The organism is uncultured Streptococcus sp. (assembly GCF_963511325.1).
GTDB lineage: Bacteria > Bacillota > Bacilli > Lactobacillales > Streptococcaceae > Streptococcus.
The window spans coordinates 57,672-114,346 of the sequence record NZ_CAUPII010000002.1 but is presented as its reverse complement, the minus strand read 5'-3'; the positions used below and the strand labels follow the sequence as shown (position 1 = coordinate 114,346).

The following is a 56,675-nucleotide window of genomic DNA, read 5'->3' as shown; positions in this document are numbered from 1 at the left end:
TGCGTTCAAAGTCAAAAGGCAGTTCATCAATCTTTTGGAAGATTTTATCCAAATCTTGTAGAATAACGTGTTCTTTAGCTTCTTTTTCAGTTCTACTGATGATGGCACGGTCCATCAAGTTTTTCAAACCTGTTTGAAAATGTGAATTTAGATAAGCTCTTCTTAAGACCGCCATATCCAAATCACCATGAATATCCAAGGGATATTCTAAAACAATCTCATCTTGCGTTAGAGTTCCAGTTTTATCCGTACAAAGGATATCGATTGCTCCTAAGTCTTGGATAGCATTGAGTTTTTTGATGACTACCTTTTCCTTGGCCATAATAATGGAACCTTTTGCTAAGCTGGCTGTAATAATCATCGGAAGCATTTCTGGTGTCAGTCCGACACCCACGCTCAAGGCAAATACTCCAGCCTCTAGCCAGTCTCCATCGGTCAATCCATTTGCGAAAAATACGATTGGGACCATGACAAGCATCAAGCGGATCAAGAGCCAAGAAATGCTATTCATTTCACGTTCAAAAGAAGTTGGCTCATCATAGGTGTTGAGAGTTTGCTCGATGGCTCCCATCATGGTGTCATCCCCAACTGCTAGGACCATAGCTGTAGCACTTCCTGAGATAACGTTTGTCCCCATGAATGCCAAAGATTCTGCTTCTAAGAGGCTATCTACATTTTGACTAGTCGCTTTATTTAAAGCAAGCTTTTCGACTGCATCACTTTCTCCAGTCAAACCTGACTGTTGAACGAAAAAGTCACGGGATTCAAATAAGATGACATCTGCTGGAATCATATCTCCAGCGCTCAATTTCACGAGGTCTCCCACAACCAACTCATCGATGGGTAACTCTTGTTCAAGACCATCGCGAATAACGGTTGCAGTGTTGACAATCATTTTTGAAAGATTGGTTGTCGCCTTGTCACTCCGCAACTCTTGGACAAAACGAATACCTCCTGAAATCAAAACCAAGACAACGATAATGATAGAAGTCGTTGGATCCTCTTGACCAGGTTTGGCAAGCCAGACGTTTGTAACGAGAGAGATAAAGGCAATTACAAGCAAAATGATTGTGAAAGGATTGATAATGGACTCATAAATCTTTTTAAAGATAGAATCCTCTTGACCCTTGGTGATGGTGTTTTCACCATATAGATCGCGGTTTTCTTGAACTTGTTCTGAATCTAAACCTTTTAGACTTGTATGGTAAAAAGCTAGACTTTCTTTGAATGGAGTTTGAATAGCTGTTGCTAGTCTTTCTTTTGTAGTTTTCATTGATTTCTCCTATCTGTATGAATGGTAATTTCATACACAGGGACCAATCACTTTATAAGGACAGAACGACACAAATCAGCGATTGGCTGTGTATGTGCGGTTCTGGATGATCGTCAATTTGCATCGTTTGTCTCCCTTCTTTGTTCTAAAACAGCAGAAAGTCCTGCCATAAAATGGCAGGACTAAAAAACTTATGATCTGTTTTCGTTCAAGCTTTAACTCCATAGGGCGATGTAATGAGCTTAGTCTTGACCTTCGCGACCAGGACTGTTGACCAACGAGTAGTGTCTCCACTGCTTTGCGGTAGTCATCCGTATCCCTATGGTAGCCTCACCTACCGTCTTCGCCTTTCAGTATAAACCTTTAAAATATAAAAGTCAACGATTTATCTCATTTTTCTTAGATTACGATTAATTCTTTTGGAGCAAGGGTTAATAACTCACAACCGGTATCTGTAATGAGGATATCATCTTCGATACGAACCCCGTATTTACCTTCAATATAAATACCCGGTTCATCAGTCAAGACCATACCAGTTTTGATAACTTCTTTGGAAGTTTGGCTAAAGTAAGGTTCTTCGTGGATATCAAGTCCGATACCGTGCCCGATACCGTGTGTAAAGTATTGTCCATAGCCTGCCTCCACAATGATATCACGAGGAATTTTGTCAAAGTCACGGAAACCTAAGCCAGCCTTAGCTTGGTCAATCAATGCTTGGTTAGCCTTCAAAACAGTGTTGTAAATTTCTGCTTGTTCGTCGCTGACATGGCCTAGGTAGATAGTTCTTGTCATGTCACTCACATAATGCTCGTAAAGGCACCCAAAGTCCATAGTGATAGCTTCGCCTAGTTCTACTGGCTTATGCATAGGATGAGCGTGGGGTTTAGAAGAGTTGATGCCACTCGCTAAGATTGTGTCAAAAGACAAACCTGCCGCTCCTAATTCACGCATACGGAAATCAAGGAAGTTGGCAATTTCAATCTCTGTCTTACCAGGCTTGATAAATTCAAGCGCGTCGTGGAAAGCTTGGTCTGAGATTGAACAAGCCTTGCGAATAGTCGCAATCTCTGTCTCGTCCTTTATCATACGAAGCGCTTCAACAAACTGTGTCTGAGGAATTAATTCCAAACCTTCAAAAGCGGCTTGCATGCGGTGGTAATAAGAAACCGAGATTTCATCCTCAAACCCGATACGAGAAAGGCCCATTTCTTTTGCAATCTTTGCAATAACAGCCAACTCATCACGATCAGCAAAAATCTCAAAACCGGTAACTTCTTGCTTAGCAGCGATGATATAGCGGGCATCTGTCACCAATACCTGACGGTCACGACTGATAAAGACCGTTCCATTTGAACCCCAAAATCCTGTCAAATAGTAGACATTTTTAAGGTTGTTGATAATGATTCCATCTAATTCTTTTTCTTGCATTTTATCTAAAAATGCTTGTACACGTTTATTCATGATGTAACTTTCCTTTCAAATACTGTCCTGTGTAGCTGGCTTCATTGGCCGCTACTTCTTCTGGAGTTCCTGTTGCGATGATGGTTCCACCACCGACACCACCTTCAGGCCCCAAGTCAATAATATGGTCTGCTGTCTTGATAACGTCTAAATTGTGCTCAATGACGAGAACTGTATTGCCATCGTCTACAAAGCGAGCCAAGACTGTAAGCAAGCGAGCGATATCCTCTGTATGGAGTCCTGTCGTCGGCTCATCCAGAATGTAGAAAGATTTTCCTGTCGATCGTTTGTGAAGTTCACTAGCCAACTTCATACGCTGGGCTTCTCCCCCAGAAAGAGTGGTAGCAGGTTGCCCCAAGGTCACATAACCAAGTCCCACATCCTTGATAGTCTGAAGTTTGCGTTGAATTTTCGGAATATGTTGGAAGAACTCCACCGCATCATTAACAGTCATATCCAAGACTTGCGAAATATTCTTTTCCTTGTAATGAACTTCAAGCGTTTCACTGTTGTAGCGAGTTCCGTGGCAGACTTCACAAGCCACATAAACATCTGGCAAGAAGTGCATCTCAATCTTGATAATCCCGTCACCTGAGCAGGCCTCACAGCGACCACCCTTAACATTGAAACTGAAACGCCCTTTCTTATAACCACGAATCTTGGCCTCATTTGTCTGAGCAAAGAGGTCTCGAATGTCATCAAAGACACCTGTATAGGTTGCAGGATTGGACCTTGGTGTTCTTCCAATAGGACTCTGGTCAATATCAATCAGACGATCGATATGCTCAATCCCTGAGATAGTCTTAAACTTTCCAGGCTTGTCTGAATTGCGATTGAGTTTTTGAGCAATGGCTTTTTTGAGGATGCTGTTAATCAAGGTAGATTTCCCAGAACCTGACACACCCGTCACCGCAATGAATTTCCCGAGTGGGAAACGAGCGGTGATATTTTGCAAGTTATTCTCACGCGCCCCAGTCACCTCGATAAAGCGACCGTTTCCAACGCGGCGTTCTGACGGCACTGGAATGGCACGTTTTCCTGATAGATACTGTCCTGTAATTGACTTACTGTTGCGAGCCACCTGCTTAGGCGTTCCTGCTGCTACAATCTCTCCACCAAAGACCCCTGCACCAGGGCCGACATCTATCAAATAATCCGCCTCACGCATGGTATCTTCATCATGTTCTACTACGATCAAGGTGTTCCCCAAGTCACGCATCTTTTTCAGACTGGCAATCAGACGGTCATTGTCCCTCTGGTGAAGACCGATGGACGGCTCGTCTAGGATATAAAGCACTCCTGAGAGATTGGAACCAATCTGAGTCGCCAAGCGAATACGCTGGCTCTCCCCACCTGATAGGGTTCCTGCTGAACGAGAAAGGGTCAGATAGTTGAGACCCACATTATTGAGGAAGGTCAAGCGGTCTTTGATTTCCTTAAGAATTGGACGAGCAATAATGGCTTCATTTTTTGATAGAGCCAACCGATCAATAGCCTCCAAATGGTCTGCGATGGAGAGGTCTGAAATTTCTCCGATATGAGGTCCTTTCTCTCCTCCTACACGAACAGATAAGGCTTGGTCATTGAGACGATAACCATGACAAGTGCCACAAGTTAGCTCATTCATATAAAGACGCATTTGTGTACGGGTGTAGTCACTATTGGTTTCATGGTAACGTCGCTTAATATTCCCTATAACACCTTCAAAAGGAATGTCGATGTCGCGAACTCCGCCGAATTCATTTTCATAGTGGAAATGGAACTCTTTACCATCTGAACCATAGAAAATGAGATGTTTCTCCCCCTCAGACAAGTCCTCAAAAGGCGTATCCATGTCCACTCCAAAGGCTGTCATGGCTTGCTCCAGCATATTTGGATAATAGTTAGAAGAGATAGGATTCCAAGGTGCTAAAGCTCCCTCACGAAGGGTTTTACTAGCATCAGGCACTACTAAGTCCCTATCAACCTCTAGCTTGATCCCCAAACCATCACACTCACTACAAGAGCCAAAAGGTGCATTGAAGGAGAAGAGACGAGGTTCTAGCTCTGGAACCGTAAAGCCACAAACTGGACAGGCATAGTGTTCTGAAAAAAGCAACTCTGAATCATCCATAGTATCGATGACCACATAACCTTCTGCGATACGAAGGGCTGCTTCGATGGAATCAAAGAGACGACTACGGATACCATCCTTGATAATGATACGGTCTACCACCACGTCAATGTTGTGTTGTTTATTCTTTTCAAGTTCAGGAACTTCAGTCACGTCGTAGACAACTCCATCGACACGGACACGGACGTAACCATCCTTTTGAATTTTTTCAATCAACGTCTTGTGCTGCCCTTTTTTCTTACGAATAACAGGAGCCAAAATCTGCAGACGCTGGCGTTCTGGCAATTCCAAAACCTTATCCACAATCTGCTCTACAGACGAAGCCTTGATAGCTCCGTGCCCATTGATACAGTAGGGTGTTCCTACACGTGCATAGAGAAGACGTAGATAATCGTTGATTTCCGTCGTTGTTCCAACCGTCGAACGAGGATTTTTACTGGTCGTTTTCTGGTCAATGGAAATGGCAGGGCTGAGACCATCAATGGCATCTACATCAGGCTTTTCCATATTGCCCAAGAACTGACGAGCATAGGCTGACAGACTTTCAACGTAGCGACGTTGCCCTTCTGCATAAAGGGTATCAAAGGCTAAACTAGACTTTCCTGATCCAGATAGTCCCGTCACCACAACTAGCTTGTCACGCGGAATTTCCACATCTATATTTTTTAAATTATGGGCGCGTGCCCCATGGATGACAATCTTATCTTGCATATTACTTCTTTCTAGTTCATTGTTGCTTTCCATTATACCAAAAAAAGTGAAATTCTATTACCAAAAAAGCCGATTTTATAGTATAATAGTACGGTGTCAAAAATCACTGTAACACGGATTAGATTAGGAAAGGATAGGAGATATGAAGCAAGTCTTTCTCTCAACTACAACTGAATTTAAAGAGATTGATACGCTCCAGCCGGGCACTTGGATCAATCTCGTCAATCCTACTCAAAGCGAATCGATGGAAATCGCCTCGGCCTTTGATATTGATATCGCCGACCTCCGTGCACCGCTCGATGCGGAAGAGATGTCACGTATCACCATCGAAGATGAGTACACCTTGATTATCGTAGACGTCCCAATCACAGAGGAAAGAAATAATCAGACCTACTACGTGACTATTCCCTTGGGGATTATCATCACAGAAGAGGCTATCATCACTACCTGCTTGGAGCCTCTCCCACTTCTTGATGTCTTTATCAATCGTAGGCTTCGAAATTTCTATACTTTCATGCGTTCGCGCTTCATCTTCCAGATTCTCTACCGTAATGCTGAGATTTACCTAACTGCCCTCCGTTCGATTGAACGTAAGAGTGAGCAGATTGAGAGTCAACTTCACAAATCTACTCGAAACGAAGAATTGATTGAACTCATGGAGTTGGAAAAGACTATCGTCTACTTCAAAGCTTCACTTAAGACAAATGAGCGCGTGATTAAAAAATTGACCAGCGCAACTAGCAATATCAAGAAATATCTCGAAGACGAAGACTTACTGGAAGATACCTTGATTGAAACGCAACAGGCCATCGAGATGGCGGACATCTATGGAAACGTCCTTCACTCTATGACAGAGACCTTTGCTTCTATCATTTCAAATAACCAGAACAATATCATGAAAACCTTGGCACTTGTGACTATCGTTATGTCCATCCCGACCATGATTTTCTCAGCCTACGGAATGAACTTTAAGGATAATGAAATTCCTTTAAACGGAGAACCGCATGCTTTCTGGCTCATCGTCTTTATCGCCTTTGCTATGAGTGTTTCTCTCACTCTTTACCTCATCCATAAAAAATGGTTCTAAACAGGAGTTATTATGTCACAGATTGATTTAAAAGAATTAACCAAGAAAAACCAAGAATTTATCCACATTGCAACCCAGCAATTTCTCAAGGATGGAAAAACTGACGCCGAAATCAAGGCTATCCTTGAAGAAGTCATCCCTCACATCCTTGAAGAACAACCAAAAGGTGTGACTGCTCGCTCTATCTACGGAGCACCAACTCACTGGGCTCACAGCTTCAGCGAAAAAGAGCAATATGAAAAAGAACATCCAAAGGAAAACGACGATCCAAAATTGATGATGTTGGATTCAGCCCTTTTCATTACAGGACTGTTTGCAGTAGTTAGTGCCTTGATGAGCTTCTTCTCAAACCAACCCGTTGCCTACGGATTGGTGACACTTATCAGTGTAGGAGCCTTTGGTGGAGTTGCCTTCTACCTTCTCTATCACTTTATTTACCGTTACTACGGACCAGATACCGACCGCAGCCAACGCCCTCCATTCTGGAAATCACTTTTAGTTATGTTAGCGACTATGTTTGCTTGGGTCTTCATCCTCTTCTTGAGTAACTTCCTTCCACAAGCCATCAACATCAGCTTACCACCACTTGTTTTATTGGTGATTGGAGGAGCTCTCCTTGCCCTACGTTTCTACCTCAAAAAACGCTTCAACATCAAGAGCGCAAGTGCAGGACCAGCTAGATATTAAGATAAACAATAAAAGTAGTGTGTTTTGCAGACAGACTACTTTTATTATGGTTCCAAAGTATTTTTTGATTCTCCAAAGAAAAGTAGCTACATTTTCTAAAAACGTTCTAATGTAACGGCTCCCCTTAAAATCCCTATGTTTTATCCTTGAATTCAAGTTGTTTTTCTGTTATGATAATAAAGTAATAAGGAGAAATATATATGACTAAACAGAGAATTAATCAAATTGTCGGTTCAATTGGTGCCTTTATCGGAATTATTGTATTTATAGCCTACATCCCCCAAATTTTTGCCAATTTACAAGGAAATAAAGCTCAACCTTTCCAACCGTTATCAGCAGCAGTCTCTTGCTTAATCTGGGTCATTTACGGATGGACAAAAGAACCTAAGAAAGACTGGATTCTAATCATTCCAAATTCGGCCGGGGTTGTCCTTGGAGGACTGACCTTCCTTACTGCTCTATAAGAATGCAACTACTATAAAAAGCAACCACATCGAGCGGTTGCTTTTTTGCTTACTTTCTTGATTTAAAAGCCTTTTTCTGATTCTAATTCTTGTTGTTTCCCCTCTTCTTTTGTGATACAATAGCATCAATTCATTTCTAGGAGGATGAGATATGGTTTCTACTATTGGTATTGTTAGTTTGTCTAGTGGCATTATCGGAGAAGACTTTGTCAAACACGAAGTGGACTTGGGTATTCAACGTCTCAAGGATCTAGGACTCAATCCTATCTTTTTACCCCATTCGCTAAAAGGCTTAGACTTTATCAAGGACCATCCTGAAGCACGTGCAGAGGATTTGATTCAGGCCTTTTCTGATGATAGCATCGACATGATCCTATGCGCCATCGGTGGAGACGATACCTATCGTTTATTACCCTATCTTTTTGAAAATGACCAACTAGAAAAAGTTATCAAACAAAAGATTTTTCTTGGCTTCTCGGATACGACCATGAACCATCTAATGTTGCATAAACTAGGAATTAAGACTTTTTACGGCCAATCATTTCTAGCAGACATTTGTGAGTTAGACAAAGAAATGTTGCCATATAGCTGCCACTACTTTAAAGAATTGATTGAGACTGGAAAAATCTCAGAAATTCGCCCCAGTAACGTTTGGTATGAGGAACGGACTGATTTTAGTCCCAAAGCCTTGGGAACACCTCGTGTCAGTCATACAAATACTGGTTTTGACTTGTTGCAAGGAAGTGCTCAGTTTGAGGGAGAAATTCTCGGCGGTTGTCTTGAATCTCTTTATGATATCTTTGACAACTCTCGATACGCAGATAGCACAGACCTCTGCCAAAAATACAAACTTTTCCCTGACTTATCCGACTGGGAAGGAAAGATTTTATTGCTAGAAACAAGTGAAGAAAAGCCTGAACCTGACGACTTCAAAAAGATGTTGCGGACTTTAAAGGAAACTGGTATATTCGAGGTCATCAGAGGACTCTTGGTCGGGAAACCTATGGATGAAACTTTCTATGACGACTATAAAGAGGCACTATTGGATATCATTGATAGCAATATCCCGATTGTCTATAATCTAAATGTTGGTCATGCAACTCCAAGAGCAATTGTCCCCTTCGGAGTCCACGCCCATGTAGACGCAATGGAGCAAGTCATTCGCTTTGACTATAACAAAGAAAGCTGAGATGAATTTCTCAGCTTTTTTCAGTATCGTTATTAGCATTTTCATCACATACTACCGATGGCTAAAATAATAAAGGAGAGGCTATTGCCTAACATGTGAACAAGTAGGGGATAGTAGACATTCTCCTTTTCTTTCACATAAATAATAGAAAAGGCAAGGCCACCACCTAGGTATCCGACTGCACCGACCCACTCTGATAAACTTAAATTATGCATATGAGTCAGTGCAAAGATAAATCCTACCAGAAGAATGCTTAACCAACTTGGCAGACTTTTCTGCAAGTGATGCAATAAGAGCTGACGGAAAAAGAGTTCTTCCACCAAAGGTCCAATGATGCAGGCGAAAACTGCTATCAGTATTGGTTGCTCTTGAAAGGTGCTTTGAATATTCGACTGATTTAGACCTTGTTCGACCAGCCCAAAAAACTGCCTCAACAACTCTGATACAAATCCAAAGGCAACAGTCATCAGAATGAGAAAGAGCCATCCTGTTAAGACACCAAAGAAGAATTTTCTTTTAGCCTTTCTAATCTCTTCCCACTTTTGGAGCAATAGGGACTTAAATAAGAAGCAACCATACACAAACATGATGGTATAGACTAAATATGTCCCTGCAGAAGAAGATAATGGAGCATCAAATACTCGTATACCATCAAACACAAAGAGAATGGTATATAGGAGCCCAAAAATCAGAACTCTCTTATATTTGTTAGACATTATTTAATTCCCCTTCCATTCACAATCATTCTCATGGTCATCAACTAGCCCTGCAGCTTGTAGAAAGGATAAAACAGCGACTGGTCCTGTGAACTTGAAGCCACGTTTTTTGAATTCTTTGGATAATTTTTCAGATAGAGCTGTTTTGGCAGGCGCCTGGCTGTAGTCAGGTACATCATTCACAATCGTCTTCCCACCGACAAAAGACCAAAGATAAGCATCAAAAGTTCCGAATTCTGCCTGAACTTGTAGAAAAGCCTGAGCGTTGGCTCGCGTCGCAAATATCTTGGCACGATTGCGGATGATGGCTGGATTATCCATCAAAGCTTCCAATTCTTCATCAGTCAGGTCCGCAACAGCTTGAACTTGATAGCCATGAAAGGCTTCTCGGAAGGCTTGGCGTTTATTGAGTACCGTTTCCCAAGATAAGCCTGCCTGATAAGTCTCCATACAGAGCAACTCAAAAAGCGCTCGGTCATCATGGAGGGCCTGCCCCCATTCCTCATCGTGGTAGGCTACATATAGAGGGTTGTTCATTTTGACCCAGCCACAACGTTTTGGCATAGGAACCTCCTATTTGACCAACATCTTAAGGGCAGATTTGATGTAGTTTTCAGCTGTATCAGTCGTTCCTTCGAAGAATTTCTTGATTTTCTTAAGCTCAGCCGCCTTGTAACCCAAGGCCAACATGGCCTCCATTGCTTCTTCCAGTTCTTGGTTTTCAGCGCTGGTTTGCACTGCCACCTTAGCAGGAAGGTCGTCACCGGCCACAACCACCTTACCTTCTAAGTCCAAGACCATCTGTTGGGCTGTTTTCTTCCCGATTTTAGGGAACTTGGTCAGGTAGGTTATATTCTTGGTCTCGATGGCTTGAACGAGCCCTGCATTGTCATCAGCTGCAATAATGGCAAGAGCAGAAACAGGGCCAATGCCCGACACCGAAATCAAGCTGAGAAAGAGTTTTTTCTCGTCCTCTGAACGAAAGCCGTAAAGCAGGTGAGCATCTTCACGAACGACTTGATGCACATAGATTTGCGCTTCTTGGTTGACTTGTCCTGAGTAAGCATAGGGGTTAGCCACGTGCAAAATGTAGCCGATGCCGTTTGCTTCTAGGACGATGTATTTAGCAGTAATTTTGGTAATGATACCTTTTAGATATTCGTACATAATTTTCCCTTCAATTTATACTCAATGAAAATCAAAGAGTAAACTAGGAAGCTAACCGTAGGCATAACTTTAAGTTAGACAAGGTAAGGCTGACGCAGTTTAAAGAGATTTTCGAAGAGTATTAGTATTTGCCTAGTTCTCGTAGGCTAGTGTGATTTTCTTGAATACGACGGAACATCTTTTCCATATCTGACTTGGTAAAGTGGACCAAAACAGGGCGTCCGTGCGGACAGTTATATGGGTTGTCACATTGAGAGAGCTGATAGAGGAGCTGTCTAGCTGAGTAGTCATCGATACGGTGGTTGGCCTTGATAGACCGCTTGCAGGACATCATAATGGCCAACTCTGCCCGGTATTTCTTGATAGAAACTTCCTTGGTCAAAAGGAGCATGTCGCACATCTCATAGATGCCTGATTCAATCTCTTCTTCTGCCATCCAAATAGGATGTTCACGTAAGATGAATTGATTTTCCCCGTACTCTGCTAGAAAGACACCCACTTCCTCCAAAAGTGCCATTCGTTCCTTGAGACGCAGAGCATCATCCGCTGGAAATTCAAAGATGTAGGGCACTAGGAGTTGCTGCTGGCTCTGGTCAACATTGCCAATGCTTTCACGGTACTCCTCGTACTTGACCCGTTCCTGCGCCGCATGTTGGTCTATGATGTAGAGCCCATCTCGCCCTTGGGCAAAGAGATAGGTTCCATGCATTTGCCCGAAAAATTCCAACTCTGGAAAGCTTGAAGATTCTTCTCGCTCCAGCTTATCATAGGCTTTATCCAGACTGGCTAAATCTAGCTCTGGATGGTCTAGTTGGTCATAAATAGCAGGCTTTCTCTCTGCAAAATGCAGTTTGCTAGGCTTAGTCAGCTGCTCCAAGGTTTCCTTGGCAAATAGGGTTAAATCCTGTCCTTCCTCAGTCAATTCCACCTGATAATCAGCTACTTCAGCTTGACTAGGTCTTGTCGGATCTGTTTTCTCATAGTAGAGCGTATTTTCTCTCAGCGGCAAAGTCGTTTGCTCTACTTTTTCACGATTACGAACAGTAGATTTGGCAAGATTTTCCAGAGCATCTGGAATCAAGGTCTGCTCTTTGAGACTTTTTGCGATAGCTTCTGAGACCAGCGCCATCAGCTCTCTTTCCTTGGAAATCCGAACTTCTTGCTTAGTTGGGTGTACATTGACATCCGCCAGATAAGGATCGATATGAATGTGAATAACGGCTAGTGGAAAACGCCCCACCATGAGCTTACTGCCGTAGCCATCTAAAATGGCACGATTGAGCAAGAAGTTTTTGATATAACGGCCATTGATAAAAAGACTGATATAGTTGCGATTAGCCCGTGTCAATTCAGGCAATGAAACAAAACCTGAAATTTCAAAATCTAGGTCCGAATTCTCAATTTCAACCATCTTTTTGGCACTGGCTAAACCATAAATCCCAGCAATGGCTTGGCGCAGTTGACCCGTACCAGCTGTTCGTGTCATCTCCTTGCCATCACTAATCAGGCTAAAGGAAATCTCAGGATGGGCCAAGCCTAGACGATTGACGATATCAATGATATGAGACAACTCTGCCTGCTGGCTCTTCATATACTTGAGACGAGCTGGTGTGTTGAAAAAGAGATCCTCCACACAAACCTTGGTCCCAACAGGGCTGGTCGCTGGGATGATTTCTTCTACTTCTCCCCCACGAGCAACTAACTTGGTCCCGTGACTTGCACCCTCTACTGCAGTCAAAAGAGTCAGTACACTAACAGAAGCGATAGAAGGCAAGGCTTCACCACGGAAACCGAGGGTCCGAATCCGAAAGAGATCCGCTTGATTCTTAATCTTACTGGTAGCATGACGGCGGAGAGCCAACTCTACCTCATCGTGGGCAATCCCGTGACCATTATCTGTGATTTGGATTTTCTTAAGACCAGCTTCTTCAATCTCAACGATAATCTGGCTTGAGCCAGCGTCGATAGCATTTTCAACCAACTCTTTAACTACACTGGCAGGACGTTCGATCACTTCTCCTGCTGCAATCTGGTTGGCCAAGACTTCTGGCAATTCAATAATATGAGACATCTTTCAGCCCCTTTCTTAACGATTTTTATCTATTTCTCTGAAAATAAGCTAGTGCTATTATACCATATTTCACCTGTTTCCAAAAAAAGTCCAGGTAGCAACTTTCTTCCCGATTTTACTAGGTTATTTACCAAGTTTGTGATACAATAGGTAGAAACAATATTTTTAAAAAGGAGAAAAGACACATGCACATTTTTGATGAGCTAAAAGAGCGTGGTTTGATTTTTCAAACGACTGATGAAGAAGCTTTGCGTAAAGCCCTAGAAGAAGGTCAAGTTTCTTATTATACTGGCTACGATCCAACTGCTGACAGCCTTCACCTAGGCCACCTTGTCGCAATCTTGACAAGTCGTCGCTTGCAGCTAGCAGGTCACAAACCTTATGCGCTCGTTGGCGGTGCTACAGGTCTCATCGGAGATCCGTCCTTCAAAGATGCTGAACGTAGTCTCCAAACAAAAGACACAGTAGATGGCTGGGTCAAGTCTATCCAAGGACAACTTTCTCGTTTTCTTGACTTTGAAAATGGCGAAAATAAAGCTGTCATGGTCAACAACTACGACTGGTTTGGCAGCATCAGCTTCATTGACTTCCTCCGTGACGTCGGAAAATACTTTACTGTCAACTACATGATGAGCAAGGAATCTGTGAAGAAACGGATTGAAACAGGAATTTCTTACACTGAATTTGCCTACCAAATCATGCAAGGTTACGACTTCTTCGTTCTTAACCAAGACCATAACGTAACGCTTCAAATCGGTGGTTCTGACCAGTGGGGAAATATGACAGCTGGTACTGAATTGCTTCGTCGTAAGGCTGACAAGACTGGTCACGTTATCACTGTTCCATTGATTACAGATGCAACTGGTAAGAAATTTGGTAAATCAGAAGGAAACGCAGTCTGGCTCAATCCTGAAAAGACTTCTCCATACGAAATGTACCAATTCTGGATGAATGTTATGGACGCTGACGCTGTTCGATTCTTGAAAATCTTTACTTTCTTGACACTTGATGAGATTGAAGACATCCGCAAACAATTTGAAGCAGCACCACACGAACGCTTGGCTCAAAAAGTCTTGGCTCGTGAAGTCGTGACTCTTGTCCACGGAGAAGAAGCCTACAAAGAAGCCCTTAACATCACTGAACAACTCTTTGCTGGAAATATTAAGAACCTTTCAGTTAAAGAACTCAAACAAGGACTTCGTGGAGTGCCAAACTACCAAGTACAGGCAGACGAAAATCACAACATCGTTGAACTTCTCGTATCTTCTGGCGTGGTTAACTCAAAACGCCAAGCCCGTGAAGATGTTCAAAACGGTGCCATCTACGTCAACGGCGACCGCATCCAAGACCTTGACTATGTCTTGAGTGACGCAGATAAGTTAGAGAACGAACTCACTGTTATCCGACGTGGGAAGAAAAAATATTTTGTATTGACTTACTAAACTGTTCAACATTTACCTATAAAAAAAGGAGTTAACCTCGAGAAAGGTAACTCCTTTTTGTTGTTGATAACCATATCTATCTAGCCTTAATAGACAGGCTACGCAGTACAATACGTAAGGTTGTTAGATTATGTAAGATAGAGAGATTTGAAGGACTGAGCCAATTAAACAAGCCAAAGCCAATCAAACTACTATTTACGATAACGGTATCTTGAATATTCTTCTTGATGAGTGTTTGCAAAGATGATGATAGCCAATCCAACTCTTGGAAGAAATCCAAGCGATTATCTAACAATAAGATATCGCTCATCTGCTTAGAAATGTCTGCACTCTCATTCATCACCACACCGATATCTGATAGGGTTAGAGCTGCTGAGTCATTCAATCCATCTCCAACCATCAAAATAGTGTGACCTGCTTTCTGCAGTTCCTCTACTAGCTCAAATTTCCCATCAGGTTTCAAGTCTGTATAGACCTGATCAAAGGGCAAATCTTTGACTAATTCCTCTGTTCTAACCAAGGTGTCCCCTGTTGCCAGAATCAATTTTTTCCCTTGTGCCTTAAGTTTCTCCAAGGCTGCTTTTGCTTCTTTTCTCAAAGGAGTATGAATACAGAACATTCCAATCAATTCATTCTGGTAGGCTAAGAATAAGAGATTGTAGTGACTCTTGTACTCTTCAATTAAAGCATTTTGTTCTGAACTGATATGAATCTGTTCATCCTGCATCAAGACATAATTCCCAATAAGAACTGGTTGGCCATCTATATGAGATTTGATTCCCTTGCTTGCGATATATTGGAGTTTCCCATGCATTTCCTCATGTTCAATCCCCTCCATCTCAGCTTGCTTGACGATGGCATTAGCAATAGGATGATAAATGTGTTCCTCAAGACAGGCACTGATTCTTAGAATATCCTCCTCACTATAGTCCCCAAAAGGTAACACCTTTTCAACTATAGGATAACTAGTTGTGATTGTTCCCGTCTTATCAAACAAGAAAGTATCAACTTCCAGATATTTCTCCAGAACATCTCCATCCTTAATCACCATTTCACGATTCAACCCCTCCTTGATAGCTGTCAAATAAGCTACAGGAGTAGAGATTTTCAAAGCGCAGGAGAAATCGACCAATAGGAAAGAAATAGCCTTAGAAAAAGAACCTGTTAATAGGTAAGTCAGACCAGCCCCCAAGAAATTATATTTGACGACCTTGTCCGCCATTTTGATGAAATAGCGTTGTTTCGTTTTCTTGTTTTCTTCAGATTTCTTCATCAACTCAATCAGTTGTAAAATCCGGCTGTTCATCTGATTATCGGTTACACGAATGCGTAACTCTCCAGTTTCTAATACTGTATTTGCACAAACCAAATCAGACTCTCTTTTTTCAACTGGAAAACTCTCTCCCGTCAAGGAACTTTCGTTGACCATACCTAAACCTGAAACTACTTGTCCATCAAACAGAATTTCATTTCCTTGAGATAGGACCAAGACATCTCCTATTTGAACATCGGAACTCTTGATACTAACGACCATATCCCCCTGTACTAAGAATACGTCGCTCTCTTTTGCAAGAAGGCTTTGTTCTAAATCTGTTGCAGTTTTTTTCAAGGACCACTGATCTAAATGATTCCCCAAATCAAGCATAAACATGATATTGCTAGCTGTCTTGGATTGGTTCATAAACAAGGACAATAAAATCGCCGAACAGTCCAAGACCTCCATCGTTAGTTCCTTACGCGCTAGTGTTTGATAGGCTTCTCTAATATAACCCAAAGCCTGATAACAAGTCCATATATAGCGAATAGGATACGGCACAAAACTACGAAAAATCATACGCTTAATCGCTGCACCTGAAACAATAGAATAAGCACTCTCTTCTCTACGAATGGGAAGAGTCATCAACTCAGAAACTTTCCCTTTATCAATTCTTTTTAAAAAGGCTTCTGCATTGTCTAATACAGAGAAGCCTTCTTTTATGCGTAGAGTAAAGTGCTGTTGATCCATGTAAAACTGGATAGACTCAATCCCCTTTTCATCTCTCACCAAGGAACGAAGATAGTCTTGAATATCCAAGGTGAGTGAAAAAGAAGATGATAGTCGGATATGTTGGTATCCTCTATGTAGCACTTTAAAAGACATACTATTCCCCTATAAGGCTATCTAATTGCTCTTCTTTTTTCTCTTGCTCATACAAATATTTGGCATCTTGCAAGACATCGTCTCCATGTTGTTTCACAACAGAAACAGATGCATCTAGCCCGTCTTTCAACTTGTAAGCCTTAGCCAAAGCTTTAGAATAACCTTTTTTAGCTTCCTTACTTGCTAAGATTTTCAAACCAAGGGTACCAAATGCGACACCACCCAAAAAGAGTGATGATTTTTTCGCAACTTTTGCAACGGTTAATACTTCTTTTAACATACTTATTTCCTCCTAGATATTATTATATAGCAATTTAGATATAAAAGCAATTTAATTTTGGTACTTTAAAAAGTAATTATACTACTATTTAATTCTATTACAAATCATCCTAAAGTTGCTTTCATTTGCCTCTTTTGATACACTTAAACTATGAATACAAATCTCAAACCTAAACTCCAGCGTTTTGCTTCTGCGACTGCCTTTGCCTGCCCTATCTGTCGAGAAAATCTGACTCTGGTAGAGACTAGTCTCAAGTGCTGCAACCGTCATTCTTTTGACTTGGCGAAATTCGGCTATGTCAATCTGGCACCTCAAATCAAGCAATCTGCCAACTACGACAAGGAAAACTTTCAAAATCGCCAACAAATCCTAGAAGCTGGCTTTTACCAAGCTATTTTAGATGCTGTATCTGACTTGTTAGCAAATTCAGAAACTAGCACCACAATCTTAGATATCGGTTGTGGCGAAGGTTTCTATTCTCGCAAGCTCCAAGAAAGTCATCCTGACAAAACCTTCTATGCCTTTGATATTTCCAAAGATTCCGTTCAAATCGCTGCCAAGAGCGAACCCAACTGGGCAGTCAATTGGTTCGTTGGTGACCTGGCTCGTCTTCCTATAAAAGACGCTAGCATGGATATCCTGCTTGATATCTTTTCGCCTGCCAACTATGGAGAATTTCGTCGCGTTTTATCCAAAGACGGTATCTTGATAAAGATTATCCCAACTGAAAATCACCTCAAAGAAATCCGTCAAAGAGTACAGGACCAGCTGACAAACAAAGATTATTCTAACCAAGATATCAAGGAGCATTTCCAGGAACATTTCAGCATCCAATCTATCCAGACTGCTTCCCTGACCAAATCCATTACAGCAGAGCAAAGACAAGCTTTACTCAGCATGACACCCCTCCTCTTTCACGTTGACCAAAGCAAGATTGACTGGAGCCAACTGACAGAGATTACCATTGAAGCAGAGATTTTGGTTGGGAAAGCACTGTAAATATATTTTTGAGATACTACAAAGCCCGCACCTCTTCTTGAGATGCGGGTTTAAATCACGATTTTTCAAGTATCTATCCGAAAAGTGGAAAAATTTTAACCTCTCCATTTATTTTCGATTTGAAATGACAAATTTATCAATAAATAGCAAGTGATATAAGGCAAGTGCTGCCCCATAACAACATCCATGAAAAGAGATTTCTTGATGAGTAAGTGGAAACGAAGAACTATTACCCATATAAAGGCATGACCAAATTACAAAAAGAATCCAAAATAAATCAGTCCATTTATATTTTGAAAAATATTTTTTCCACATAAAAACATCCTCCTTCTTTACTACAATACTATTATAATACTGTTTGTAAACGAATACAAGAAATTTGAGGTAGCAGCTAAGAAGAACCTTAGGCTTAAAGGTAGTACAACCAACCTTCTTAGTGTTCTCTAGGTTTGATTTTTAAGTCTAGAAATTATTGACAAATTACTTTTTCTTTTGAGACCAGTCAACCTCAAATCCATAACATTCAAAAAAAGCGAATTTCAATTGAAACTCGCTTTTTTGCTAGATAGTGTAATAACTATAAAATTTCGTATCTTATACTCAATGAAAATCAAAGAGCAAACTAGGAAACTAGCCGCAGGCTGTACTTGAGTACGGCAAGGCGACGTTGACGCGGTTTGAATTTGATTTTCGAAGAGTATTAGTTCAAGTGCCAGATATCTTCGTTGTACTGAGCGATTGTACGGTCAGATGAGAAGAATCCTGCTTTAGCAATGTTGACGATGACTTTATCCAACCATGCGTCACGGTCTTCGTAGTCAGCAAGCATTTGCTCTTTCACTTTGATGTAGTCTTCCAAATCAAGAAGAGTCATGAACCAGTCTTTGTTAATTAATTCGTTATAAAGACGTTCCAAGCGTTCAATCTTACCAACTGCAAGAACAGCGTCGCTCACGATAAAGTCAACCAATGGTTTGATAGTTTCACGAGCATAGAATTCGCTTGATTTGTAAGCTGATTTTGCGTAAAGGTCGATAACAGTTTCTGAATCTTCACCGAAGATGTAGATGTTTTCGTCTCCAACCAACTCAGCGATTTCCACGTTAGCACCGTCCATAGTACCAAGAGTCAAAGCTCCGTTCAACATGAATTTCATGTTACCAGTACCTGAAGCTTCTTTAGAAGCAAGTGAGATTTGTTCTGAGATATCACACGCTGGGATAAGGAAGCTTGCTGCAGTAACGTTGTAGTTTTCAACCATAACTACTTGCAAGTGTGGAGCTACTGCTGGATCATTAGCAATAACTTCTGACATGCAAAGGATTAAGTGAATGATGTCTTGAGCGATTGTGTAGGCTGGAGCTGCTTTACCACCAAAGAAGATTGTGATTGGGCGAGCAGGGATGTTACCAGCTTTGATGTCAAGGTATTTGTGGATTACGTACAAAGCGTTCATTTGTTGGCGTTTGTACTCGTGAAGACGTTTGATTTGGATATCAAAGATAGAGTTTGGATTGATTTCCACACCTTGGTGTTCTTTCAAGTGACGAGCCAATTTACGTTTGTTGTGAGCCTTGATGCTTTCCAATTTTTCTTTGACAGCTGCTTTGTCTTCATAAGACAAAAGTTTTTCAAGCTCATCTGCTTCATGGTGCCAACCTTCTCCAAGAATCTCGTCCAAGTAGTGAGACAATCTTGGGTTAGCATGCATGAGCCAACGACGGAAAGTAATACCGTTTGTTTTGTTGTTGAATTTTTCTGGGTAAAGGTCGTAGAAGGCTTTCAACTCAGAATTTTTCAAGATTTCAGTATGAAGTGCCGCTACTCCGTTAACACTGTATCCGTAGTGGATATCCATGTGAGCCATGTGAACACGTCCGCTCTCATCGATAATTTGAACAGCTGGATCTTTGTATTCTGCTTTCACACGACGGTCCAATTCTTTGATGATTGGTACCAAGTGAGGAACCACTTCTTCCAAGAATTCAAGAGGCCATTTTTCAAGGGCTTCAGCAAGGATTGTGTGGTTAGTGTAGGCAGTCATGCTACGAACGATAGAGATTGCTTCATCAAGCTCGATACCACGTGCTGTCAAAAGACGGATCAATTCAGGGATAACCATTGATGGGTGAGTATCGTTGATTTGGACAACTGCATAGTCAGCAAGGTCATGCAAGTTGCTTCCTTTTTCGATTGCTTCGTCGATGATCAATTGCGCACCGTTTGAAACCATGAAGTATTGTTGGAAGATACGGAGCAATTCACCTTGACGGTCACTATCATCTGGGTAAAGGAAGAGAGTCAAGTTGCGAGCGATATCTGTCTTGTCAAAGTTGATACCATCTTTAATGATAGAAGAATCAACTGAATCCAAGTCAAACAAACGCAAGCGGTTTTTAGTTGCTGTCTCATAACCAGTAACATCAATATCATAAAGAGTTGATGTCAAAGTAAAGTCTGCAAATGGTACTTGGTAGCTACGGCTTGAGCGAACCAACCAGTTTTGCTCTGTCAACCATGCATTTGGAATTGTTTCTTGTTGGTTGTTTTTAAGAACTTGTTGGAAAAGACCAAAGTGGTAGTTAAGACCAACACCGTCACCGTTCAAACCAAGAGTAGCAATTGAGTCGATAAAGCAGGCAGCCAAACGTCCCAAACCACCATTACCAAGAGATGGTTCCAATTCTACTTCTTCGACTTCGATCAAGTCTTTACCTGCAGCTGCAAGTTCTTTTTTAACATCGTCGTAAAGACCAAGGTTGATCAAGTTGTTTGACAAGAGTTTACCAATCAAGAACTCAGCTGAGATGTAGTAAACTTTTTTCTTACCAGTGTTCACTGGTTTTTGGCTGCTTGCAAGTTTGCTGTAGTTAAGAAGAGCAAGGTAAAGCTCTTCATTGCTACATTCTGCAATGGTTTTATTGTAACGATTTTGTACAAATTCTTGTAGTGATAACATGTTTAGTTGTCTCCTGATTATTGTCTTATTTCTTTAATTTTACCAAATTTTCATTGATTCGGCGATAGATTGTTGTCAAGTCAAGCAAACTTTCCTCGACAGCTGGTGTCAATTGATCTTCAGTCATACGCCAAGACCAGTTTCCACCAAGGGTAGATGGGAAGTTCATACGAGCTGTCTCATCCAATTCTAGCAAATCTTGCATAGTTGCAATTGCCATGAAGCTAACTGATGAAAAGACTGTACGAAGCATAGCATGTGGCACTGTTTCGTATTCTTTACGGTTAGTATAGCGTGCCATGTACTCACGAGTCGCATCATCGATCTCGTTACGGTACCAACCAAGGACCGTATTATTATCGTGTGTCCCTGTGTACATAACTGAGTTAGCAGGTGCCAAGTGTGGGCTATCGATACTTTCGTCTTCTGGGTTGAAGGCAAATTGAAGGATCTTCATTCCTGGGAAGCCAGTACGTTCACGCAATTCAATAACTTCATCTGTCATGAAGCCAAGGTCTTCAGCAATGATGTTTAACTCACCAAGTTCTTCCTTAACAGCTGCAAAAAGCTTGTAACCAGGACCTTTCACCCACTCACCAGGTGCTGCTGTATCGGAACCAGCAGGGATTTCCCAGTAAGATTCGAAACCACGGAAGTGGTCGATACGAACGATGTCGTAGATTTTGAAGCTTTCACGCAAGCGTTCAATCCACCATTTGTAGCCGTCTTTGTCCATTGCTTCCCAGTCATAGATTGGGTTACCCCAAAGCTGACCAGTTGCAGAAAATTCATCTGGTGGGCATCCTGCGATGCAAGTCGCCTTACCGTTGACATCTGTTTTGAAGAGATGTGGATTTGCCCACATATCGCTTGAATCTTCCGCTACATAGATTGGCATGTCCCCAACGATTTCGATGTGGTTGCCGTTAGCGTAAGCTTTCAATTTCAACCATTGTTGGAAGAAGAAGTATTGAGTCACACGGTGGTAAACCAACTTGTCTGCTAATTGCTCACGGTAGCTTTCAAGTGCTGAAGCTTTACGAGCACGAGCATCTGCATCTGGCCATTCAGTCCAAGCAAGATTATCAAAATGCTCTTTGATAGCCATATACTCTGCAAAGAGTTCAAGCCATGATTGGTTGTCTTGAGCAAATTTATCAAAATCTTTAACATCTCCTACCTCAAAGAAACGTTTCACCGCTTTTTCTAAAAGAGGACGACGTGCATAGTAGATTTTAGCATAGTCAACTTCAGACGCATCGCTACCAAAGTCAACTCCTTCAAGGTCACTTGCTTCCAACAAACCTTGCTCCACCAAGATATCCAAATCGATAAAATGAGTATTTCCTGCAAAGGCTGAGAAAGACTGGTAAGGAGAATCCCCGTAACTAGTTGTTCCTAATGGAAGGATTTGCCAGTAACGTTGTTTTGTACGAACCAAGAAATCAACGAAGTCGTAAGCACTTTTACCAAATGATCCGATTCCGTATGCTCCTGGAAGAGAAGAAATGTGCATCAACACACCACTTTGACGTTTTTGCATAATAAGCACCTCATGTGTTTATAGTTAGATATTACATTTTTACGAACGCAAACGTTTGCGCTAACTAAAGTATAACGCATTTCTAAAATAAATGCAAGCGTTTCAACAAAATCTTTTTCAAATTATTTGTCTTTATAGCTTTGCTATAAAACTATATTCTTATTTTTTCACATCTACAAAAACATCGACAAACCATGCAATCGTTTTCCTTCAATTATTTTTGAATTGAAATTTATATGATTTCACCTTTTTCTTCCTATTATATAACCAAATTTAGGAATTATTCAGTTACATGCTTTTTAAAAATTTTTTCAAAAAACGCTTGCAACCGTTTTCTGTTTGTGCTATACTAAGTTCATAAGAGAAAACGTTTGCGTTTCCTCGGAATCAAAATTTGTTATTCTTTAGGAGGAATACATTATGTCAACTAAATTCATGAAGAGCGCAGCTGTACTTGGTACTGCTACTCTTGCTAGCTTACTTTTGGTAGCTTGCGGAAGTAAAACTTCTGACAAAGCTGCTGACTCTTCTGCATCAGGAAGTCAAGAAATCACTTTCTACGTTGAAGATCAATATAAAGCTTTTGCAGAATCAGCTGCCAAAGCTTACGAAAAAGAAGCTGGTGTAAAAGTTACTATTAAAACAGGTGACCAATTAGGTGGACTTGACAATCTTTCACTTGATAACCAATCAGGTAAAGCTGCTGACGTCATGATGGCACCATACGACCGTGTAGGTAGCCTTGGTACTGACGGACAACTTTCAGAAGTAACTTTGAGTGACGGTGCTAAAACAGACGATACTACTAAATCTCTTGTAACTGTTGGTGGTAAAGTTTATGGGGCTCCAGCCGTTATCGAGTCACTTGTTATGTACTATAACAAAGACTTAGTGAAAGAAGCTCCTAAGACATTTGCTGACTTGGAAGAACTTGCTAAAGATAGCAAATATGCCTTCGCTGGTGAAGACGGAAAAACTACTGCTTTCCTAGCTGACTGGACTAACTTCTACTACGCATATGGACTTCTTGCTGGTAATGGTGCCTACGTGTTTGGACAAAACGGTAAAGACCCTAAAGATATTGGTCTTGCTAACGATGGTGCTATTGCAGGTATCAACTATGCTAAAACTTGGTATGACAAATGGCCTAAAGGTATGCAAGATACTGAAGGTGCTGGAAACTTGATCCAAACTCAATTCCAAGAAGGTAAAACAGCTGCTATCATTGATGGACCTTGGAAAGCTCAAGCATTCAAAGATGCTAAAGTAAACTACGGTGTTGCAACTATCCCAACTCTTCCAAACGGTAAAAACTACGCAGCCTTTGGTGGTGGTAAAGCTTGGATCATCCCATCAAGCACTAAGAACCTTGAAGGAGCTCAAAAATTCGTAGACTTCCTTGTTTCAACTGACCAACAAAAAGCATTCTACGATGCAACAAACGAAATCCCAGCTAACACTGAAGCTCGTACTTACGCTGAAGGTAAAAATGATGAGTTGACTACTGCTGTTATCAAACAGTTCCAAAATGCTCAACCAATGCCAAACATCTCTCAAATGTCAACAGTTTGGGACCCAGCTAAAACAATGCTCTTTGACGCTGTAAGCGGTAAGAAAGATGCTAAAACAGCTGCAAATGATGCTGTAACATTGATCAAAGAAACAATCCAACAAAAATTTGGTAACTAATTGATTGATTCAAGGGGGATTTAAAACTTATCCCCCTTGATTTTTAGATATTAACAGAACTCAGCTTGACGTTCACATCTTATGAAAGGAGCACTCATGGAACAACAACCAAGAAAAGCAGCCTTGCTTTCATTGATTCCTGGGTTGGGGCAAATCTATAACAAACAAAAAGCCAAAGGTTTTATCTTCCTTGCTGTAACATTAGCTTTTGTCCTCTATTTTATAGTACTTGCAGCACCTGAATTGAGCAACTTGATCACACTTGGGGAAAAACCTGGCCGTGACAACTCTCTCTTTATGTTGATTCGTGGTGCATTTCACTCTATTTTTGTAATTGTTTATCTAGCCTTTTATATTCTCAATATTAAAGACGCCCACACTATTGCAAAACGTATCAATAATGGCATTCCTGTCCCATTGACACTTAAGGATATGATTAAAGGTATCTATGAAAATGGATTCCCATACTTGCTCATTATCCCATCTTACGTTGCCATGACATTTGCCATCATCTTCCCGGTTATTGTAACCTTGATGATTGCCTTTACTAACTACGATTTCCAACATTTACCACCAAATAAATTGTTGGATTGGGTTGGATTGACTAACTTCACAAATATCTGGAGTTTGAGTACCTTCCGTTCAGCCTTCGGTTCTGTTCTTTCTTGGACTATTATCTGGGCTTTATCTGCATCGACTTTGCAAATCGTACTCGGTATCTTTACAGCTATTATTGCTAACCAACCATTCATCAAAGGGAAACGTATCTTTGGTGTTATCTTCCTTCTACCTTGGGCTGTTCCAGCCTTCATCACTATCTTGACATTCTCAAACATGTTCAACGATAGTGTTGGTGCTATCAACACTCAAGTTTTGCCACTTTTTGCTAAGGTTCTTCCATTCCTTGACGGGGCACTCATCCCTTGGAAAACAGACCCTACTTGGACTAAGGTTGCCTTGATTATGATGCAAGGTTGGCTTGGATTCCCTTATATCTATGTCCTTACTCTCGGTATCCTACAGTCTATTCCAAACGACTTGTATGAAGCAGCTTATATCGACGGTGCAAACGCTTGGCAAAAATTCCGCAACATCACTTTCCCAATGATCTTGGCTGTTGCGGCGCCTACTTTGATCAGCCAATACACCTTCAACTTCAACAACTTCTCTATCATGTACCTCTTCAATGGCGGTGGTCCTGGTAGTGTCGGTGGTGGAGCTGGTTCAACCGATATCTTGATCTCATGGATTTACCGTTTAACAACAGGTACAGCTCCTCAATACTCTATGGCAGCTGCCGTTACCTTGATTATTTCAATCATTGTCATCTCTATTTCTATGATTGCCTTCAAGAAACTACACGCATTTGATATGGAGGACGTCTAAGATGAATAACTCAATCAAACTCAAACGTAGACTGACTCAAACCCTCACTTACCTCTACTTGATCGGACTTTCAATCGTCATTATCTATCCTCTTTTAATCACGATTATGTCTGCCTTCAAGGCTGGTAACGTTGTGGCCTTTAAACTCGACAGCAATGTCAACTTTAGTCTTGATAACTTCAAAGGGCTCTTTACAGAAACCTTGTACGGTACATGGTACCTTAATACTTTGATCATCGCTTTGATCACCATGGTTGTACAAACAAGTATTATCGTACTTGCTGGTTATGCCTACAGCCGTTACAACTTCTTGGCTCGTAAGCAAAGTTTGGTCTTCTTCTTGATTATCCAAATGGTGCCTACAATGGCTGCTTTGACTGCCTTCTTCGTTATGGCCCTCATGTTGAACGCCCTTAATCATAGCTGGTTCCTCATCTTCCTCTACGTCGGTGGTGGTATCCCTATGAATGCATGGTTGATGAAAGGTTACTTTGACACCGTGCCAATGTCTCTTGATGAGTCTGCAAAACTTGATGGTGCAGGACACTTCCGCCGCTTCTGGCAAATCGTTCTCCCTCTTGTTCGCCCAATGGTGGCGGTACAAGCACTCTGGGCCTTCATGGGACCTTTCGGAGACTACATCCTCTCTAGTTTCTTGCTTCGTGAGAAAGAATACTTTACAGTTGCCGTTGGTCTACAAACCTTCGTTAGCAATGCGAAGAACTTGAAGATTGCCTACTTCTCAGCAGGTGCTATCCTCATCGCTCTTCCAATCTGTACACTTTTCTTCTTCTTGCAAAAGAACTTCGTTTCAGGACTTACAAGCGGTGGCGACAAGGGGTAATATACCCCCCGCCACCCTTTTTCATTTTGGAACTTGTCCTTACTTAGATAATCTGATGAGAAATAAAAGTTTAAGGTAAGGCTTCTTGTTTGTGAACAATTTAAAGCAAAAGCCTACTTTCAACCAGCATTGTACCTGACCCACTTGAAATTAAACACATTTCTCTATATAATACTCATATAGAAAAATGCCTTAGAAAGAGAATTATGTTGCCATATCCATTTTCTTATTTTAATAGTATTTGGGGATTTCGTAAGCCCCTATCTCAACGTTTTGGTCTCAACTGGTTTCAACTGATTTTTACCAGTATTTTCCTGATTAGCTTGTCTATGGTCCCTATTGCCATCCAGAACAGTTCTCAGGAAACTTATCCTTTAGAAACTTTCATCGATGATGTCTACACTCCTTTGGCGGATAGTGTGGTTCAGGATTTGGCTGCCAATGCAAAGATTGTAGATGGTAAGTTGAGCTATACAGGTTCATCTCCTCATCAAGCTTCTATCCAAATCGGAGACCCTTCTAGTTCAAACTTCCCTGAGGAATTACTTCTGAACTTTGAACCTGAGAAACTCATCATCAGCAAGCAAGGAAAAGAATTGACCAGCATTCGCTATCACGCGATAACGACTGAGAGCTTCCAAAGCAAGGAAAGTTTAACACAAGCCATTTCTAAAGACTGGTATCAACAGAATCGCGTCTATATTAGTCTCTTTCTTGTGCTTGGTTCTAGCTTCCTCTTTGGACTTAATTTTTTTATTGTTGCTTTAGGTGCTAGCCTCTTGATCTACTTCACGAAAAAATCGCGTCTCTTTTCATTTAAAAGCTACAAAGAGTGCTATCATTTCATTTTGAACTGTTTAGGATTACCAACCTTACTTGCCATGATTCTCGGTCTCCTAGGCCAAAATATGGCAACTTTGATTACTGTTCAAAATATTTTATTTGTTCTATACCTGGTCACTATCTTTTACAAAACGCATTTCCGTGATCCAGACTACCATAAGTAGGAGATTATTATGCCTGTTACGATTAAAGACGTGGCCAAGGCTGCTGGTGTTTCACCTTCAACCGTAACCCGTGTTATTCAAAATAAATCAACCATTAGCGATGAAACAAAAAAACGCGTTCGCAAGGCTATGAAGGAGCTCAATTACCACCCCAACCTCAACGCTCGTAGCTTGGTAAGCAGTTATACCCAAGTTATTGGCTTGGTGCTTCCTGACGACTCAGATGCCTTCTATCAAAATCCTTTCTTCCCATCTGTCCTCCGTGGTATCGCCCAAGTCGCCTCTGAAAACCACTACGCCATTCAGATTGCGACAGGTAAAGATGCCAAAGAGCGTCTTAAAGCTATTTCTCAGATGGTCTATGGTAAGCGTGTAGACGGTTTGATTTTCCTCTATGCCCAAGAAGAGGACCCTTTGGTTAAGTTAGTAGTAGACGAGCAATTTCCTTTCCTTATCTTAGGTAAATCTCTATCTCCCTTCATTCCACTTGTCGATAATGACAATGTCCAAGCTGGTTTTGATGCGACAGAGTATTTCATCAAAAAAGGATGCAAGCGAATTGCCTTTATCGGAGGTACTAAGCGACTCTTCGTAACACTAGACCGTCTGACAGGTTACGAGCTAGCTCTAAAACAACACCAACTTCCTCTCGATACTAATCTGACTTACTTTGCTACTGAATTTCTTGAAGATAATGGTTATCGCTTTAGTAGACTTCTCTTCAAACACAATCCAAATATTGACGCTATTATTACCATTGATAGTCTCCTTGCTGCAGGGGTCTGTGATTACATCGCAAAACACCAACTGGATGTCCCTGTCCTCAGCTTCGACTCAGTCAATCCCAAACTCAACTTGGCGGCCTATGTCGATATCAATAGTTTGGAGCTTGGTCGTGTTTCCTTTGAAACTATTCTCCAGATCATCAATGATGCTAAAAACAACAAACAAATTTGTTACCGCCAGTTGATTGCCCACAAAATCGTTGAAAAATAAAAAAGCCCAACTCTGACAATGTGTTCAAGAGTTGGGCTTTTTCGTTCTATTCATTGTTATAAATAACTATTAGTAAACTAGAGCAAGGTATCACTAATGGAATTTGAAGATGTCCTGAAATCTTTAGTTTTCGACTTCGACAAATCGGCCTAGGATATGAACATTTTCTGAAACAGAAACAAAGGCTGTTGGATCAACTTGCTTCATGATTAATTTAAAATCATTGAACTCTGCACGAGTGATAACCGTAATCAAAACAGCCTTACGCTGGTGATTATAAGTTCCTTCAGCATCATGGATCATGGTTGCGCCACGGTGCAATTTATTATGGATCTTCTCAATGACGGCATCTGGATTGCTAGTAACAATCATGGCCTGCATGCGTTTTTGCTTGGTGAAAACTGCATCTGTCACACGACTTGAGACAAAGATGGTAATCATGGAATAAAGGGCATATTTCCAACCAAAGGTCACTCCAGCAATCAACATGATGGTACCGTTCACCAAGAAAGAGATGCTTCCAACGTTACGACCTGTCTTCTTGCGAATAGTCAGACTGACAATATCTGTTCCACCACTGGAGATGTTATGGCGTAAAGCAAAGCCGATTCCTAGTCCCATGACGACTCCCCCAAAAAGGGCATTGATGATTGGGTCCTCTGTCAAGACCACCACTGGCACAAACTGGATAAAGAGCGAGCTCATAGATACCGTGATAAAGGTAAAAATCGTAAACTTATGTCCAATTTGGTACCAGGCCAAAATCATGAGTGGAATATTGATAGCATAGAAAGCCACTGAAATTGGGAAATAAAAGCCAAACCAGTGATTACTAAGCGCAGAAATGATCTGAGCCAAACCTGTTGCTCCACTTGAATAAACATGTCCTGGTTGGAAAAAGAAATTGACCGCTACTGCTGATAAAAAGCCATAGACCAGAGAAGCTGAAATCTTCTCATCATATTTTTCCTTTGAAATGCTTTGTAACACACGCAACATCTTTATCTGATAAGCAAAGCGGCGCAGATAGTAGCGCCACCGCTTAGTTCGCTTCGTTTGTTTCATCTTGTTCTACTTGTAGATTGAGTTCTTCTAGTTGTTTAAGGGCTACTGTTGATGGGGCTTGCGTCATTGGGTCGCTAGCCTTGTTATTCTTAGGAAAGGCAATGACTTCGCGAATATTTTCTTCTCCAGCGAGCAACATGACAAAACGGTCAAGACCGATAGCCAAACCACCGTGTGGTGGGAAGCCATAGTCCATAGCTTCCAAAAGGAAACCAAACTGGTCATTTGCTTCTTCAGCTGAGAAACCAAGAGCCTTGAACATACGTTCTTGAAGTTCTTTTTGGTTGATACGAAGGCTACCACCACCTAGTTCATAACCGTTTAGGACGATATCATAGGCAATGGCACGGACCTTAGCCAAATCACCTTCAAGCTCATGAGTAGTTTCTGCTTGAGGAAGGGTAAATGGATGGTGGGCACTCATATAACGGCCTTCTTCTTCAGACCATTCAAACATTGGCCAGTCAACTACCCAGAGGAAGTTAAACTTGTCGTTATCAATTAAGCCAAGCTCTTTGGCAATACGTCCACGAAGAGCCCCAAGTGTTGCATTGGCTACTTCAAGCGTATCAGCCACAAAGAGAACCAAGTCTTTATCTTCAAGAGCAAGCGCTGTTGTCAATTCTTCTTGGATACCAGTCAAGAACTTGGCAACTGGTCCGTTTAATTCTCCATCAACCACCTTGACCCAAGCAAGACCTTTAGCACCATACTGCTTGGCCACCTCTGTCATCTTGTCAATATCTTTACGAGAGTAGTTGTCTGCTGCACCTTTAACTACAATTGCTTTAACGGCAGGTGCTTCTGAGAAGACTTTAAAGTCCACACCTTTGACAAGATCTGTCAAGTCTTGAAGCAACATCTCAAAACGAGTATCAGGCTTGTCAGATCCATAAAGGGCCATGGCATCATCATACTTCATACGAGGGAATGGCAGCGTCACTTCGATTCCTTTTGTTTCCTTCATCACGCGCGCAATCAAGCCTTCTGTGATGTCTTGAATTTCTTGCTCAGTAAGGAATGAAGTTTCCAAGTCGACCTGAGTAAATTCAGGCTGACGGTCACCACGCAAATCCTCGTCACGGAAACATTTGACGATTTGGTAGTAACGGTCAAATCCCGCATTCATCAACAATTGTTTTGTAATCTGTGGACTTTGAGGAAGTGCGTAAAAATGCCCTTTATTGACACGTGATGGCACCAAATAGTCACGTGCCCCCTCTGGTGTTGACTTAGAAAGGAATGGCGTTTCCACATCAATAAATTCCAACTCATCCAAGTAGTTGCGGATAGAATGTGTTACTTTGGCACGAAGTTTAAGATTTTCCAACATTTCTGGACGACGAAGGTCAAGATAACGGTAACGTAGACGCGTATCATCGTTCGCTTCAATGCCATCCTTGATTTCAAATGGTGTTGTTTTGGCTGTGTTAAGTACAGAAAGAGCTGTTACATTCAATTCAACTGCACCAGTCGCCAACTTATCATTGGCTTGCTCACGTGCAGCAACTTGACCAGTCACCTCGATGACAAATTCACTACGAAGGCTTTCAGCTGTTGCCATCACCTCTGCAGATACTTTTTCTGGGTTGATAACCAACTGCATGATTCCTTCACGGTCACGAAGATCGATAAAGATCAAACCACCAAGGTCACGACGACGGGCTACCCATCCTTTCAAGGTAATTTCTTGTCCGATGTGTTCCTCACGAACACGACCAGCATACATACTACGTTTCATGTTTTCTCTCCTCTTTTATTCTGTTACTATTTTACCATAAAAGCGCAGGCTCTTCATGAAAATCATCAGAAAAGTTGAGAAGAATCCTGCTATAAATGAAAAAATCCAGCAAAATCATTCGCTGGACCTTATTTTACTTGGTATTTCTTTATTTTTTTCGCTTTTCAGCAATCTCTGCAGCCTTTTTAGGGAGAACAATCTCCGTTGCATAGGCTGTCGCAAATCGCATAATACCTGCGATTGGTGCAAAGATAACTGCTAGATGGTTATAAAAGAAATCCCCTTTAAAAGCATAGGCAAGCGCTCCAATAATGAAGAAGAGTACAACTGCCTGAATCACTGCTAATAATATCACTCGTTTCATGACTTCCTCCTGAGTCTATTATAGCATGAGAATCATTAAAAATCCGATTAAATTATTTAAAGCATGTAAAGCAATGCTGTATGCCAAACCACCTTTGCTGATATATGCCAAGCCCAAGCTCAAACCGAGGGAACCATACACTAGGAATTGTTGAGGAGTGCCAGGGAAATGAACAAGGGAAAAAATGATAGTACTTACAAGAAGAAAGAGTACTGTCTGCTTGACGTTATCCTGCTGAGGGAAGACATAACGAGCTAACAGACCTCTAAAGGTCAACTCTTCTGTCAGGGGTGCAAAGACAACAATCATGAAGAAAGAGAAGAGAGGTTGATTATGAGTCAATTGTTCTGCCGTCTGTTGACTGACAGATGGATCATTTGGTAAGAAATTTTGTACAACAATGATAAGGACCCATACCAAGGCAGGCAACCAGATGTATTTGTTAAGGCCCGTTTTTTCTATCGTAACAGTTCCTGTCTTATACCACTTGTATGTTAAGAAGGTAAAAGCTCCTGCTAATAGAATATAAAGCGGAAGAACACCGACTATAGGTGCACCTGAACCAAGAGCAATCAGAGGTAAAGTCTGAATAAAACCGTAGATAAACAAAAATGATAAGAAAGCTAGAACAAACCAGCCAATGTTTTTAAGTATTTTCATAAAAGACTCCTATTTAAAATAACGTTTTGTTTTTCTTAATTGTGCGATAGTTATATAAAAATGAATGACGACTAAAAGAACTAAGGCAACCACTTGTATTTCTCGTAAAACAACTGATAATACTATCAATAAAAAATAGAGTGATGGCAGTAAAATCTGATTCAACCTAAACAGAGTTAAATAGGCACTTTCCATCTCTGCCTGCTTTTCTCCCTCATCATAACTGTTAAGATAGGCTAAAATATCTTTTGGAGTGTAATAAACAGACAGTTTATAGTGTCGAACGATAAAAATAGTTCGCAACAAGTAATTGGCAACAATAATGTATAAGCATAATAGAATAAGAGCAGGAAGAATTAGCAAGGTATTCTTAAATATCGGAGAAATCAATATGATCCCACTGGTCATCATTGCTATCATCAAAACATTTGAAGAAACCGAACCATAATCTAAGTAACGATAGGCTCTTACATAGGTCTGATCACTATCTTCTTCCTCTGTCCCCCTTTGATAAAGAGTATAAACTTCTCGACTTTTGCCAAGATAATACATGGCTAAGATGAAGGAAATTCCTCCAATAACGAGAGCGAGTCCATAAACAGTGTGTAAGACTTGTGACATTTGAATCTGTTCAGCTATACCTCTAAGAGTGTAAGCAAAGGCTCCTACAAAAGCACTTAACATACACACTACTACTCTCAACCATTTACGATTATTTTTCATTTTCTGACCTCTATCTAAACTAGCCAATAACCTTAAATAGTTTAAGTGATCTTTTCTATTTAAAATAACGTTTCACCATAGGTATCTGCATTATATTGATATAAATATGGACTACAGCTACAGCTAAAAGACCTAATAACTGAATTTCTCCCGTAAGTACAGAAACGATATCAATCAAAATATACAAACCTGGTAAAACATATTGGTTTAATTGAAATAAAATTCGAAAACTCTGTTCCAAATTAGCTTGTCGTTCTCCTTCATCGTAAGAATTTACATAATCTAACACATCCTTTGGAATAGAGAAAAATGCCAAATCAAACTGACGAACAATCGAAATCGTCTTGAAAAGATATTTTTGAAGTACTGCAGCTAAAATAAGAGCTGGAACAGAAAGTCCTAGAACGATAAAACTTGTGCGGAGTATCACCACTTCATTCATAGAGATGAATAAAGCTAATATAGTCATAACTGACACAATGTTAAAAGCAATCGTACCAAACTCAAGATTCCGGTACATTTGCACATAATAGGTTTCATTCACATCGTCATCTATTTCCATTTGATATAAAGCATGGAATTTCCGACTCTTTTTTAAGAAATAGATAGTTAAAAAAATGCTAATCAAAGCTAACAATAAACAGGAAGCTGAAATCCAAGGAACTAGAGTATTCAGATTAAAACTTGTGCCCAATGCCCAAGCACGACCTGCAAGCATACCTGTAAAATATCCTAAAACACCAATCGCTAAGAAGTATAAAATTCGTTTCTTTTTCATATTCATCCCCCTCTAAACTAATCCAACTAACCACTGACCAAAGACTTTACCTGATTCATAAATTGCTGTCAATCCCTCTGTTCCAAGTGATACTAAAATCAAACAAACAGCAAACAAGAGAATAGCTTGGTTTCTGGCTTTTTTCGCCCCTTCTCCTAAAGGATTTCTCCCAAGCCAACCTGCTAGATAAGCATATAGGATGACTGTTAAAATCCCAAACTCTGTTGACCAAAGAAACAGCAAAATGGCTACTAAACGGATGACGTTAGTCTTGATATTAAAATAATTTCCTAAACCTGCACAGACACCTGCAAGTTCTTTTTGTTCTGTATCTACTTGAAATCCTGCTAAAAACTCTTTCATTTTCATTCTCCTTTTTCACTTGCTAGATTTTTGGATTTCTTTTCAATCCATTCAATTACTGGGATGAGGGCAAAGTAGGCCCAAATAAATTGGTCGCTTTGATACGGATTAAACCATCCTAAGTCCATCCCAATCAGTAGAAATATGCTGACTAATAAAGCTATGGCAACTACATAATAAATCCCTTTATACTTGTTCATCATTTTTCTCCTTTTTCTTCAACCGATTGAAAATGGACAAGAGGGCTAAATTAAGCCAAAACAAATACTTACTTTCATCAAAATAAAACCACCCCAGTAATGTTCCAATCATAGCAAAAGCATTCACATAAAGGGCAAGAACACTCATATGATAAAGCACTCTATACTTGTTCATCACTCGTCCTCCTCCAAGCGAAATACCGATTCGACTGTTTCGTTGAAAATTTGAGATATTTTCAGGGCAATGATAATGGACGGGGTGTATTCGTCCCGTTCTAATAGACTAATAGTCTGTCTGGAAACCCCTGCCAGCTTGGCTAGGTCGGTTTGATTGAGACCATCGCGAGCCCGAAGCTCTTTTAGACGATTTTTTAGTTGCATGTCACACACCTACTTTCCGTCAAATTCAACGGTTTGGATATCCTCAATGCGTTGTAGTTTGAATTTTTCTTTTCCTTTTTTATTTACACGGCGTAGCTTGACCCACTCCTCATCAACATCTACAACTTCCCAATTGTCTGTCCCAAAAACTTGTCCAAAGATTGTTGGTTTTTTCCCAATCAATTCTTTTAATAATCTTGACATTTCTTTATTTCCTTTCTGTTTTTGCTCAATTCTTTTGATTTTATTCTCTAGTTTCTTGACCCTTTGGGTATGATAGAGATAAAACATAAACACAAGAGGTACAAATCCTAATGCCCACATAATTGTTCCTTTCTCCTTTTCTCTTAACTTGCTTACATTGTAACACATCTTTTTCTTTTTGACAATCATATTTGTCAAAAAGTTTATTATTTTTGTCATTTTGCAAAAGAAAAAGGTCAGGAGTACGGTCCTGACCAGTTTTAAATACTATTAAAAGCCTAATTTTTCAAAGATTTCTGAGAAGTTTTTGCTAATAGTTTCAAGTGACACTTGCACTTCTTCTCGTGTTTGGTTGTTCTTGACTGTCACTTGTCCGCTTTCGACTTCGCTCTCTCCAAGAGTGATAAGAGTCTTAGCAGCAAAAACATCGGCTGACTTAAACTGAGCTTTGAGTTTACGGTTGAGGTAATCACGCTCTGCTTTGAAACCTTGTAGGCGAAGAGCTTGTACCAACTCCAAGGCTTTAAGATGTGCTCCTTCACCGAGAACGGCGATATAGACATCTAGGGCGTTTTCGATAGGGAGAGACACACCTTGCTTTTCAAGGATGAGAAGCAGACGCTCTACACCAAGTCCAAAACCAAATCCAGCAGTCTCAGGACCACCAAAATAGGCAACCAAGCCATCGTAGCGACCACCTGCACAGACTGTCAAGGCATTGCCCTCAATCTCAGTAATGAATTCAAAAATCGTGTGGTTGTAGTAGTCCAAACCACGAACCATATTGGTATCGATGATGTAATCTACTCCAAGGTTTTCCAACATTTGACGCACAGCATCAAAATGAGCTTGGCTTTCTTCATCAAGGTAATCCAGGATAGATGGTGCATTCTCCACAGCTAGCTTGTCTTCCTTTTCCTTAGAGTCCAAAACACGGAGAGGATTTTCCTCCAAGCGACGTTGACTATCCTTAGACAAGCTATCTTTGAGCGGTGTCAAGTAGTCAATCAAGGCTTGACGATAGGCCGCACGACTCTCAGGATTTCCAAGAGTATTAAGATGCAGTTTCACACCTTGAACACCGATTGCTTTCAAAAAGTGGGCTGCCATAGCGATTGTTTCCACATCTGTCGCTGGATTGCTAGATCCAAAGCACTCCACTCCAATCTGGTGGAATTGGCGTAAACGACCTGCTTGTGGGCGCTCATAGCGGAACATTGGCCCCATGTAGTAGAACTTACTTGGTTTTTGAACTTCTGGTGCGAAGAGTTTGTTTTCCACATAAGAACGAACAACTGGCGCAGTTCCTTCTGGACGGAGGGTAATATGACGGTCACCCTTGTCATAGAAATCATACATTTCCTTGGTTACGATATCAGTCGTATCTCCGACAGAACGACTGATGACTTCGTAGTGCTCAAAAATTGGGGTACGTAATTCTTCGTAGTTGTAGCGCTTGAAAATTTCACGCGCAAATCCTTCAACGTACTGCCATTTGGCAGACTCAGCAGGTAAAATATCCTGCGTTCCTTTTGGTTTTTGTAATTTCATAGGGAATCCTCTTTATAACTTAATAGTCCTATTTTACCATAAATGAGAGGATTGGGACAGTGTGAAAAGAAGACGAACACCTAAATTTCATTTTTGAGATTAAGACTAGCTAGGAGAATCGCAAGCAAGGAAAGCCCAACAAACAGAGCCCATGTTAACTGTATATCCCATACTGCCACCAGTGAAAAACAGGCCGTCCCCACTGGTATAGATAGAGTAAACAACAAACCTAAAAAATTACTGGTACGAGAGAGAACCTCTGGAGCAAGATTTTTCATGAGCAGAGCACTAATTTTTGGAGAAATTTTCCCAGAAACATACATGGTAAAAAAGACGAAAAGCATCCCGAGCAAGACTTGGTTTAACAAATTAGATAGACCAACTAGACTGGCTCCTAATGTAACCCACATCATCAATCTAGGCAGAGATTGCTTCCCAAAATAATCATTGCCCGTAAGGCTACTGATGATAACCGCTAATAAGGTAATCAATTGTAAGATAAACAATGCATCCTTGTAGGAAAAATTCAGTAAGGAATGATTTAAAAGGAAGATGTTATAGATCCCACCTAAGGCACCACCCAAAGCATTGATAAGCAAGATAGCAAAGAGCATAAAACCAAAGTTTTTATGTCCACTTTTAAGAAAAACGAGACGTAAGTTTCGGTAAATCGTTAAAAATTGATCTTTGATAGAAAGTTTCTCATTTTTCAGTGATTTACTATCAACAAGTGGAGTTGATAAGCTTAATTCAGCCCTTCCTAAAAAGAGAATGAGAGCTGACACTAGGAAAAATATGGCATTGATTCCCGCTACGAGCGAAAAGTTCTGTATTGACACCCCTAATAGCCAAACTCCAAAAGCTTGGCCGCCAATCGCAGAGATGTAGGTAATAAACTGCGAAAAGGAATAGGCCTCCATCAGATCTGACTCTGCTACCTTTTCTTTAACGAGAGGCATTCGCAAGCCACCAGCAAAATCACTGGCTACATCACTAAGGACATTGATGAGGCAAAGGGTCGAAAAGGCAAAGAAACTAGCTTGCTGAACAACTAGGGCTGCTAGAAAAAATAAAACCGCCTGAAATAAACCGACATAGGTCATCCATTTGACCTTGTCCTTGGTATAATCTGCACGAATTCCTACAAAAACTGTAAAAAGAGTTGGAAGCATCATCACAACATTCGCCATAGCAACGGCAACAGAAGCCTCTGGCAAAGTCGAGGCATAGACCACGAATACTAAATTAAAAATGGAAGCACCAAAAGCATTGAAAAAGCGTGATAAGCTCAAAACTCTGTATGCTTGATTTCTTAGTAATAGTTTCATATAGATTCCTTTCTTTCTCACATTCTACTTTTATGGTAGTTCTAGTATAGCATCAAGAATCCCTCGAGAATACTTTTTTGAATATATGCAACAAACTAAACGAATAACGAAAACGCTAGAATTTTCTACTACTAATAAGTATCTTCACAGTCCTATCGTTTCAAGTTATTTTATCTAGTTGCAGATATTCAACACTCCATGGCACTTCTATAATAGTCAGCAGATCTGCTACAACCAATCATCTCAAAAATACGAATAGCATCCTCCATCTTTCTCTGCCCTTCCTCTACTCTTCCTTGCTTACTATCAAGCAAACCTTCTGCCCATAGGTAGACTATTCGAAAATAGGTTTCATTTTCTTCAAAGAAGTTCTTTTCAATTTGTTTTTTAAAATAGAGGGCATTGGTAAAATCATCAACTTCAATACAGGCCATAAAAGCATTGAGGAGCAAGGTATGCATCATATTTCGATTTTTCCCAACTCCTTGCAAGAAATCTGACTTCCGCAACATTTCTCGAGAGTACTTTGTAAAAAGCTGGACTGATAAAAGCGGAGAGCAGGAAGAAAAGAACAACAGTTCATAGTGTCCCCAAATTTCGACAGAAAATAGATAATCATGTAGGACTCTTTCTTCCTCAGCGGTCAATGTAACCATCTCATCAATGGCTTTCATATAGGATTTTATTAAAATAGCATTGAGAATGTGTTGCTGTCTATCTTTTGAAAAAGGAAGTTGTTGATACTCTCTCTGGTAGAGAGTGCGCAAGGATGTCAAATCTTGAGGGTCAATAGCCTCAACTATTCTGTTTCTAAATTCAGAATAGGCATCTTGATGAAAACCTCTCGCCAAAAATAACAATTCTTCCATACTCGCATGAATATTCTCCAAAGCTGTTATTAACTTTGGAGCAGATATTTCACTCTGACCATTTTCAAAACGCGACAATAAGGATGCTGAAAAGCGTCCACCTGTTGCTTTTCTCAAGGAAATTTTTCTTGATTCTCGTAACTCTTTAAAAACTTTTCCTAAATTCTTCATCCTCTTACCACTCGTCTTTTATTTTTTCCTATTTTACCACATTTCCTAATAAATACTAGTTCCAAACCAGCATTTACAATCTGCCACAGGCATGATACAATGAATAACATCAGATATACGAAGGAGAACTTATGAAAAAGAATATCTTGACGACCCTTGTAGCTGCCCTTGTCTACTTTCTCTGTATCGGAGTGGGTGTTCTACTAGGAAACCTTGTCGACCACACTGGAAATATGTTTTACGCCCCTGCCTTTTCTGCTCTTGTGGGTGGTAGCGTCTATATGATCCTTTTAGCAAAGGTTCCTCGTTTTGGAGCGATTACTACGATTGGACTTGTAATCTCTCTATTTTTCCTCGGGAGCAAGCATGGTGCTGGAGCCTTTCTGCCAGGAATTATCTGCGGTCTTGCAGCAGATGGCATCGCTCATCTTGGCCACTACAAAGATAAGGTTAAAAACCTTCTTTCCTTCCTAGTTTTTGCCTTTGGTACTACTGGTCCCATCCTACTCATGTGGTTGACCCCTCAAGCCTATATCGCAACTCTAGTCGCTCGTGGAAAATCTCAGGACTATATTGACCGCATCATGGTCGCGCCTAACCCTTGTACTATCCTTCTCTTTGTAGCAAGCGTCCTTATCGGTGCTTTACTTGGCGCCCTTATTGGACAAGCGCTGAGTAAGAAGTTTGCAGACAAAATGTGATAGAAAAAGAGCCACACGGCTCTCAGTAGGTAGACAAACCCTTTCGGTAATTTTACTACATCTTGAAAACTCTTAGAAATGCTGATACATGCTATTTTTAAGAGTTTTTTTATTTTCTCTAGTAAAAGAAAAAGATTGAAGAAAATTGTCCAAAATTGACTTTTTCTTCAATCTGAGAGCCACTTGGCTCTTTTTTATTTATGACTTAATTTCTTGGTCAAAAAGTCTCCCAAGAACTGAATTGCAAAGATAATCAGGATAATGATGAGCGTCGCAAGGACTGTTACATCATGATTGAAACGGTTAAATCCATAGGCAATAGCTACGTTACCGATACCACCTGCTCCGACCGCTCCCGCCATAGCTGTTTCACCGACTAGTGAGATCAAGGTCACCGTTGTCACACGGATCAAGTCTGGTAGACCTTCTGATAGGTAAACACCTACGATGTCCCAGAAAGTAGCTCCGCTGGCTTGAGCTGCCTCGATGACACCACCATCTAGCTCTGCTAATACCACCTGTACCTGACGGGCAAAAAAGGCAAAGACTGCAAAAGATAGGGGTACAATAGCCGCATTTGGTCCGATACTGGTCCCTACGATTAGATGAGAGAAGGGTGACAAGACAGCCAAGAGAATGATAAATGGCACCGCACGGAAGATAGAGGTAATCTTGTCCAAAATCCAGAAAACAACTTTATTTTCCAAGACACCACCTGGAGCTGTCAAGACAAGGAAAAGCCCTGCAACCAGCCCTAGGAAACCTCCGATGATGAAGGAAAGAACCGTCATATAAAGTGTCAAGTAGATTGCTGTTCCCCAGCCAGCTTGACCAGACCAACCCATCTTATAGACGTTTGGTAAGTATGCTTTAATCAATTCTGCCATCTTACTGTCCTCCCTTCAATACTTTTAGTTGCACACCAGCCTGACGGATAGCATCTTGAGCGTTTGCCAAGGCTTCTTTTTCTCCTGACAAGACAACCACAAGTTCACCTACAGGAGTACCATCCAAAATTTCAATGTTTCCATAGAGAATATTGGCTGTTACTTGGTAGTGCTTGTACAATTCATTCAGAAGTGGTTCATCTGTAGAAGCGCCTGCATACTTGAGTTGTACCAAAATGCTGTTTTCAGATAAGTGCTCTACGATTTCCTGTTTCTCAATCTTGACCATAGCTTCATCGATACCTGTCGCAGTCGAGATAAAGTCCTGAGTCAATGGTTGCTTAGGATCAGAGAAGATTTCAAGAACGCTGCCCTCTTCAATCAAGCGGCCATCCTGCATCACTGCCACACGGTTAGCAATATCTTTGACAATCTGCATCTCGTGTGTAATCAAGACAATCGTCAAACCTAGTTTACGGTTCAATTCTTGCAAGAGTGACAAGATTTGTTTCGTTGTCTTTGGATCAAGAGCTGAAGTTGACTCGTCTGAAATCAAGATTTTTGGATCATTGGCCAAGGCACGCGCAATAGCCACACGTTGTTTTTGACCTCCAGATAATTGTGAAGGATAGTTTTCGGCACGATCTGCAAGACCAACCAAATCTAACAACTTAGCTACTTTAGCCTTCTTTTCTTCCTTGCTGAGTCCAGAGTGTTTAAGGGCAAAAGCTACATTTTCCTCTGCTGTTTTCTGGCTCATGAGGTTGAAGTGTTGGAAAATCATCCCAATATCTTGACGTTTATGACGTAATTGCTCAGCAGTTAAGGTAACTTTGCCATCAAAAATTACATCATTATCAATAGTAATCTTACCTGCAGATGGTTTTTGCAAAAGGTTAATAACACGAACTAGGGTTGATTTCCCTGCTCCAGAATATCCTACAATCCCGTAGATATCCCCTTCTTGGATGTGAATGGTCACATCCTTGACCGCTGTGATAGTTCTCTTCTTTTGGTGAAAAGTCACGTCGATCTGATCTAACTTGATAATATCTCTACTCATAGCTTTTAATCAGCTCCTCTACTAATTCAATATGGGTGTAATAATCGGCGATTCGCACGTTTTCATCCCCACCGTGATCTCGGCTGTTGGCATTTCCTAGACCAAAGGCAACCATAGGTACTTCTAAAGCATCAAAGACCGTATGCATAGGTCCTGTCCCAGCTGTAGTCGGCAAGACTGAAACGCCCTGTGGATAGAACTTCTTAGCCAACTCGATTACATTAAGAATGGCTGGCGCACTCATATCGCTCCGATAGCTCATCTCACCCAAGGTATAGTACAATTCTACCTTATCAAAGCCGTTTTTGTCTAGTTGTTTCCGGATTTTCTCCAGAACATCATGGGGTTCTAGGCCAGGAACCAAACGAACTTCTAACTTGGCACTGGCTTCTGCAGGCAAAATCGTTTTAACCCCTTGTCCTTGGTAACCTGACTGAATCCCTTCGATATTGAGAGCAGGTTCAAAAAAGAAACGTTTTAGAAAGGCTGCACGGTCCTCTTGTAAGAGAGGCAATTCCAAACCATAAATCTGGCTGATTTCCCCTGGATTTCGTTGAGCATAGGTATCCACCAAGGCCAATTCACGTTCATTTGGCTCTTGTACATCATCGTACAAACCTTCTACCAAAATACGGCCATCAGCAGCACGAAGACTGGTCAAGGCTTGGAGCAGGTACCAGGGAGCAGACTCTATGACTCCTCCATAGCTAGAATGAATATCCACATCAGCGCTTTTTACCTTGGCATCAAAGGTCACAATCCCCTTATTTCCACCAGAAATTTCTAGCTGTTCCAAGGCATTTTTGGTCCCTTGTTCCCAGACCAATAAATCTGCACCACGAAGCTTGTCCGCATGTTTTTCTAAATATTTGTCCAAGTCCATAGAGGCAGACTCTTCAGCTCCTTCCATGATGAAACTGATATTGACTGGTAGATCATCATGATGCTGCATGTATTTTCTAAGAGCACTCAAGCGGGCAGTGATATGCCCCTTGTCATCATCAACCCCGCGTCCATACATAATGCCATCACGCACAGAAAGCGTAAATGGATCCTCTGTCCAGACTTGGTCGCCATCCGCAGGTACTGTGTCATAGTGGTTGTAGAAAATGATAGTCTTGGCATTTGGGCGTGAACTTTTAAAATGCGCCATGACAAAGGGTGCCGTATAACTCTCATCAATCTCGACCTCTGCACCTACACGCTTGAAGATTTCGCCTAGATAACGAGCCACCTCTTTAAGGCCGACTTGTTGGGCAAAGACTGATTTTTTAGAAATCAAGGTACGCAAAACTTCAAAGTAATGTTGCGCTACATGATCCTTTTCAAACTTTTCAATTTGTTCTTCTTGGCTAGGGAAAACCATTTTCTCTCTACCTTTCTACTAGGACTTGTACCTTTAGAATCAATACAAGTGGATATTCCTTTTCTTTAGTCTCTATATAAAATCAAGAGGTGGAAAAAATCTCTCCCACCTCCCTGTGTTTATTACCAAACTGGTTGATCCAAGCCGTCTGAAGTTTCTTCGATGACTTTTTTCACTTCATCAGTATGATAAGCTGCGATAATTTTCTTGATTGCATCAGCTTTAGGTGATGATTCCCAATCTTTTTTCGCAACGATGATGTTGTACCATTGTTTTGAGTTTTCGTCAGCTTGCTCTTTAAAGAGTGCTTTCTTGTAGTCCAATTTTGCTTCTGTAACAAAAGTGTTGTTTACAACTGCTGCATCAACTGAAGTCAATGAACGAGCTGTTTGGCTAGCGTCCAACTCAGTGATTTTCAAGTTCTTTGGATTTTCTTTGATGTTTGCGATTGTAGCAAGTTCAGTTCCTGAAACATCCAATTTAATCAAACCAGCTGATTGAAGAAGGTAAAGGGCACGGCTTTCGTTAGTAGCATCGTTTGGAACTGCGATTTCACCGTTATTTGGGATTTCTTCCACTTTAGTGTACTTGTTTTCTTCCCCATTTTTACCTGAGTAAAGGCGGATTGGTGAGATATAAGTATCTGCAATCGCTACAAGGTCTTTACCGTTTTCTTTGTTCCAGTTGTTCAAGAAGTTGTAGTGTTGGAAAGCGTTCAAGTCTACTTCACCATCAGCAGTTGCTTTATTTGGTTGTGAGTAGTCTGTAAACTCTGTGAATTCCAATTTAATTCCGTCTTTTTCAACCAATTCTTGGACTTTGTCCCAGCGTGCTTCTTCTGAACCGCTACGGTTAACAGTCGCAATTTTAACTGTAGTTGTGTTGTCTGCTTTCTTGTCTGAATTTCCGCAAGCTGCAAGTGCAAGGCCTGCTACTGTAGCGATAGCTGCTACGCCTAACCATTTTTTAATTTTCATGATTCGTTCTCCTTTAAAAATAATACTGTAATAGTATCTCACACTTTATTTGATTTCGCAAATTGTTATTAGATAGGCAGACATATAGTTTTAAACTATATGTCTAAAAGTTACAAAATCATCCACCTACGAGAGAATGGATGATTTACAAACTTATTTGATGTCAGCTTCTGCTGGGAGGTAAGAACCACCAAAGAACTGTTGAGATAATTTTTCAAGAGTTCCGTCTTTGTAGAGTTCTTGGATGCGTTTGTCAACAAATGATTTCAATTCATCTTGACCTTTTGCAAGAAGTGGGTAAACGTAAGGTTGTTGGTCACTTGGAAGTTCGATGACTTTCAAGTTATCCAAACCTTGGTTTTTGATAACTGTTTCTACACCGATTTTATCAAAAATCTTGTAGTCAAATTGTCCATCGCTCAAACGTCCCATGATTTGTTGGAAGTCAGCTTTTGTATAGTTAAGGACAGTTGGGTTATCTGCGTGTTGTTTGTTGTATTCTTCCAATTGTTTAGCTGATGTTGTTCCTTGAACGACTTCAGTAGATTTTCCACCGATATCATCAAGTGATTTGATGCTGTTATCATCTTTCTTAACTACGAGAACATTAGGGTTTTTAGCAGTTGGTGCTGCGTAAAGGTACTTTTCTGCACGTTCTTTAGTGTAGCTGATGTTGTTAACTGCCATTTGGTAACGATCTGCGTCAAGGCCTGCAAAGATACCTGACCATTCTGTCTTTTCAAACTTGACATCATACTTGTCAGAGTCTTTAAAGATAGCGCGAACAACCTCAATCTCAAAACCAGTCAACTCACCGTTTTCTTCATAGTTAAATGGTTTTGGTGACGCGTTGGTTGCTACGACGATTTCTTTTTTACCAGATGTTGCTTCACCAGATGCAGCATCTTTCTTTTCACCACCTGAGCAAGCTGCCAATACACCTGCGGCTACAAGCCCGAGGGCAGCAAGTGATGAATACTTAACGATTTTTTTCATGATATTTCCTCCAAAATAGAATACAATCTTATCTTAACAGAAAAAAAGGAATTACGCTATTATATGATTTCTATATTTGTGATAGGTTTTCTTTATGGCTGATTTAAAAGACCAAACGTAAGACTGCTATCAAGACCACCCCAAAGAGAACAGTCCCCACCAGATTGCGGTAACGAAAGGCTACAAAAGCCGTTGGAAAGACTGCTAAAAAGTCTAACCACTTTATCTGCGGGAAACTTCCAACTTTTCCTGCCACCACACTTGAAAGAATCAAGGCAAAGATAATAGAAACTGGTAGAAATTTCAAAAAGCGCTCTACGATAGGCGGCAAACCCTTGTACTTGGCTAGGATAAAAGGAATCATTCTTGGAATCCAAGTCACCAAGCCAGAAAAGACAATTGCTAATAAAATATACTTACTGATCATCCAAGACCACCCCCATGGTACAACCTAGCAAGGTCGCAAACAGAACAGCTAATGACTGAGACACCACCGTCAAGAGCAAAAAGAAAGATACAGCTACAACTGCTAAAATTATGAAGAGATTGCGCAAAGGAATCCGTTTTTGCATAATCTGAAACTGGGAAGTAAAAATCCCAATAAACATCCCCACTAGGGCAAAATCTAAGCCAAAAATTTCTGGATTTGGTAGAAGTCCACCTAGAGCAGTTCCGACAACAGTTCCAACAAACCAAGCTACATAGCTGTTAAGGTTGTTCCCGTGCATCCACATAGGATTGACCTTATCCGTATGCACCAACTCGCCCATCAAAACGCCATAGGTCTCATCGGTCAAGAGGCTGGACATGCCGATATTGTGCCAAAGACTAGTATGACGAAAATAGGTCGATGCATGCAAACTGAGCAAGAAGAGACGCAGATTAATCAAAAAGACCGTCATGGCAATAGCAGCTACTGGAGCTTGAACTGCTATCAAGGCTATCATAGCAAACTGGGCACTCCCAGCATAAACAAAGAGACTCATCAGCCCCATTTCTACTGGTGTCACATAGGGCGAACCGATAATCCCACAGGCAAGGCCGATGCTAACATAGCCCAGAGCCGTCGGCACCGCAGCCTGCACACCTTCCCAAAATCCTTTTTCTTTCATAGATTTCCTCACTAATCATTCCTTCAGCAACTGCTTTCCAAACAGTCACAGCAAACATCATTATAACATATTCGTGAAATAGAAAAAAGTCTGCTGACTGACAAGAACAGAAAAAGACTGGGAGGCCAGTCTCAAACATATATTATACAAATTCTCCGTTAAATACTTTCACGAATATTCGAGAGCATGACAAAGGCAACTAGAAGGAATAGCAATAAAACAAGGCTAACTGCCAGAGTTCCAAAGCTAGTAGCAATGGTTACCAAAGCTATTGTAAATAAGCTAGGTAAAACAACCGTAATGGCGCCGATAGAGGATTGAACTGCTCCCATTGACTCCTCAGGTATTTGTTTAAAAACGAGTTCCTGTAGTCGAGGAGAGAGAACACCTGCGAAAAAGGCGTCCAAAGCACTAAAGATGAGAATCCAGTCAAAACGAACTGTGGCAAATCCTACTAGAAGAAGCAACTGGATGACAAGCGAGGCATAGAGGGCTGTTTTTATAGCAATCGTATTTTTCAGATAGGCACTTACAAGGCTTCCGACAATAAGGGCTGCTAATTCAAGAGTGGATAGCAAGGCAAGAGATTGACCTGTTTGTAAATTCAAAAAGGGCTGATTCCTCAAAAACAGAGTAGAAACAGGAACTGTAACATTTATCACTGCTTGACTAATAGAGATAATAAACAAAACCAAGAGCACATGATTCATATTCCATATCAATTTCGATGACTGGACCAAATGCTGGCAAAAGGATTTTACAGAGAGTCCTTCTTGATAGCTAATCGTTTTTTCTACTTTCAAGAGATCATTTTTTATGAATAGGATACCTAAAAATGCGATTAAAAAGGTAAGAGCGTTCAGTAAGGAAATAAACTGGATGGATAGAATACCTAATAAGACTCCTCCTAAAATATTACTGATTGTTTTCACTAAACTAACAGTTGACTGTTTAAATCCAATAGCTTCTGCCAGATGGTCTTCTCCAATAATTCTAATGAAAATCGGAGTGAGCATGGCACCTGAAAAATAACTCAATGTGTCAGACAAGAGGTTAATCAGACAAATAAATGCTACTAATAACAAGGAAAAGGACTGCCCTGAAAGCGATAGGGACACTATAGAGTAAAGCAAAAATTTTGCAAAACTAATAATTGTATATTTTAGGACACGATGATGTTGAAAATCCGCTAAAACTCCCAGAAAGATTTGTAGAACTTGAGGAAGGGTTTCTGAAATCGTAATGAGTAAAATCGCCAAAGGGGCAAAAGATGCATCTGCCACATAATTCAAAAAGGCCAGATAAAAAATCGTATCCCCAACCGTTGAAATCCACTGGTTGATGGTTAATTGTCTAAAATCTCTATTTTGAAGAAATACTTTCATCACAACTCCTTTTTAAATTCAAATGGGAATCTTTTCCCAAGGATAGACCAATAAATCCCTAGATTTCCGATACCAAAATCAAATAATGTATCTGAACTTTCTTCACATTCAAATACCAAAATACTATTTTTATCTCTTTTGGATCTACTTAATAAAAACTCAATCACATCCTCACGTACATTTAAATTATACTGATAGTTTAGAGTTTGCAACAAACTGGATAAACCATGACAAAACAACTTGACTGAATAAGATTGAATTTGAAAGCAAGTTGTTGAAACTTTGAAATTATTTTTGAATACCTTTTGTCATATAATAATTCAAAATAAAGTAAGATCCCTGAAGTTCCTTCACACCACAATGAGGACTTTTCCCTTTATTTACAATTCTCAAAATCCACTAAAATAACAAAGGTAGAATTTGAGCAATGGCATTATCGACTATATGCAGTCCAATAGCCCAATAAATAGACTTTGTCACTCTAAAAAAGACTGCCATTATTAGACCACCACCCATATATACGAAAAAGTCTGTCAAGACCCAACCATGACTACTGATATGCAAAATCCCAAATAAAGCAGCCGAACCAAGCACATCCAGTCCCCACTTCTTCCCTTTTTCCAGAGCTGTCATCACCAATCCACGATAGATCACCTCTTCAAAAATGGGGCCTGCAATCACAGGATAGAAAAAATACATCAAAAATGCAGTAGGACCTGTAAAAGTAGGAAGATCCAGTTGATAAGAAATTTCATTTTGGGTGGACGGGAAAATAAAAAATGTAACGAAATTCCAAACAAAAAAAGCTAGAAGAGCTAAAAAGGAATAGAAAAGATAGGACACTTTAAATTTTCTGCTATTGATTTGTTGCCATTTTCCTGACCAAATCATGGCAACAAGAGCAAGCAAAACCACAAGAAAATTCAACATCATATCCGAAAAATAATAGCCAAAATCAGATAGACCAGCAGCCAAGTCGCTGTGTAAAACCAGACGAATGAAGAACTGGTCAGCAACGACAAGTAGAATAGCTATAAACAAGTAGTAGCGTGAGATTCTCTTTTTCATATTTCATCTTTCTAATATCCAAACACCAATAAGCTCACGATAATTAAAAAGGTATTCCACAAGATGTGAAGGACCATTGACCAATAAATTGAACATGTATAACGAAAGAGCATACAGAGTAGCAGACCTGCTCCTGCATAAACGATGAAGTCTGTTAACACCCATCCATATTGTAAAACATGGATGAGACTAAAGAGTGTGGAAGAAATGATGACGTCAATATAGTATTTTTTAAATTTAGATAGGGCTGTCATCAGAAGTCCACGGAAAACTAACTCCTCAACTATCGGAGCAATAAGACTGCCGTAGAGAATACGTGTCACAAAATAACTAATTCCCGTCAAATTGGCTACGGTTTCTTTTATAGCACTCCCATTTTGCGTGCTGGGAAAGATCCGAGTCGTTATATTTACCCACAAAAACATCAATATAAAGGAAAGAAAGAAGATACCCAGATAGGACCAACGAAACTGGAAGCGACCGTACTCTTTCCAACGTTGACTCTTAACAAGAATGACAGTAGCAACAATTCCCTCAATTACTATCAATAAAATTTGCATCCCATAAAATCCCAAATCAGATAACTGGCTCACTGAGTCTAATTTTGCTACAAGATTAAAAATCAAGTAATAGGACACAAGCACCAAAATGGTCCCTAGATAAAATTTCGTTTCTTTCCCTTTCATAGTTGATCCTTTTAAGTTTTATTTACGTCGTCTTTCAGCCAAACCTACCCAGAGTCCTTTCATCCAATCAAAAGCTCCGTAAGGGCTTGGTCCAATACCTCCGCCTCCCCAAATCGGTAAAGCAATTCCACCACCATTGCCTGGGTTAACCACAGTGTTTCCTTCGCTAACTGCTTGCAATTCAGCCTCTGTCAATTCCATTGTTTCTGCAAATTGTAAATTCAACATCATTTACACTCCTTTAATTATTTTTTATTCGTAAACCACTTCTGCGACCTAGGATTTGCTTCAGATGCTTTACAAGAATAGTATAGCACAGAAATTGGCTTATTTTTGAAAATCGCATATTTGATATTTTTTCTTATAGAAATTTCAGATTTGCGATTTTGGTAGATTTGATTATTTCCCTGGTATAATAAAGTTATTACTAATGAGGAGGGAAGTAATATGAAGAAACAAGTTTTAACATTATTGACGATCGTTGCTGAGATTATTATTATTTTGCCATTTCTAACTAATCGATAAGTTCTTTGTATTGCTGTAAACGTAATTCAAAAAGTGCTGATAATTGTGGGTTTTCTAATATTTGCAGAGATTGGATAAAGTGTTCAATCTCTTTTTGATTGCTTCCCTTGGTTTGAAGGAAAACACTCAATTTCTTTAAAAATTGCCATGATACTTTCTCAAAAACATCATACGGGCGAAGTATGCTCTCCAACTCAAATTCAAATAAAGTTTCCTCGTAGCAACTCAAAACTTTTTACCAAAATCAAATACTCTGAAATTTTCATCTTTTTAAATCCTAGTGCAAGAACATAAGTATTTGACCAATACCATTGTAGACTATATGCAGTCCAATAGGCCAATAAATAGACTTTGTCACTCTAAACAAGAGTGCAAATATGATACCACCGCCCATATATACGAAAAAGTCTGTCAAGACCCAACCATAATCACTGATATGCAGAATTCCAAATAAAGCAGCAGAACCAAGCACGTCCAGTCCCCATTTTTTCCCTTTTTCCAAAGCGGTCATCACCAATCCACGATAAATCATCTCTTCAAAAATGGGCCCTGCAATCACAGGATAGAAAAAATACATCAAAAATGCCGTAGCGCCTGTAAAAGTTGGAGCGTAATGTTGATAAGAAATTGCATTTCTAGTAGGTGGAAAAAGAGAAAAGGTAACTCTATTCCAAACGAACAACAAAAAAAAAGCCAAGACACAATAAAACAAATAGGACCAACGAAACTTCTTACTGTTAATTTCCTGCCATTTCCTTGACTGAACCATGAAAATAAGAGTAATAAGAATTACAAGAAAATGCAATGTCATATCCGACAGATAATAGCCAAAGTCAGATAGTCCAAGGGCAAAGTCGCTATGTAAAATCAGACCACTGAGATACTGGTAAGCAATGACAAGTAGAATGGCTATAAAAAAGTAGTATCTTGAAGTTATCTTTTTCATTTTATTTTCTCCTATACTATGAAATAAAGACAGCCCCTACCCAAGAAAAAGGCAAGGGCTTTAAACATCAATAACGACGTCTAGTCTCAGGAGCTGGAGGAGCAAAGTTAAAGTAGTTTTGCCATAGAGCACCTCCTCCACCAGAGCCCAATGGAGGATATGCCCTTCCTCCACTAACCTTTTGCAATTCTGCCTCTGTCAATTCCATTGTTTCTGCAAATTGTAAATTCAACATCATTTACACTCCTTCAATTATTTTATTTGTAAACCACTTCTGCGACCTAGGATTTGCTTCAAATGTCTTACAAGGACAGTATAACACGAAAATTGGCTTATTTTAGAAAATCGCATATTTGATATTTTTTCTCATGAAAATTTCACATTTGCGATTTTGATTGATTTAATTATTTCACTGATATAATATAGTTACCATTATGTAGGAGGACATGAAATGAAGAAACAAATCATAGCATTATTGACAATCGTTGCTGAGATTATTATTATTTTGCCATTTCTAACTAATCGATAAGCTCTTTATATTGCTGTAAACGTAATTCAAAAATGGCTGTTAATTGTGGGTTTTCTAATATTTGCAGAGATTGGATAAAGTGTTCAATCTCTTTTTGATTACTTCCTTTGGTTTGAAGAAAGACACTCATCTTCTTTAAAAAAAAACTGCCACGATACTTTTTCAAAAACATCGTATGGACGAAGCATGCTCTCCAACTCGGCCTCAAAGATTGGAATATAAGAAAATAGCTTACGCTCCATGAGTTCTGATATAATATTCAGAAATCCACTTTTCATATACAGTCTATTATGTACTAACTCTTTAAATTCCTTGGATTTTTCAAGTAACGAGGTTGATAAAAATATCAAATCTTGGTTGCTCAAGAAAGGCATGGTATTGCAAAAAAGATAGAGTTCAAACCAGGTCCAAGACTCAATAGCATAGAGGTAGGTGGTCAAAAATTCGCTATCCTTCTCTGCTAGCGGATAGCTTTTATCTAAGGAATGGATGGCATCTTTGATTACAATAGCATTCAAACGACGATAGGTCTCTGCCATCTGTTCTTGCTTGACCTCCTCTAATAGTTGCTCTAAACCATCTATATCTTGGTGGGCAAAGCGATCCACAACCTTTCTACCAATTTGCATATGTAGGGATTCTTGATAATTGTTGAGCTTATGACCAAACTCATCAAAATTCATATTGATCCCTTGGATGGCTAGGATCAACTTATCCGCAGATAGCATAGACTGCCCTAGCTCAAACTTTGACAACTGAGAGGCTGTTAGTCCAGCACCAGCCACATCTGACTGCTTGAGCTTTCTAGCCAAGCGCAATTCCTTGTAAAATTCTCCTAATTCCTGTTTTTCAATCATGGACAAACTCTCTTTTAAATATTCCCTTTACTATTCTATTCGTAAAAACTTTTACTTTTTTAACATATTATAAAATATTTTAGCAAAAAAGCCAGCTTCAAGCTGACTTTTTATTCTATAGTATCAAAAGCAAGACTTGGTTTGGCGTTTAGCTCCAAGCCTGCAAAGTTTTCTTTGTTCCACTCGCTAACGCTGGCATAGGCAATCATACCCGCATTGTCTCCACAGAGACGCAGGGGTGGAATGATGACCTTAACGTCAGTGATTTCAGCTGCCAAGCGTTCTCTTAATCCTTTGTTAGCTGCTACACCACCAGCCACAACTAGAGTTTTAACAGGGTATTTTTCTAAGGCCTTCTTGGTTTTTGCCATGAGAATATCCATAACTGCTGCTTGGAAGGAAGCCGATAGGTCTTCCTTGGACAAGCTTTCTCCCTTTTGCTCAGCATTGTGGTGAAGATTGATAAAGGCAGACTTCAAACCTGAGAATGAGAACTCCAGATTATCTTCCTTAATCATGGCACGTGGGAAATCATAAATATCCTGACCTTGGTGGGCTAACTCGTCAATCTCCCGACCTGCTGGATAGGTCAAGCCCATGACACGACCGACCTTATCATAGGCCTCGCCAACCGCATCATCTCGAGTTTCACCAACGATCTTGTAATCACCAGCCTCAGAAACATAGACCAACTCTGTGTGTCCACCACTGACTAAAAGGGCTAGCAAGGGAAACTCCAAAGTCTCGACACTTTGAGCCGCCATCAAGTGACCGGCCATGTGATTCACAGGGATTAGAGGTAATCCATGTGCCCAAGCAAAGGCCTTAGCAGCTGACAAACCAACTAACAAGGCTCCGACCAAGCCTGGTCCGTAGGTAACCGCAACAGCTGTCACGTCCTCTTCGGTAATTCCTGCTTCTGCCAATGCCTCCTCGATACAGGCTGTAATGACCTCGACATGGTGACGACTGGCTACTTCTGGTACTACGCCACCAAAACGTTTGTGACTCTCAATTTGACTAGCAATGACATTGGACAAGAGCTCATCATCGTTTTTTAAGACAGCGACACTGGTCTCATCACAGGATGTCTCGAATGCTAAAATATATCTATCCTTCATCTATTTCTCTCTTCATGATAATGGCGTCCTCAACTGGATTATGGTAATAGGCCTTTCTCTCAGCGATGACTGCCATTTTTTCTTTCTTGTAAAATGCTTGCGCTCGTTGATTAGACTTCCTGACTTCGAGAAAAATCTCCTTGTCTGCTGGCAATTGAGCAAACAAGGCTGACGCAATCCCCTGACCCTGATAGGATTTTTTGACAGCGATTTGCAAGACTTCTGCCTCAAAGATATTTTCCTGAACGGCTAAAAAACCAATCACTTCAGAGCAATCGTAAGCTAGAGCATACCAGGTCTGGTCTTGGGACAGGTCTGCTTGGATTTGTTCCAGAGTCCAAGGACTGACTGGGTATACATCTACCATGACAGCATAGATGGCTTGAGCCAAGTCAGGTTGCTGTTGGATTCGTTTGATTTCTATCATAGGCGTTTAATGTAGGACCCACCAGACTCAGTGTGATTCTTGAGCCAGTTTTCCTCAGCCTCGACACGTTTGAGGTAATTCGGCACGAAGTCGTGCAAGGAGTCTGCTTCCTTGTCCCAGGCCCAGAGGGCTAGGTTAGCTGCGTTTGGTAAGGTTTCTAGATAGTTAGCCTGTGGCAAGTGTTCTTTGATTTTCTCCACAAAGGCTCCCACTTCACCGACAAAGGTTACCCGTTCAGCATCTTTGACTTGCTCCAAAACTTCTGCAAAGGACAGATGCGCCTCTGGAAAGACAGGCTGAGCATTTTCATAAAATCCTGCATAAACATTGTTGCGACGTGCATCCATCAAAGGGACAATCAAACCCTCCTGTTGGTTCGGTACCAGAGCCAAAAGGCTGGACATGCCCACTAACTCAATGTTCAGGGTATGAGCCAAGGTCTTGGCAGTTGCTACCGCGATTCGCAAACCTGTGTAGCTACCTGGCCCCTCTGCGACAACGATTCGATCCAAATCTTTGGGCGTCAAATCTAGACTGGTCATCAAAAAATCGATGGCTGGCATAAGGGTAATACTGTGATTTTTTTTGATATTGATTGTCGTCTCGGCAAGAAGCTGCTTGTCCTCTAAAATAGCAAGAGAAAGAGCCTTGCTGGACGTATCAAAAGCTAATACTTTCATAACACATTCCTATCTTTTTGTCTGTTTACTATTATACTACAAAAGCCGACACATGGGAATTTTCTTTGTTTTGAAACAAAAATGTCCTGCCAAACAGACAGGACAAGTACTTAAACATTCAAACCAAAGTAAAATACAAGCCAGACCACATAGGTCACAAGAAGGAGGAAAATGGAATACAGAGTCACGAAACCAATCTTCCAAAGAAATTTGGTTTTTCGATGCTCTAGCCGAGTATACAAAACATTTCCTCCGTAAACACAGGCAACAAAAATCATAAAAGCTACCAAACGAATACCGATAGCAAAAGTAAATAGGCCATTCATCTTTCAACCTCCTTGATATAGAAATGTCTCTTATAACTTTATTATAGCACTTGCATCTGATGTCTTCAAATACTTATACAAGGTAAAATGGAACCCATTTCAAGCTCCTTACTTTCATGTTTCCTGCTTTTACTAATTCCCCTTTTTATGTTATAATTGAGATAATTGTAACGAATCAAGGTCAATCGAGACAAAAAATGAACTGGAATCAAACCAGCTTCAAACTGAGCATTTTTGAATATAGCTGACCTGAAAGCAGAAAGGAAACATATGATTTACAAAGTTTTTTATCAAGAAACAAAAGAACGCAGCCCACGTCGTGAAACAACACGCTCACTATACTTAGACATCGATGCTAGTTCAGAACTTGAAGGACGTATCGCTGCTCGCCAACTTGTCGAAGAAAATCGTCCAGAATATAATATCGAGTATATCGAACTCTTGTCTGACAAATTACTAGACTACGAAAAAGAAACTGGCGCATTCGAAATTACGGAGTTCTAATATGGCCTACACTCTTAAACCAGAAGAAGTCGGCGTTTTTGCCATTGGTGGTCTAGGAGAAATCGGAAAAAACACATATGGTATCGAATATCAAGACGAAATTATCATCGTTGATGCAGGGATTAAATTCCCTGAGGATGACCTACTTGGTATCGATTACGTTATCCCTGATTACTCTTATATTGTAGAAAATATCGACCGCGTCAAGGCTCTCTTGATTACACACGGACACGAGGACCATATCGGAGGGATTCCTTTCTTGCTCAAGCAAGCAAACATCCCTATCTATGCTGGTCCACTGGCCCTTGCCTTAATCCGTGGAAAACTCGAAGAGCATGGACTTTTGCGCAATGCTACACTTCACGAAATCAACCACAACACGGAGTTGACCTTTAAAAACCTTAAAGCAACTTTCTTTAGAACAACCCACTCGATTCCAGAGCCATTGGGAATCGTCATCCATACACCTCAAGGAAAAATCGTCTGTACGGGAGACTTCAAGTTCGACTTTACACCAGTTGGTGAACCTGCAGACTTGCACCGTATGGCAGCCCTAGGTGAAGATGGAGTGCTTTGCTTACTCTCTGACTCGACCAATGCTGAAGTGCCAACCTTTACAAACTCTGAAAAGGTTGTCGGCCAGTCGATTATGAAGATCATCCAAGGTATCGAAGGACGTATCATCTTTGCATCCTTTGCCTCAAATATCTTCCGTCTCCAGCAAGCAACGGAAGCTGCTGTTAAGACCGGGCGTAAGATTGCTGTCTTTGGACGCTCTATGGAAAAAGCCATTGTCAACGGGATTGAACTAGGTTACATCAAGGCTCCTAAGGGAACCTTTATCGAGCCAAATGAAATCAAAGACTATCCTGCAGGCGAGGTTCTCATCCTCTGTACAGGTAGTCAGGGTGAGCCGATGGCAGCCCTCTCTCGTATCGCCAACGGAACCCACCGTCAGGTGCAACTCCAACCAGGTGATACGGTTATCTTCTCATCTAGCCCAATTCCAGGAAACACCACTAGCGTCAACAAGTTGATTAACATCATTTCTGAAGCTGGTGTCGAAGTTATCCACGGTAAAGTGAACAATATCCATACATCTGGACACGGTGGTCAGCAAGAGCAAAAACTTATGCTCCGCTTGATTAAGCCAAAATACTTCATGCCTGTTCACGGTGAATACCGCATGCAGAAAGTCCACGCTGGACTAGCGGTGGATACTGGCGTAGAGAAGGACAATATCTTTATCATGAGTAATGGTGATGTGCTTGCCCTCACTGCAAATTCTGCTCGTATCGCTGGTCATTTTAATGCTCAAGATATCTACGTCGATGGAAATCGTATCGGCGAAATCGGTGCAGCTGTGCTTAAAGATCGTCGCGATCTATCTGAAGATGGCGTTGTACTGGCTGTCGCAACCGTTGACTTCAAGTCTCAAATGATCCTATCTGGACCAGATATTCTCAGCCGTGGATTTGTATACATGAGAGAGTCCGGCGACTTGATTCGCCAAAGCCAACGTATCCTTTTCAATGCTATTCGCATCGCTTTGAAAAACAAGGATGCCAGCGTCCAGTCTGTCAATGGCGCTATCGTAAACGCCATTCGACCATTCCTTTACGAAAATACTGAACGTGAACCAATCATCATTCCGATGATTCTCACACCAGATGAAGAATAAGAAAAAATTCTCTGAAGTCCTATGTCTTCAGAGAATTTTTGTTATTTTATGATAAATTGTAGCAATTATTTTTCTTTAATCAACTAGTCTATAAGACTTATAACTCTTACCGCTGCTTAGTCTCAATAGCTTTTTTCACCAAAATCTGTTGATAAGCTTCCATATCTCCGCGTTCCAATGATTCTTCTTCATGAATGGATAATCGCCATTTATAAG

At 40.6% G+C, this 56,675-nt stretch carries 58 protein-coding genes, 3 pseudogenes and 1 riboswitch (2 of these 62 cut by a window edge); of the genes and pseudogenes, 15 read left to right on the top strand and 46 right to left on the bottom strand.

Annotated elements, in window-relative coordinates; all coding sequences use genetic code 11:
• Positions 1-1,273: the 5' end (the start) of a magnesium-translocating P-type ATPase gene (gene mgtA / locus RQ973_RS01300; RefSeq protein WP_311522500.1), read on the bottom strand. It extends 1,388 nt beyond the left edge of the window; 1,273 of the gene's 2,661 nt are visible here — the first part of the coding sequence; its start codon is at positions 1,271-1,273; the stop codon falls past the left edge of the window.
• Positions 1,274-1,294: 21 nt separating this feature from the next.
• Here mgtA and RQ973_RS01295 point away from each other — a divergent pair, with 21 nt between their 5' ends.
• Positions 1,295-1,459 carry a hypothetical protein gene (locus RQ973_RS01295; RefSeq protein ID WP_311522499.1) on the top strand — a complete coding sequence of 55 codons (165 nt, stop codon included), beginning with the start codon at positions 1,295-1,297 and terminating at the stop codon, positions 1,457-1,459.
• Between the two features lie 6 nt (positions 1,460-1,465).
• Positions 1,466-1,619: riboswitch (M-box (ykoK) riboswitch) on the bottom strand.
• A gap of 53 nt (positions 1,620-1,672) precedes the next feature.
• Here RQ973_RS01295 and RQ973_RS01290 read toward each other — a convergent pair.
• Positions 1,673-2,734 (bottom strand): Xaa-Pro peptidase family protein, encoded by a 1,062-nt coding sequence (locus RQ973_RS01290; RefSeq protein WP_311519724.1) that lies wholly within the window; start codon positions 2,732-2,734, stop codon positions 1,673-1,675.
• Positions 2,727-5,558, bottom strand: a complete 2,832-nt coding sequence (uvrA, locus tag RQ973_RS01285) for an excinuclease ABC subunit UvrA (protein ID WP_311522498.1) — start codon at positions 5,556-5,558, stop codon at positions 2,727-2,729. Before uvrA ends, RQ973_RS01290 begins: the two co-directional genes overlap by 8 nt.
• 142 nt (positions 5,559-5,700) lie before the next feature.
• On the opposite strand from uvrA, the gene RQ973_RS01280 reads away from it, so the two are divergent.
• The 4 genes from RQ973_RS01280 (at position 5,701) to RQ973_RS01265 (ending at position 8,985) form a co-directional block, all read left to right on the top strand.
• On the top strand, positions 5,701-6,645 hold the full coding sequence (locus tag RQ973_RS01280; protein WP_000815631.1) for a magnesium transporter CorA family protein: 945 nt from the start codon (positions 5,701-5,703) through the stop codon (positions 6,643-6,645).
• Positions 6,646-6,657: 12 nt separating this feature from the next.
• Positions 6,658-7,332 (top strand): DUF1129 domain-containing protein, encoded by a 675-nt coding sequence (locus RQ973_RS01275; protein WP_006146142.1) that lies wholly within the window; start codon positions 6,658-6,660, stop codon positions 7,330-7,332.
• A 200-nt stretch (positions 7,333-7,532) separates the two neighbouring features.
• Positions 7,533-7,796 (top strand): SemiSWEET family transporter, encoded by a 264-nt coding sequence (locus tag RQ973_RS01270; RefSeq protein WP_049496815.1) that lies wholly within the window; start codon positions 7,533-7,535, stop codon positions 7,794-7,796.
• 151 nt (positions 7,797-7,947) lie between these two features.
• Positions 7,948-8,985: an LD-carboxypeptidase gene (locus RQ973_RS01265; protein WP_311522497.1), complete on the top strand. Its 1,038-nt coding sequence runs from the start codon at positions 7,948-7,950 to the stop codon at positions 8,983-8,985.
• Between the two features lie 44 nt (positions 8,986-9,029).
• Here RQ973_RS01265 and RQ973_RS01260 read toward each other — a convergent pair whose 3' ends face one another.
• The 4 genes from RQ973_RS01260 to mutL form a co-directional block, all read right to left on the bottom strand.
• Entirely contained in the window at positions 9,030-9,701 is a 672-nt protein-coding gene (locus RQ973_RS01260) for a type II CAAX endopeptidase family protein (RefSeq protein WP_311522496.1), read from the bottom strand.
• A 3-nt stretch (positions 9,702-9,704) separates the two neighbouring features.
• Complete coding sequence (locus RQ973_RS01255) at positions 9,705-10,265, bottom strand: DNA-3-methyladenine glycosylase I (RefSeq protein ID WP_311522495.1); 561 nt, start codon at positions 10,263-10,265, stop codon at positions 9,705-9,707.
• A gap of 9 nt (positions 10,266-10,274) precedes the next feature.
• Positions 10,275-10,868, bottom strand: a complete 594-nt coding sequence (gene ruvA, locus RQ973_RS01250) for a Holliday junction branch migration protein RuvA (protein WP_311522494.1) — start codon at positions 10,866-10,868, stop codon at positions 10,275-10,277.
• Between the two features lie 121 nt (positions 10,869-10,989).
• A complete protein-coding gene (gene mutL, locus RQ973_RS01245) occupies positions 10,990-12,939 on the bottom strand; it encodes a DNA mismatch repair endonuclease MutL (protein ID WP_311522493.1) in 1,950 nt (649 codons plus the stop codon).
• A 185-nt stretch (positions 12,940-13,124) separates the two neighbouring features.
• Here mutL and tyrS point away from each other — a divergent pair, with 185 nt between their 5' ends.
• Positions 13,125-14,381 carry a tyrosine--tRNA ligase gene (tyrS, locus tag RQ973_RS01240; protein WP_311522492.1) on the top strand — a complete coding sequence of 419 codons (1,257 nt, stop codon included), beginning with the start codon at positions 13,125-13,127 and terminating at the stop codon, positions 14,379-14,381.
• 76 nt (positions 14,382-14,457) lie between these two features.
• Here the strand turns inward: tyrS and RQ973_RS01235 are convergent, their stop codons facing one another.
• Positions 14,458-16,521: a heavy metal translocating P-type ATPase gene (locus RQ973_RS01235; protein WP_311522491.1), complete on the bottom strand. Its 2,064-nt coding sequence runs from the start codon at positions 16,519-16,521 to the stop codon at positions 14,458-14,460.
• 1 nt (position 16,522) lies between these two features.
• Positions 16,523-16,801 (bottom strand): DUF6110 family protein, encoded by a 279-nt coding sequence (locus tag RQ973_RS01230; protein WP_000910910.1) that lies wholly within the window; start codon positions 16,799-16,801, stop codon positions 16,523-16,525.
• Positions 16,802-16,951: 150 nt separating this feature from the next.
• Between RQ973_RS01230 and RQ973_RS01225 the strand changes: the two genes are divergently transcribed.
• Complete coding sequence (locus RQ973_RS01225; protein ID WP_311522490.1) at positions 16,952-17,800, top strand: putative RNA methyltransferase; 849 nt, start codon at positions 16,952-16,954, stop codon at positions 17,798-17,800.
• Positions 17,801-17,908: 108 nt separating this feature from the next.
• Here RQ973_RS01225 and RQ973_RS01220 read toward each other — a convergent pair whose 3' ends face one another.
• The 3 genes from RQ973_RS01220 to malQ form a co-directional block, all read right to left on the bottom strand.
• A complete protein-coding gene (locus tag RQ973_RS01220) occupies positions 17,909-18,115 on the bottom strand; it encodes a hypothetical protein (RefSeq protein ID WP_049531181.1) in 207 nt (68 codons plus the stop codon).
• A 385-nt stretch (positions 18,116-18,500) separates the two neighbouring features.
• Positions 18,501-20,759 (bottom strand): glycogen/starch/alpha-glucan family phosphorylase, encoded by a 2,259-nt coding sequence (glgP, locus tag RQ973_RS01215; RefSeq protein WP_311522489.1) that lies wholly within the window; start codon positions 20,757-20,759, stop codon positions 18,501-18,503.
• Positions 20,760-20,784: 25 nt separating this feature from the next.
• The gene (gene malQ / locus RQ973_RS01210) at positions 20,785-22,302 is read right to left on the bottom strand and encodes a 4-alpha-glucanotransferase (protein WP_311522488.1); all 1,518 of its coding nucleotides are present in this window, start codon (positions 22,300-22,302) and stop codon (positions 20,785-20,787) included.
• A gap of 420 nt (positions 22,303-22,722) precedes the next feature.
• Here malQ and RQ973_RS01205 point away from each other — a divergent pair, with 420 nt between their 5' ends.
• The 5 genes from RQ973_RS01205 (at position 22,723) to RQ973_RS01185 (ending at position 28,224) form a co-directional block, all read left to right on the top strand.
• A complete protein-coding gene (locus RQ973_RS01205; RefSeq protein WP_153224582.1) occupies positions 22,723-23,991 on the top strand; it encodes an extracellular solute-binding protein in 1,269 nt (422 codons plus the stop codon).
• Between the two features lie 96 nt (positions 23,992-24,087).
• Entirely contained in the window at positions 24,088-25,377 is a 1,290-nt protein-coding gene (locus RQ973_RS01200) for an ABC transporter permease subunit (RefSeq protein ID WP_311522487.1), read from the top strand.
• Position 25,378: 1 nt separating this feature from the next.
• Positions 25,379-26,221, top strand: coding sequence for a sugar ABC transporter permease (locus RQ973_RS01195; RefSeq protein ID WP_006149616.1), 843 nt, complete (start codon positions 25,379-25,381; stop codon positions 26,219-26,221).
• A 206-nt stretch (positions 26,222-26,427) separates the two neighbouring features.
• On the top strand, positions 26,428-27,228 hold the full coding sequence (locus tag RQ973_RS01190) for a DUF1189 family protein (RefSeq protein WP_311522486.1): 801 nt from the start codon (positions 26,428-26,430) through the stop codon (positions 27,226-27,228).
• Between the two features lie 9 nt (positions 27,229-27,237).
• The gene (locus RQ973_RS01185; RefSeq protein ID WP_311522485.1) at positions 27,238-28,224 is read left to right on the top strand and encodes a LacI family DNA-binding transcriptional regulator; all 987 of its coding nucleotides are present in this window, start codon (positions 27,238-27,240) and stop codon (positions 28,222-28,224) included.
• A 123-nt stretch (positions 28,225-28,347) separates the two neighbouring features.
• Here the strand turns inward: RQ973_RS01185 and RQ973_RS01180 are convergent, their stop codons facing one another.
• The 14 genes from RQ973_RS01180 to RQ973_RS01115 form a co-directional block, all read right to left on the bottom strand.
• Positions 28,348-29,289 carry a YitT family protein gene (locus tag RQ973_RS01180; protein WP_311522484.1) on the bottom strand — a complete coding sequence of 314 codons (942 nt, stop codon included), beginning with the start codon at positions 29,287-29,289 and terminating at the stop codon, positions 28,348-28,350.
• Complete coding sequence (gene aspS, locus RQ973_RS01175; protein ID WP_311522483.1) at positions 29,267-31,030, bottom strand: aspartate--tRNA ligase; 1,764 nt, start codon at positions 31,028-31,030, stop codon at positions 29,267-29,269. The genes RQ973_RS01180 and aspS overlap by 23 nt, the downstream gene beginning before the upstream one ends.
• Before the next feature lie 148 nt (positions 31,031-31,178).
• Positions 31,179-31,394: a hypothetical protein gene (locus RQ973_RS01170; protein ID WP_060955102.1), complete on the bottom strand. Its 216-nt coding sequence runs from the start codon at positions 31,392-31,394 to the stop codon at positions 31,179-31,181.
• 18 nt (positions 31,395-31,412) lie between these two features.
• Entirely contained in the window at positions 31,413-32,054 is a 642-nt protein-coding gene (locus RQ973_RS01165; protein ID WP_311522482.1) for a type II CAAX endopeptidase family protein, read from the bottom strand.
• A gap of 9 nt (positions 32,055-32,063) precedes the next feature.
• Positions 32,064-32,777: a DUF3169 family protein gene (locus RQ973_RS01160; protein WP_311522481.1), complete on the bottom strand. Its 714-nt coding sequence runs from the start codon at positions 32,775-32,777 to the stop codon at positions 32,064-32,066.
• A gap of 55 nt (positions 32,778-32,832) precedes the next feature.
• Positions 32,833-33,555 carry a DUF3169 family protein gene (locus RQ973_RS01155; protein WP_311522479.1) on the bottom strand — a complete coding sequence of 241 codons (723 nt, stop codon included), beginning with the start codon at positions 33,553-33,555 and terminating at the stop codon, positions 32,833-32,835.
• Between the two features lie 12 nt (positions 33,556-33,567).
• Positions 33,568-33,918, bottom strand: coding sequence for a PspC domain-containing protein (locus tag RQ973_RS01150; protein ID WP_261084992.1), 351 nt, complete (start codon positions 33,916-33,918; stop codon positions 33,568-33,570).
• 2 nt (positions 33,919-33,920) lie between these two features.
• Positions 33,921-34,118 (bottom strand): hypothetical protein, encoded by a 198-nt coding sequence (locus RQ973_RS01145; RefSeq protein WP_311522477.1) that lies wholly within the window; start codon positions 34,116-34,118, stop codon positions 33,921-33,923.
• Positions 34,105-34,293 (bottom strand): hypothetical protein, encoded by a 189-nt coding sequence (locus RQ973_RS01140; RefSeq protein ID WP_075232317.1) that lies wholly within the window; start codon positions 34,291-34,293, stop codon positions 34,105-34,107. The genes RQ973_RS01145 and RQ973_RS01140 overlap by 14 nt, the downstream gene beginning before the upstream one ends.
• Positions 34,293-34,499, bottom strand: coding sequence for a helix-turn-helix transcriptional regulator (locus RQ973_RS01135; protein ID WP_001176227.1), 207 nt, complete (start codon positions 34,497-34,499; stop codon positions 34,293-34,295). The genes RQ973_RS01140 and RQ973_RS01135 overlap by 1 nt, the downstream gene beginning before the upstream one ends.
• 9 nt (positions 34,500-34,508) lie before the next feature.
• Positions 34,509-34,922 carry a hypothetical protein gene (locus RQ973_RS01130; protein WP_311522460.1) on the bottom strand — a complete coding sequence of 138 codons (414 nt, stop codon included), beginning with the start codon at positions 34,920-34,922 and terminating at the stop codon, positions 34,509-34,511.
• Between the two features lie 51 nt (positions 34,923-34,973).
• Positions 34,974-36,254 (bottom strand): histidine--tRNA ligase, encoded by a 1,281-nt coding sequence (gene hisS / locus RQ973_RS01125; protein ID WP_311519475.1) that lies wholly within the window; start codon positions 36,252-36,254, stop codon positions 34,974-34,976.
• 80 nt (positions 36,255-36,334) lie between these two features.
• Positions 36,335-37,582, bottom strand: a complete 1,248-nt coding sequence (locus RQ973_RS01120; RefSeq protein ID WP_311522459.1) for a transporter — start codon at positions 37,580-37,582, stop codon at positions 36,335-36,337.
• Between the two features lie 188 nt (positions 37,583-37,770).
• Positions 37,771-38,622, bottom strand: a complete 852-nt coding sequence (locus RQ973_RS01115) for an Rgg/GadR/MutR family transcriptional regulator (protein WP_311522457.1) — start codon at positions 38,620-38,622, stop codon at positions 37,771-37,773.
• A 131-nt stretch (positions 38,623-38,753) separates the two neighbouring features.
• Here RQ973_RS01115 and RQ973_RS01110 point away from each other — a divergent pair, with 131 nt between their 5' ends.
• Positions 38,754-39,323: an MptD family putative ECF transporter S component gene (locus tag RQ973_RS01110; RefSeq protein WP_281335248.1), complete on the top strand. Its 570-nt coding sequence runs from the start codon at positions 38,754-38,756 to the stop codon at positions 39,321-39,323.
• Between the two features lie 194 nt (positions 39,324-39,517).
• Here RQ973_RS01110 and RQ973_RS01105 read toward each other — a convergent pair whose 3' ends face one another.
• The 19 genes and pseudogenes from RQ973_RS01105 to RQ973_RS01015 form a co-directional block, all read right to left on the bottom strand.
• Complete coding sequence (locus tag RQ973_RS01105) at positions 39,518-40,210, bottom strand: methionine ABC transporter permease (protein ID WP_311522456.1); 693 nt, start codon at positions 40,208-40,210, stop codon at positions 39,518-39,520.
• A gap of 1 nt (position 40,211) precedes the next feature.
• Complete coding sequence (locus RQ973_RS01100) at positions 40,212-41,273, bottom strand: methionine ABC transporter ATP-binding protein (protein ID WP_311522455.1); 1,062 nt, start codon at positions 41,271-41,273, stop codon at positions 40,212-40,214.
• Positions 41,266-42,639: a M20/M25/M40 family metallo-hydrolase gene (locus RQ973_RS01095; protein WP_311522453.1), complete on the bottom strand. Its 1,374-nt coding sequence runs from the start codon at positions 42,637-42,639 to the stop codon at positions 41,266-41,268. The genes RQ973_RS01100 and RQ973_RS01095 overlap by 8 nt, the downstream gene beginning before the upstream one ends.
• Positions 42,640-42,761: 122 nt before the next feature.
• Positions 42,762-43,616 (bottom strand): MetQ/NlpA family ABC transporter substrate-binding protein, encoded by an 855-nt coding sequence (locus RQ973_RS01090; protein WP_311522452.1) that lies wholly within the window; start codon positions 43,614-43,616, stop codon positions 42,762-42,764.
• Between the two features lie 153 nt (positions 43,617-43,769).
• Positions 43,770-44,612 carry an amino acid ABC transporter substrate-binding protein gene (locus RQ973_RS01085; RefSeq protein WP_045762539.1) on the bottom strand — a complete coding sequence of 281 codons (843 nt, stop codon included), beginning with the start codon at positions 44,610-44,612 and terminating at the stop codon, positions 43,770-43,772.
• 103 nt (positions 44,613-44,715) lie between these two features.
• On the bottom strand, positions 44,716-45,039 hold the full coding sequence (locus RQ973_RS01080; protein WP_311522450.1) for an AzlD domain-containing protein: 324 nt from the start codon (positions 45,037-45,039) through the stop codon (positions 44,716-44,718).
• Positions 45,029-45,724 carry an AzlC family ABC transporter permease gene (locus tag RQ973_RS01075; RefSeq protein WP_311522449.1) on the bottom strand — a complete coding sequence of 232 codons (696 nt, stop codon included), beginning with the start codon at positions 45,722-45,724 and terminating at the stop codon, positions 45,029-45,031. Before RQ973_RS01075 ends, RQ973_RS01080 begins: the two co-directional genes overlap by 11 nt.
• Before the next feature lie 158 nt (positions 45,725-45,882).
• Positions 45,883-47,109, bottom strand: coding sequence for an MFS transporter (locus RQ973_RS01070; protein WP_311522448.1), 1,227 nt, complete (start codon positions 47,107-47,109; stop codon positions 45,883-45,885).
• A gap of 399 nt (positions 47,110-47,508) precedes the next feature.
• Complete coding sequence (locus RQ973_RS01065) at positions 47,509-48,177, bottom strand: lysostaphin resistance A-like protein (RefSeq protein ID WP_311522447.1); 669 nt, start codon at positions 48,175-48,177, stop codon at positions 47,509-47,511.
• 11 nt (positions 48,178-48,188) lie between these two features.
• Positions 48,189-48,863, bottom strand: coding sequence for a type II CAAX endopeptidase family protein (locus RQ973_RS01060; RefSeq protein WP_311522446.1), 675 nt, complete (start codon positions 48,861-48,863; stop codon positions 48,189-48,191).
• 18 nt (positions 48,864-48,881) lie between these two features.
• Positions 48,882-49,091, bottom strand: a complete 210-nt coding sequence (locus RQ973_RS01055; protein WP_311522518.1) for a hypothetical protein — start codon at positions 49,089-49,091, stop codon at positions 48,882-48,884.
• Between the two features lie 286 nt (positions 49,092-49,377).
• A pseudogene (locus RQ973_RS01050) lies at positions 49,378-49,596 on the bottom strand (MutR family transcriptional regulator); the annotation flags it as partial.
• Positions 49,597-49,665: 69 nt separating this feature from the next.
• Positions 49,666-50,334, bottom strand: a complete 669-nt coding sequence (locus RQ973_RS01045; RefSeq protein WP_311522445.1) for a lysostaphin resistance A-like protein — start codon at positions 50,332-50,334, stop codon at positions 49,666-49,668.
• 67 nt (positions 50,335-50,401) lie between these two features.
• Entirely contained in the window at positions 50,402-50,569 is a 168-nt protein-coding gene (locus RQ973_RS01040; protein WP_311522517.1) for a bacteriocin, read from the bottom strand.
• A gap of 283 nt (positions 50,570-50,852) precedes the next feature.
• Positions 50,853-51,720 (bottom strand): annotated as a pseudogene (locus RQ973_RS01035) (XRE/MutR family transcriptional regulator).
• Between the two features lie 110 nt (positions 51,721-51,830).
• Positions 51,831-52,841 carry a tRNA (adenosine(37)-N6)-threonylcarbamoyltransferase complex transferase subunit TsaD gene (gene tsaD / locus RQ973_RS01030; RefSeq protein WP_311518993.1) on the bottom strand — a complete coding sequence of 337 codons (1,011 nt, stop codon included), beginning with the start codon at positions 52,839-52,841 and terminating at the stop codon, positions 51,831-51,833.
• The gene (gene rimI / locus RQ973_RS01025; protein ID WP_311518992.1) at positions 52,831-53,268 is read right to left on the bottom strand and encodes a ribosomal protein S18-alanine N-acetyltransferase; all 438 of its coding nucleotides are present in this window, start codon (positions 53,266-53,268) and stop codon (positions 52,831-52,833) included. Before rimI ends, tsaD begins: the two co-directional genes overlap by 11 nt.
• Positions 53,265-53,948, bottom strand: a complete 684-nt coding sequence (tsaB, locus tag RQ973_RS01020) for a tRNA (adenosine(37)-N6)-threonylcarbamoyltransferase complex dimerization subunit type 1 TsaB (RefSeq protein WP_311518991.1) — start codon at positions 53,946-53,948, stop codon at positions 53,265-53,267. The genes rimI and tsaB overlap by 4 nt, the downstream gene beginning before the upstream one ends.
• 110 nt (positions 53,949-54,058) lie before the next feature.
• Positions 54,059-54,274: a hypothetical protein gene (locus tag RQ973_RS01015; protein ID WP_311522444.1), complete on the bottom strand. Its 216-nt coding sequence runs from the start codon at positions 54,272-54,274 to the stop codon at positions 54,059-54,061.
• Positions 54,275-54,544: 270 nt separating this feature from the next.
• Between RQ973_RS01015 and RQ973_RS01010 the strand changes: the two genes are divergently transcribed.
• Both RQ973_RS01010 and rnjA read left to right on the top strand, forming a co-directional pair.
• Positions 54,545-54,778 (top strand): DNA-dependent RNA polymerase subunit epsilon, encoded by a 234-nt coding sequence (locus RQ973_RS01010; protein WP_000639587.1) that lies wholly within the window; start codon positions 54,545-54,547, stop codon positions 54,776-54,778.
• A gap of 1 nt (position 54,779) precedes the next feature.
• On the top strand, positions 54,780-56,459 hold the full coding sequence (gene rnjA, locus RQ973_RS01005; RefSeq protein ID WP_311522443.1) for a ribonuclease J1: 1,680 nt from the start codon (positions 54,780-54,782) through the stop codon (positions 56,457-56,459).
• Positions 56,460-56,565: 106 nt separating this feature from the next.
• Here the strand turns inward: rnjA and RQ973_RS01000 are convergent.
• Positions 56,566-56,675 (bottom strand): annotated as a pseudogene (locus RQ973_RS01000) (glycosyltransferase family 2 protein); it runs 768 nt beyond the window's last position.

What these genes read in the sequence shown, in the direction of transcription:
- RQ973_RS01295 (WP_311522499.1), top strand. Translation starts at nt 1,295, where the DNA reads ATGGTAATTTCATACACAGGGACCAATCACTTTATAAGGACAGAACGA.
- RQ973_RS01290 (WP_311519724.1), bottom strand. Translation starts at nt 2,734, where the DNA reads ATGAATAAACGTGTACAAGCATTTTTAGATAAAATGCAAGAAAAAGAA.
- uvrA (WP_311522498.1), bottom strand. Translation starts at nt 5,558, where the DNA reads ATGCAAGATAAGATTGTCATCCATGGGGCACGCGCCCATAATTTAAAA.
- RQ973_RS01280 (WP_000815631.1), top strand. Translation starts at nt 5,701, where the DNA reads ATGAAGCAAGTCTTTCTCTCAACTACAACTGAATTTAAAGAGATTGAT.
- RQ973_RS01275 (WP_006146142.1), top strand. Translation starts at nt 6,658, where the DNA reads ATGTCACAGATTGATTTAAAAGAATTAACCAAGAAAAACCAAGAATTT.
- RQ973_RS01270 (WP_049496815.1), top strand. Translation starts at nt 7,533, where the DNA reads ATGACTAAACAGAGAATTAATCAAATTGTCGGTTCAATTGGTGCCTTT.
- RQ973_RS01265 (WP_311522497.1), top strand. Translation starts at nt 7,948, where the DNA reads ATGGTTTCTACTATTGGTATTGTTAGTTTGTCTAGTGGCATTATCGGA.
- RQ973_RS01260 (WP_311522496.1), bottom strand. Translation starts at nt 9,701, where the DNA reads ATGTCTAACAAATATAAGAGAGTTCTGATTTTTGGGCTCCTATATACC.
- RQ973_RS01255 (WP_311522495.1), bottom strand. Translation starts at nt 10,265, where the DNA reads ATGCCAAAACGTTGTGGCTGGGTCAAAATGAACAACCCTCTATATGTA.
- ruvA (WP_311522494.1), bottom strand. Translation starts at nt 10,868, where the DNA reads ATGTACGAATATCTAAAAGGTATCATTACCAAAATTACTGCTAAATAC.
- mutL (WP_311522493.1), bottom strand. Translation starts at nt 12,939, where the DNA reads ATGTCTCATATTATTGAATTGCCAGAAGTCTTGGCCAACCAGATTGCA.
- tyrS (WP_311522492.1), top strand. Translation starts at nt 13,125, where the DNA reads ATGCACATTTTTGATGAGCTAAAAGAGCGTGGTTTGATTTTTCAAACG.
- RQ973_RS01235 (WP_311522491.1), bottom strand. Translation starts at nt 16,521, where the DNA reads ATGTCTTTTAAAGTGCTACATAGAGGATACCAACATATCCGACTATCA.
- RQ973_RS01230 (WP_000910910.1), bottom strand. Translation starts at nt 16,801, where the DNA reads ATGTTAAAAGAAGTATTAACCGTTGCAAAAGTTGCGAAAAAATCATCA.
- RQ973_RS01225 (WP_311522490.1), top strand. Translation starts at nt 16,952, where the DNA reads ATGAATACAAATCTCAAACCTAAACTCCAGCGTTTTGCTTCTGCGACT.
- RQ973_RS01220 (WP_049531181.1), bottom strand. Translation starts at nt 18,115, where the DNA reads ATGTGGAAAAAATATTTTTCAAAATATAAATGGACTGATTTATTTTGG.
- glgP (WP_311522489.1), bottom strand. Translation starts at nt 20,759, where the DNA reads ATGTTATCACTACAAGAATTTGTACAAAATCGTTACAATAAAACCATT.
- malQ (WP_311522488.1), bottom strand. Translation starts at nt 22,302, where the DNA reads ATGCAAAAACGTCAAAGTGGTGTGTTGATGCACATTTCTTCTCTTCCA.
- RQ973_RS01205 (WP_153224582.1), top strand. Translation starts at nt 22,723, where the DNA reads ATGTCAACTAAATTCATGAAGAGCGCAGCTGTACTTGGTACTGCTACT.
- RQ973_RS01200 (WP_311522487.1), top strand. Translation starts at nt 24,088, where the DNA reads ATGGAACAACAACCAAGAAAAGCAGCCTTGCTTTCATTGATTCCTGGG.
- RQ973_RS01195 (WP_006149616.1), top strand. Translation starts at nt 25,379, where the DNA reads ATGAATAACTCAATCAAACTCAAACGTAGACTGACTCAAACCCTCACT.
- RQ973_RS01190 (WP_311522486.1), top strand. Translation starts at nt 26,428, where the DNA reads ATGTTGCCATATCCATTTTCTTATTTTAATAGTATTTGGGGATTTCGT.
- RQ973_RS01185 (WP_311522485.1), top strand. Translation starts at nt 27,238, where the DNA reads ATGCCTGTTACGATTAAAGACGTGGCCAAGGCTGCTGGTGTTTCACCT.
- RQ973_RS01180 (WP_311522484.1), bottom strand. Translation starts at nt 29,289, where the DNA reads ATGAAACAAACGAAGCGAACTAAGCGGTGGCGCTACTATCTGCGCCGC.
- aspS (WP_311522483.1), bottom strand. Translation starts at nt 31,030, where the DNA reads ATGAAACGTAGTATGTATGCTGGTCGTGTTCGTGAGGAACACATCGGA.
- RQ973_RS01170 (WP_060955102.1), bottom strand. Translation starts at nt 31,394, where the DNA reads ATGAAACGAGTGATATTATTAGCAGTGATTCAGGCAGTTGTACTCTTC.
- RQ973_RS01165 (WP_311522482.1), bottom strand. Translation starts at nt 32,054, where the DNA reads ATGAAAATACTTAAAAACATTGGCTGGTTTGTTCTAGCTTTCTTATCA.
- RQ973_RS01160 (WP_311522481.1), bottom strand. Translation starts at nt 32,777, where the DNA reads ATGAAAAATAATCGTAAATGGTTGAGAGTAGTAGTGTGTATGTTAAGT.
- RQ973_RS01155 (WP_311522479.1), bottom strand. Translation starts at nt 33,555, where the DNA reads ATGAAAAAGAAACGAATTTTATACTTCTTAGCGATTGGTGTTTTAGGA.
- RQ973_RS01150 (WP_261084992.1), bottom strand. Translation starts at nt 33,918, where the DNA reads ATGAAAGAGTTTTTAGCAGGATTTCAAGTAGATACAGAACAAAAAGAA.
- RQ973_RS01145 (WP_311522477.1), bottom strand. Translation starts at nt 34,118, where the DNA reads ATGAACAAGTATAAAGGGATTTATTATGTAGTTGCCATAGCTTTATTA.
- RQ973_RS01140 (WP_075232317.1), bottom strand. Translation starts at nt 34,293, where the DNA reads ATGAACAAGTATAGAGTGCTTTATCATATGAGTGTTCTTGCCCTTTAT.
- RQ973_RS01135 (WP_001176227.1), bottom strand. Translation starts at nt 34,499, where the DNA reads ATGCAACTAAAAAATCGTCTAAAAGAGCTTCGGGCTCGCGATGGTCTC.
- RQ973_RS01130 (WP_311522460.1), bottom strand. Translation starts at nt 34,922, where the DNA reads ATGACAAAAATAATAAACTTTTTGACAAATATGATTGTCAAAAAGAAA.
- hisS (WP_311519475.1), bottom strand. Translation starts at nt 36,254, where the DNA reads ATGAAATTACAAAAACCAAAAGGAACGCAGGATATTTTACCTGCTGAG.
- RQ973_RS01120 (WP_311522459.1), bottom strand. Translation starts at nt 37,582, where the DNA reads ATGAAACTATTACTAAGAAATCAAGCATACAGAGTTTTGAGCTTATCA.
- RQ973_RS01115 (WP_311522457.1), bottom strand. Translation starts at nt 38,622, where the DNA reads ATGAAGAATTTAGGAAAAGTTTTTAAAGAGTTACGAGAATCAAGAAAA.
- RQ973_RS01110 (WP_281335248.1), top strand. Translation starts at nt 38,754, where the DNA reads ATGAAAAAGAATATCTTGACGACCCTTGTAGCTGCCCTTGTCTACTTT.
- RQ973_RS01105 (WP_311522456.1), bottom strand. Translation starts at nt 40,210, where the DNA reads ATGGCAGAATTGATTAAAGCATACTTACCAAACGTCTATAAGATGGGT.
- RQ973_RS01100 (WP_311522455.1), bottom strand. Translation starts at nt 41,273, where the DNA reads ATGAGTAGAGATATTATCAAGTTAGATCAGATCGACGTGACTTTTCAC.
- RQ973_RS01095 (WP_311522453.1), bottom strand. Translation starts at nt 42,639, where the DNA reads ATGGTTTTCCCTAGCCAAGAAGAACAAATTGAAAAGTTTGAAAAGGAT.
- RQ973_RS01090 (WP_311522452.1), bottom strand. Translation starts at nt 43,616, where the DNA reads ATGAAAATTAAAAAATGGTTAGGCGTAGCAGCTATCGCTACAGTAGCA.
- RQ973_RS01085 (WP_045762539.1), bottom strand. Translation starts at nt 44,612, where the DNA reads ATGAAAAAAATCGTTAAGTATTCATCACTTGCTGCCCTCGGGCTTGTA.
- RQ973_RS01080 (WP_311522450.1), bottom strand. Translation starts at nt 45,039, where the DNA reads ATGATCAGTAAGTATATTTTATTAGCAATTGTCTTTTCTGGCTTGGTG.
- RQ973_RS01075 (WP_311522449.1), bottom strand. Translation starts at nt 45,724, where the DNA reads ATGAAAGAAAAAGGATTTTGGGAAGGTGTGCAGGCTGCGGTGCCGACG.
- RQ973_RS01070 (WP_311522448.1), bottom strand. Translation starts at nt 47,109, where the DNA reads ATGAAAGTATTTCTTCAAAATAGAGATTTTAGACAATTAACCATCAAC.
- RQ973_RS01065 (WP_311522447.1), bottom strand. Translation starts at nt 48,177, where the DNA reads ATGAAAAAGAGAATCTCACGCTACTACTTGTTTATAGCTATTCTACTT.
- RQ973_RS01060 (WP_311522446.1), bottom strand. Translation starts at nt 48,863, where the DNA reads ATGAAAGGGAAAGAAACGAAATTTTATCTAGGGACCATTTTGGTGCTT.
- RQ973_RS01055 (WP_311522518.1), bottom strand. Translation starts at nt 49,091, where the DNA reads ATGTTGAATTTACAATTTGCAGAAACAATGGAATTGACAGAGGCTGAA.
- RQ973_RS01045 (WP_311522445.1), bottom strand. Translation starts at nt 50,334, where the DNA reads ATGAAAAAGATAACTTCAAGATACTACTTTTTTATAGCCATTCTACTT.
- RQ973_RS01040 (WP_311522517.1), bottom strand. Translation starts at nt 50,569, where the DNA reads ATGTTGAATTTACAATTTGCAGAAACAATGGAATTGACAGAGGCAGAA.
- tsaD (WP_311518993.1), bottom strand. Translation starts at nt 52,841, where the DNA reads ATGAAGGATAGATATATTTTAGCATTCGAGACATCCTGTGATGAGACC.
- rimI (WP_311518992.1), bottom strand. Translation starts at nt 53,268, where the DNA reads ATGATAGAAATCAAACGAATCCAACAGCAACCTGACTTGGCTCAAGCC.
- tsaB (WP_311518991.1), bottom strand. Translation starts at nt 53,948, where the DNA reads ATGAAAGTATTAGCTTTTGATACGTCCAGCAAGGCTCTTTCTCTTGCT.
- RQ973_RS01015 (WP_311522444.1), bottom strand. Translation starts at nt 54,274, where the DNA reads ATGAATGGCCTATTTACTTTTGCTATCGGTATTCGTTTGGTAGCTTTT.
- RQ973_RS01010 (WP_000639587.1), top strand. Translation starts at nt 54,545, where the DNA reads ATGATTTACAAAGTTTTTTATCAAGAAACAAAAGAACGCAGCCCACGT.
- rnjA (WP_311522443.1), top strand. Translation starts at nt 54,780, where the DNA reads ATGGCCTACACTCTTAAACCAGAAGAAGTCGGCGTTTTTGCCATTGGT.